This window comes from Chroococcidiopsis cubana SAG 39.79 (genome assembly GCF_003991895.1).
In the GTDB taxonomy this organism is placed as follows: domain Bacteria; phylum Cyanobacteriota; class Cyanobacteriia; order Cyanobacteriales; family Chroococcidiopsidaceae; genus Chroococcidiopsis; species Chroococcidiopsis thermalis.
Genome location: NZ_RSCK01000023.1, coordinates 1 through 55,659, shown reverse-complemented (window position 1 = coordinate 55,659; position 55,659 = coordinate 1). Strand labels below are relative to the sequence as shown.

Below are 55,659 nucleotides of genomic sequence, written 5' to 3'. Positions count from 1 at the left end.
GGACGCTAACGCGGCTCAAAGATGTCGGTCGCGCTGAAGTTGGAGCGCAAGACTATAGCGCCACGACTCTATTTGATGGCGCTCCTTCAGTGATTTTGTTAGCTTATCAATTGCCTGGAAGTAATGCTTGGAATACAGCCAACTTAATTAAGGCAAGGATGGCGGAGTTAGAGCAAAGTTTTCCGCCCGGATTGAAAGCAACGGTTGGTTTAGACAATACGTTGTTCGTCTCAGCTTCCCTAGATGAAGCCTTTAAAACTCTGATGGAAGCGATCGCCTTAGTCTTTTTGGTAATCTTTATTTTCCTCCAAGACTGGCGCACCACAATTATTCCCGCCCTGGTAATTCCCGTGTCCTTAATTGGGGCGATGGCATTTGCTTTCATGTTTGGGTTTAGCCTGAATCAGTTAACGCTATTCGGGGTAATTTTAGCCACAGGTCTAGTTGTAGACGATGGGATTGTGGTTGTAGAAGCGATCGCCGCTAAATTATCTCAGGGAATGCGACCAGTACAAGCGGCGATTGATGCGATGGGAGAACTGACTGGAGCTATTATCGCTACATCTGTGGTGCTGATGGCAGTATTTATTCCCGTGACCTTCTTTCCAGGCACGACGGGAATTGTCTACAGACAGTTTGCCTTAATTATTGCCTTTGCGATCGCTATTTCTACCTTCAACGCTCTTACCTTTTCCCCTAGCATGTCAGCCATCATCATGCGGCGACAGCAGGAGGTACACGGACCCTTGGGCTGGTTTTTTGGCTGGTTTAATCGCGGGTTTGACTGGTTTAAAGAACAGTATGGCAAGTCAGTAGAATTTCTAATCCGCCTGCGGATGATAGTCATCCCAATTTTTCTAGCAGGCTTAATTGCTACGGGTTGGCTTTATCAGACTACACCCCAAGGATTTATTCCCGAAGAAGATCAAGGCTATTTCTTTGCGATCGCCGAAGCTCCTTCGGGTGTCTCCTTAAATTACACCACTAATCTCGTCCAAAAAGTTACTCAGATTATCAAACCCCTACCAGAAGTCGAACACGTAGTTGGGAATGCGGGCTTTGGTTTTCAAGGTAATGCTAGCAACAAAGCGCTGTTTTTCGTCAAGCTCAAAGATTGGGAAGAACGCCCCGGTGCAGACAAGTCAATTTTCGGACTACTGCAACAAATTAACCAAAAATTGCAAGCAAACGTTCCCGAAGCCAGACTAATCGCTGTCAATGCACCACCAGTGGATGGTTTAGGGAGTACGGGTGGTTTCGAGATGTACATCCAAAACCGCCAAGCCTTACCAATGGAAGCTTTGATTGACAACACGCAAAAAGTGGTCGAAGCAGCAAGAAAGCGTCCAGAGTTAGCGGGTGTATTCACTCAATTTACCTTTGGCGCGCCGATGATGGAAATTTCTATCGATCGCGAACAAGCTAAAGCCTTGAACGTCCAATTAAGCGATATTTTCAATACGATGCAGACATATTTGGGGGCGAGATATGTCAACCAATATGTCCTCGGCGGACGACTGTATCGCGTGCAAGTGCAAGCTGAAGAGACATCGCGCTCTAATCCCGACGATATCGGTCGTTTGTACGTCCGTTCTGTAGATGGGAATTCCGTACCACTGAGTAATGTGGTGAAAGTCGAGCAAATGACCTATCCACCAATTATTACTCACTACAACGTCTATCCATCGATTAACATTCAAGGCGCACCCGCTCCTGGTTACAGTACCGGACAAGCGATGACAGCGATGGAAGAGGTAGCAGAGCAAGTGTTGCAACCAGGATTCGGTTACGCCTGGACGGGAACTGCTTTTCAAGAAAAAGCTTCTGGTGGTGCTGCCCCAATTATTTTTGGTTTAGCCTTTGTGATGGTGTTCTTGGTGTTAGCGGCGCAGTACGAAAGCTACGTCGATCCCATCATCATCATGATTACCGTACCTTTAGCAATTTTAGGCGCGATCGGGGCGTTGCTACTCCGTGCCAATTTGCTCCAAGCAGGTTCGGTTTGGCCTGTTGTCAACAATAACATTTACGCTCAAGTTGCTCTCGTGATGCTGATCGGCTTAGCCAGTAAAAACGCAATTCTGATCGTAGAATTTGCCAACCAGTCAGCAGAACTAGGTATGAGCTACACCAAAGCAGCAATTCGAGCCGCAGAGGAGCGCTTGCGACCGATTCTGATGACAGCAATTTCTGGTTTAGTTGGTTTTTGGCCTTTGGTCATAGCGGCGGGTGCAGGAGCCATGAGTCGCTGGTCTTTAGGAACGGCACTATTCGGCGGCTACCTATTTTCGACGCTATTGAGTCTGTTCTTAGTCCCGGTGCTGTACGTTGTCATTAAGAATATGGAAGAAAATTTCTTGAAACCAAGTAAACCAAAACAGATTCAGCCTAAAGAAGACAGACAGCCGCAACCATTGGCTAGATGATTTGTCATTTGTCATTCGTCATTGTTGGTTAATTAATTGTGATTTCTGACTCCTGTACGGGCGGGTTTTGGACGAAGCGTTCTTGCCACAAGCCATGAATCTGTTGCTAAACCCGCCCCTACAACTACTGACTTACCCATTACCAATTACCCATTACCAAACCATGTTTCGCAACTGGACTCTTGACGACTGGATCAACCACGTTTTGTTTATAGCTACAATTCTGTATCTGTTTTACTCCTTCTTTTTGCACCACTGAGCAGTTATCAGGGAGCAGGGAGCGCACGAGTAGGGAGCAGCGACAAATGACAAATGACGAATGACAAATGACGAATGACAAAAAAACAGCAAAATAGTAATTGAGGATACATCTGTAGGAGCGATTCATGCATTCAAGCACCCAGCCGCAGGATTTGGCGTGGCAGTTCTGGCTGGCTTTACCACTCTATCCATTTGGCAAGCGGCGGACGCTTTGCACGGAAGTTGTGCGGGATACGATCTGGACGTTCGACCAGCTTCAGGGCTTTTTCTATGCGGTTGTCACGATTCGGATGACTGTTGTTAAGCTTAATGCTGGTGGTTTGTTGATCTATGCACCCGTTGCCCCAACAAAAGAGTGCATTCGCATGGTGAATGAGTTGGTGGCAAAGTATGGTGATGTGAAGTATATTATTTTGCCTACCAGTTCGGGATTGGAACACAAGATTTTTGTTGGTCCTTTCGCTCGATGTTTTCCTCAATCCCAGGTTTTCGTGGCTCCGAATCAGTGGAGTTTTCCGCTCAATTTACCGCTGTCGTGGTTGGGATTTCCCCGAAAACGCACTCAAGTACTACCGGAAAACTCTAAACAGGCTCCCTTTGGGGCAGAATTCGACTATGCCGTGTTGGATCTGGACTTAGGCAAGGGGTCTTTTGCAGAAGTCGCACTTCTCCACAAGCGATCGCGCACTCTGCTATTAACTGATTCCATCATCTCCATCCCAGAAGAACCACCCGCGCTTTTGCAGTTAGATCCGTATCCTTTGCTGTTTCATGCGAGAGATAGTGGGGACGAGGCAATGGAAGACACTCCCGCCAATCGCCGTAAGGGATGGCAGCGGATTTGCTTGTTTGCAACTTACTTCCGTCCTGGGACGGTGGAAACAGCAGGACTGGTGCAGATGTTAAGCGATGCTGCCAAAGCCAAAGAGCGATCGCGACAAGCTTACTTTGGCTTATACCCGTTCCGTTGGCAAGCAGGATGGCAGCGATCGTTCGATATGCTCCGTAGCAACGGTCGTCCGTTTGTCGCTCCAATCTTGCAAACTCTAATTTTTCCCCAAGCACCAAAACAAGTCTTAGACTGGGCAGATAAGGTAGCAACTTGGGATTTCGGGCGGATTATTAGCTGTCACCTTGACGCACCGATCGCTACAACTCCTTATGAATTCCGACAGGCTTTTGCTTGCCTAGAACAAAATCCCCGCACGAGCCAAAATGCGCCTCTACCAGAAGCAGATTTTGGATTCTTGCGGCAACTGGAAACATTTTTAGTCAGATATGGCGTTGCCACACCAGCTAAAGAGAAAGTTTAACAAACAGTTATCAGTCAGCGTACAGACGTTACATGTAACGTCTGTACAAAGTTGTCAGTTGACTTGTTCTTACACCCCACACCCCATTCTTTTCACTAGTTACTGGTTCAATGCGGCAGTATATACTTATGTCAGGAAGCGTCGCCAGACTGTGATTCATGAACTCAGAATTGTTGACAAGATTGCGCGCTTGCTGTAAGGATGAAGCGGCATTCGAGCAGATGCAACAACTTCTGATTGACAAAATTCAACCTTTAAAGCAAGAAATAGAGCGCGCGAATTTACAGGTAGAAAGGCAGAAAGCCCTGTTTAACGCGATCGCCCGACTCCGAGAACCCCTCGATCTTGAAGCGATTTTTCAAGCCACGGCTACCGAGGTGCGTCAACTTTTGGTAGCAGACCGAGTGGGAATGTTTCGCTTCTATGCTGATTCTGGTTGGAATGACGGAGAATTTGTGTCTGAGGATGTTGCCGCTGATTTTGGCTCAGCCATAGCGCAGAAAGTCCACGATCGTTGCTTTGGCGATCGATATGCCATCCATTACCAACAGGGACGGGTGCAGGCAGTTGCCGACATCTACGACGCTGGGCTGAGTGACTGCCACATTGAGATCCTCGCCCGATTTCAAGTTCGGGCTAACTTGGTCGTGCCACTCCTACAGGGACAAAATCTCTGGGGATTGCTCTGCATTCATCAATGTCGCGCCCCGCGTCAGTGGCAGGAAACCGAGATCGAATTTGTCCATCAGATTGCCAATCATCTAGGGGTGGCTCTCCAGCACGCCGAACTACTTGCAGAATTACGGGCAGAGATTGTCGAACGACAGCAAGCCGAACAACGCGCTCAAGAGTTGAATCAGGAATTGCAGCAAGCGATCGTCGAACTGAAGGCGGTGAATAAGGAATTGGAAGCCTTTAGCTATTCAGTCTCCCACGATTTGCGCGCGCCCTTACGCAGTATTGATGGCTTTAGCCAGGCATTGTTGGAAGACTGCCTTGACCAATTAGATAGCACCGGACAAGACTATCTGCACCGCATCCGCTCCGCTACCCAGCGGATGGGGCAGTTGATTGACGATCTCCTCACCCTATCGCGAGTTACTCGCAGCGAGATGAGCAGGGAATCAGTCGCTCTGAGCCGATTAGCCAGTCGTATCTGCACGGATTTACAGATGGCTCATCCAGATCGGCAGGTGGAGTTTGCAGTTCAACCTGGTTTAGTTGTCCAAGGAGATCCCCGTCTGCTGGAAGTTTTATTAGATAATTTATTGAATAATGCTTGGAAATTTACCTCTAGGCAGTTGCAGGCAAAAATTGAATTTGGGGCGATCGCACAGGAAAATGGGATTCCCGCTTTCTTTGTGCGGGATGATGGCGTAGGCTTTGACATGGTTTATGCTGACAAGTTATTTAGACCGTTCCAGCGATTGCATGGTATGAACGAATTTTTCGGTAATGGAATTGGACTTGCTACAGTGCAGCGAATCGTGCATCGGCATGGGGGACGGGTGTGGGCAGAAGGGGCATTGACACGGGGAGCAACGTTTTATTTCACGCTCTTCGCAGAGGAGGTCGAGGCATGAATGGGAATGGCGATCGCAAAGTCATTCTTCTCGTAGAAGATAATCCTGACGACGAAGCATTGGCAATCCGCGCCCTTAAACGCCATCACATCGGGAATGATATTGTCGTCGCCCATGATGGAGTCGAAGCCCTGGACTACCTGTTTGGCACGGGCATATATGCACAACGAGATGTCAGCAGTAAACCGACCGTAGTTTTGTTGGATCTAAAGCTACCTCGCGTCGATGGGCTTGAAGTTTTACGCCGTTTACGGGAAGATGAACGCACTAAACTATTGCCCGTGGTCGTCTTGACGACTTCTAGCGAAGAGCGAGATTTGCTCAATAGTTACAGCTTGGGGTGCAACAGTTATATTCGCAAACCCGTGGATTTTCTTCAGTTTTCCGAGGCAATTCGGCAATTAGGGATGTATTGGCTATTGATGAACGAACCACCACCGCTTTAGGAAAGCGCGATGAACCTTCACCTACGCATTCTAGTTGTCGAGGATTCGGAAGACGATATGCTGCTAATGCTGCGGGAACTGCGGCGGAGCGGCCATAGCGTGGATTACGAGCGGGTAGAGACTGCTGCCCAGATGCAGGCGGCGCTCGATCGCCAGTCGTGGGATATTGTCATTGCCGATTACACTCTACCTGCGTTTAGCGCTCCAGATGCCCTAAAACTATTGCAAAGCCAGCAGCGTAATTTACCGTTTATCATTGTCTCCGGTACGATTGGCGAAGAAACTGCTGTTGCTGCGATGAAAGCGGGAGCGCACGACTACATCACCAAGGGTAATTTAGCTCGGTTAATGCCTGCGGTGGAGCGAGAACTGCGCGAGGCGAAGGAACGACAAAAACGACATAACGCAGAACAGGCATTAAGAGAAAGCGAAGAACGGTTTCGTCAATTGGCAGAAAACATTGCCGAGAGCGTGTTTTGGATGTCAGACCCCAAAGCGCGTCAGCAACTCTACGTCAGCCCTGCCTACGAACGTATCTGGGGGCGATCCTGCGAGAGTTTGTATGCCAACTTTATGGAATGGTTAGAGGCAATTCATCCTGAAGATCGGCAACGCATTCAAACGAAATTCTTCGAGCAGGCTTTAGCAGGTCATTACGATGAAGAGTATCGAATTATCCGTCCCGATGGCTCGATCCGATGGATTCGCGATCGCGGTTTTCCGATCCAAAATGACTCTGGTGCATCTTACCGCGTGGTAGGCATTGCGGAAGATATTACTACTCGCAAGCTGACAGAAGCAGCCCTGCGCCACGCCCAACGTTTGGAAAGTCTGGGGACTCTAGCCAGTGGCATTGCCCACGACTTCAACAATATTCTCACTCCGATTCTGGCAACCGCTCAACTGCTATCTCTAAAACTCCCCCTAGACGAGCAGGATCGACACCTACTCCAGCTGATCGAAGACAGTGCCAAACGCGGGGCAGATTTGGTTAAGCAAATTTTAGTCTTTGCTCGTGGGGTGGAAGGCAAGCGAGTGCCATTGCAACTCAGACATATATTGTCAGAAGTCATGCACGTTGCCCGCCAAACCTTCCCCAAAACCATTGAAATTTATACAGACTTTCCCACTGCTAATCTTTGGACGGTTGCTGCCGATGCTACCCAACTGCATCAGGTATTCATGAATCTCTGCGTTAATGCCCGCGATGCCATGCCCAATGGTGGAACTCTCGGGCTTGCAGCTGAAAATAAACTCGTTGATGAAGCCTGTACTCGGATGAATCCAGAAGCTAGCCCGGGTTCTTACGTGGCGATCGCGATTTCGGATACAGGAACGGGAATTCCATCTGAACTGTTAGAGCGAATTTTTGACCCCTTTTTCACGACTAAAGAAGTAGGCAAAGGGACAGGACTGGGTTTATCCACTGCGTTAGGCATTGTGAAAAACCACGGTGGTTTTGTCAAGGTGTACAGCGAGGTGGGAAGAGGGTCGCAATTTAAAGTCTACTTACCTGCGATCGAAGATGCAGAAACTCAGCCAGCAGCAGAACTCGCGCTTTTGACTGGTAACAACGAGTTAATTCTGATTGTGGAAGACGAACTATCGATCCAACAGGTGACTCAAACCTCCTTGGAAGAGTACAATTACAGGACTCTGATTGCCAAAGATGGGATTGAGGCGATCGCTCTCTATGCCGCTCGTAAGTATGAGATCGATCTCGTGCTGATGGATGTGATGATGCCGTTGATGGATGGGTTAACTGCAACTCGCACCCTACAAAAACTCAATCCTAAAATCAAGGCGATTGTTACGAGTGGTTTAGCATCGAATAGCCTGATGGCTGAAATAACCGAAATCGGTGTCAAAGCATTTTTACCCAAGCCCTATACGACGAAAGAATTATTGGACGCAATACATAAAGTTTTGCAGCTTGATAGGTAATTGGTAATTGGTTGTTGGTAATTGGTAATTGGTAATTGGTAGTTGAGTGGTGCGTGGTGCGTGACAAGAATTTCATTTAATTCTTCTGACTCCTGTACGGGCGGGTTCACCCGAAATCTTCGTCGGAGTCAGAGAGCTTTGGTCAACCCGCCCCTACGACTCCTTCTGATAACTGATTTACAGCTCAAATTCCACTTTGACGACATCCGCAGCCCGATGCAGGTGGAAACCGAGTTTTTCGCAGACTTTTTGCATGGCTCGATTTTCGGCGAGAATTTCGCCAGTAATGCGAGCGAGTTTTTCGTCACGTCCGACCTGTAATAGACGACTCAATAATTCCGTGCCTAACCCTTGTCGCTGATGGCGATCGCCTACCAAAATAGCAAATTCTGCTTCGTTGAAGCCGTGTAATTTACTCAGACGACCAACTGCTAATATTTCTCTTGTTGAGGTTTGTGGATGATGGTACTCTGTGACTAATGCCATTTCGCGATCGTAATCGATAAAGCATATCCGCGTTAGTCTCTCGTGTGCGATTCGCTGACTTAACTTAATCAAATGAAAATAACGAAAATAGACACTTTCTTCCGATAGAGTTTGATGAAACTGCACCATTAAAGGTTCGTCTTCGGGACGAATCGGACGAATAGTAACGATCGTGCCATCTCTCATCGTCCATTGACTCACGTACTGCTGGGGATAGGGACGAATCGCCAGTTTCGGCAACCGATCTTCTGGTGTTTCCGGTGAGTGCAAAACGATCCGCGCATCCAGTGCAAGGAGGGAATCAGGACGAGCTAGCAACGGATTGATATCAATCTCCTTAATCCACCGCTGTTCGACTACGAGTTGACTGAATAATACTAAAAGTTGTTCTAGTGCTTCTAGATCGATGCTTTTTCTACCTCTGACTCCTTGCAATGCTTTGTAAATTTGGGTTTGTTCCATCATTCGGCGTGCCAGAGTGGTATTTAAGGGAGGTAGGGCGATCGCTCGATCTTTAAATACCTCCACTAACTGTCCCCCTAAGCCAAATAGCAGCGTAGAACCGAATTGTGGATCGAGACTGCTGCCAATAATCAATTCGTAACCATCCAATTTCAGCATCGGTTGAACGGTAACGCCTAAGAATAGTGGTGCGTGGTGTGTCGTGCGTGGTGCGTGGGGTTTTATAGGGGCGCACGGCTGTGCGCCCATACCGGAGTGAGGAGGATTATTTTGGACGTATTGGTTGACAGAATTTTCAATTTTGTGGTAGGCAGAACGCACGGCATCGGCATCGGGTAAATTTAACTGCACGCCGCCGACATCGGTTTTGTGGGTAATGGTTTCGCAAAAGAGTTTCAGGACGACGGGATATCCAATGCGATCGCTATATTCAACTGCTTCTGCTTCACTTCTGGCAATGTAAGTCGGAACGACGGGAATACCGTAAGCAGCTAGCACTTGCTTAGATTCAACCTCCGTCAAAATCGTGCGTCCCTGCTGTCGTGCTGTATCAATAATTTGTGTCACCAGAGAACAGCTGTTGCTATCTGCTAAATTTACTGGTAGAGCAGGAGTTTCATATATTCCCCGCAAATTGTAGCTATATCGCCACATCAGGCTGAATACGCGAGCGGCTGTATCTGGATATTGATAAGTAGGAATGCCAGCATCGTTAAGAATCTTTTCCCCGTCGATGACATCTGCACCGCCCATCCAACTCGCCAGAATCGGTTTATCTTGTAGAGACGTTACCTGTAACGTCTCTACATAAGATTTCAATGCTTCTGCCGTCTTGGTAGGGTCAGTCATGGCTTGCGGGGTTAAGATTACTAACAAACCATCACTATTTGGGTCTTTTGCTGCGACCTCTAAGGCTTGAGTGTAACGCTGGGGTTCGGCATCTCCTAAAATGTCAATTGGGTTGCTGCGGCTCCAGTGGGTAGGCAGGAATCGATTCAATTCAGTGCGAGTCTCCTCGCTTAATTCTGACAGTTCTCCCCCCATAGCAATCAAGGCATCGGTAGTTAGTACCCCAGGTCCACCAGCATTGGTCAGAATTGTCAAGCGCCGACCTTTGGGACGGGGTTGTTTTGCTAAAACCTCCGCCATATCAAATAAGTCAGAGATCCGGTTGACTTGCAACACGCCGGAACGCCGGAAAGCTGCATCTAATACCACATCGCTACCAGCTAGCGCTCCTGTATGGGAAGCCGCTGCTTTTGCTGCTGCCTCCGTCCGACCTGCTTTGAGGACGATAATTGGTTTGGTCAGTGCAACTTCCCTAGCTGCCGAAAGGAACGATCGCGCATTACCAATAGACTCCATGTAAATGACGATGCTTTTGGTATGAGGATCGTCACCGAGATAGTAAATTAAATCGCCCCAATTAACATCGAGCATGGAACCGATGGAGACAAAGGCGCTAAAACCAACATTTTCTTGCTTGCTCCAGTCGAGGATCGCCGTGCAGAGCGCTCCACTTTGGCTGATGAAACCCACATTACCAGGTCGGGCGATCGCGCTAGCAAACGTAGCATTTAAGCCTGTACGCGGACTCATCACCCCCAAGCAGTTAGGACCGACAATTCGCAGATTGCCTCGGCGTGCTTGTTCCAGCACTTGCCGTTCTAACTCGATCCCAGCTACTCCAGCTTCTTTAAATCCAGCAGAAATAATAATCGCACCTTTAACTCCTGCGGCGACACATTCTGCGATCGCCCCTGGTACGGCGGGTGCAGGAATTGCTATGACTGCGAGATCGACTGGCGCGGGAACATCTTGAATGGTGGGATAAGCTTTAATTCCCAATACGCTAGGACGTTTGGGATTGACGGGAAATACAGTCCCCCCAAAGGGATTGCTGATGAGATTCCATAGCAGGGTACGTCCGACGCTACCTTGTTTTTCGCTAGCTCCAATTACAGCAACGTTCTGGGGAGCAAAAATTGAGTTGAGGGGGTTGCTCGACTGCTCGGAGCGGAGAATGTCATGAGCGCGTTCGGCGATCGTTTGTTGTCTCACTGCGGCTCACCTTTGCTAAGTCAAAAGTTCTCTGTAGAGACGTTACATGTAACGTCTCTACACATGTAACGTCTCTACACATGTAACATCTCTACAGAAAAATGTTCGTATATAGAGTCAATAAAGTGCTGCAAAATAGGCGATCGCTCTCCCTTTCGCCATGCTACAGCAATTTCAATTTCAGGGGTTGGTTCTATAAGCGATCGATATATCACCCCGGCTCGCTGTAAATTTTGTAGAGAAGACGGTACTAGCGCCACTCCTACACCACCTGCTACTAAACTAATGCTAGTTTGTAGTTGTATTGCTTCTTGCACTGCTATTGGACTAAACTCCGTCTGTTGAAAAAATTGCCTAATTTGATTGTAAAGTCCACTACCTAAACGGGCAGGTGGCAAAACGAATAATTCTTGACTCAAGGCTCGAATTGATATTTGAGTGGATGTAGCGAGAGGATGAGTTTCTGGGATTGCGATCGCCATGCCTTCTTTTAACACGGAAACTATTTCTAACTCTATTTCTTCTAAATCGATTGGTAAGTAAAGAATACCCGCATCAATTTGCTGTTGTTGTAACTGCAAGATTTGTTGCGGCGTTGTCAATTCATGTAAATCCAATACTACCTCTGGACATCGTTCTCGAAAGGCTTTTAATAAGGTGGGTAAAACGCTATATGTCGCCGAACTATTAAACCCCAAGCTCAAAGGTCCAATTTCGCCGCGACTCGCTCGTTGTGCTGCTTCTACAGCTTGCTCGATTTGCCTAAGTAACTGTCGTACTTTTTCTAAAAATACTCGACCCGCAACAGTCAATTCTACACGTCGTTTAGTGCGATCGAATAACCTGACTTCAATTTCAGCTTCTAAATCGCGAATTTGCTGACTTAGTGGCGGTTGAGCCATATGCAGGCGTTCGGCGGCGCGACTGAAATTTAATTCCTCCGCGACAGCGATGAAATAGCGCAGGTGGCGAAGTTCCATGATGGTAATTGGTAATTGGTAATTGGTAGTTGGTGGTTGGTGGTTGTAGTTATCCTCCGTGTCTTCCTTGTCCCGACTCCCGACTCCGTATAGGCGCACAGATGTGTGCCCCTACCAACTCCCATATTTATATATTTAAAATATAAATATTTTACTAAATATATATTGGACATATGAAAAAAGCTTTTTTACAGTACAGATAAGTACGCAATGGATACATCAGATGAGTAATATCAATATTCAAATTCGATTGGCAACGGTTGAGGATTTAGAGCAAGTATTTTCGTTTATCCGTCAAAAAGCAGCATTTGATGGATATCTAGACGAACTGCAAGCAACTCCCCAGCAGTTAGAGACAACATTATTTGGGCGATCGCCCCTAGCGAGAGTATTATTGGCAGAAGTCGATAACTGCGCGATCGCATTTGCCTTATTTTTCTACACCTACTCCAGTTTTCTCGGTAAACCGAGTATCTGGCTGGACGACTTATTCGTACAGCCACATATGCGCGGACAAAGAGTCGGAACCGCATTACTCAACTACTTATCAACCCTCGCCAGCGAGAACGATTGCGGACGCATAGAATGGACAGTGAACGTCAACAACGATCGCGGCATCGAATTTTACCAAAAACAAGGCGCGCAAATTCTCAACAACCTGCGCTTGTGTCGTCTCAGTTATTAGTGACTGGGGAACAGGAGACAGGCAACGGGGAACAGTTATTTTGACTTTTGACTTTTAACTTTTGACTTTTGACTTTTCACCAGCCCTTAAAATTATTTACGGCACACATGGAGATCGATCGTGGCAAAGATTAACGATAACTACCTGAAACTCAAAGCAGGCTACCTGTTTCCTGAAATTGCGCGGCGGGTGAATGCATTTGCTGAGGCGAATCCCGAGGCAAAAATTATCCGGTTGGGAATTGGCGATGTCACCGAACCATTACCAGAAGCTTGTCGCGCGGCGATGATTCAAGCTGTCGAAGAAATGGGCGATCGCGCTACTTTTAAAGGCTACGGTCCCGAACAAGGTTATGCTTGGTTGCGGGAGAAGATTGCTAGCCACGATTTTCAAGCGCGAGGATGCGATATTGACGCTTCAGAAATTTTTATTTCTGATGGTTCCAAGTGCGATACGGGCAATATTCTCGATATTTTTGGCAAAGATAACAGAATTGCCGTTACCGATCCTGTATATCCCGTGTATGTCGATACGAATGTCATGGCTGGACATACGGGAGAGGCAAATGAGAAAGGCGAGTATGGGGGGTTAGTCTATCTTCCCGTGACGGCAGAAAACAACTTTACTGCCGAAATTCCGACTCAAAAAGTCGATTTGATTTATCTGTGTTTCCCCAACAACCCTACAGGTGCGACAGCAACGCGGGAACATCTCCAAGCGTGGGTAAACTACGCCAAAGCTAACAATTCCATAATTTTCTTCGATGCTGCCTACGAAGCATACATCACAGATCCCGATCTACCCCATTCTATTTATGAAATTGAGGGAGCTAGAGATTGCGCGATCGAATTTCGTTCTTTTTCTAAAAATGCTGGCTTTACAGGTACGCGCTGCGCTTTAACTGTCGTACCCAAAACTCTCAAGGCAAAAGCTGCTGATGGTGCGGATGTAGAATTGTGGAAATTGTGGAATCGCCGTCAGTCCACTAAATTTAATGGTGTATCTTACATCGTGCAGCGTGGTGCTGAGGCAGTTTATTCGGAAGCAGGGAAGTCACAAATTAACGCTCTTGTCAATTTTTATCTAGAAAACGCCAAAATCATCCGTACTCAACTGATGGCTGCGGGTTTAGAAGTGTATGGCGGCGTGAATGCACCTTATGTCTGGGTAAAAACCCCGCACGGTTTATCCAGTTGGGATTTCTTTGATAAGCTACTGCAAGTTTACAATGTGGTGGGAACGCCTGGTTCGGGATTTGGTGCGGCTGGTGAAGGCTACTTCCGTATCTCTGCATTCAACAGTCGCGAGAACGTGGAAGAAGCGATGAAACGGATTGTCGAGAAGTTTAAAGTGTAGAGCGAAAATACAGTGTAGGGGCGAGTTCACCAAAAATCTCTATACTTAGGTGAAGATCTATCTAAACTCGCCCCGATCGATCTGCTGTCAATTTTCCTATGACGACCACGATTCCTGTTGTCAAACCTGTTAGCCAAATGCAGCTGGCTCCTGGTAGTGTAGTGACTATTCCCAACGTCAGTTGGCAAGAATTTGAGTTAATCTTGCACGAATTAACAGTTTGCAATCGCCATAAACTCACTTATTTATCCTGACTAGATTCTGATTCTTGTGGACGCTGATATGCAGGAGGATAATCAACAAATTCATCGGTTCTAGTTGTATTAGTTGTAGCTCCTTCTGGTAAGACATCTTCGGCGGCATCGATTGATTTATCGGCAGCAATATCCATTTGACCCGCTGCATTTGTATTAGGTTTATCGCTTGTGCCTTTATGATTTGCATGACCGCTAGGCATGATCTTTTCCTCGCATTTTCTATATACTTTTAGATTAAACAGAGCGATCGCAGATCGACCCTATCAAAAGGCTAAGATTTCTATGCAAGATTCGACTATTTTAAGCAAGATTCTCTCCGAACATCGTCCGCCAGAAGCAATTTTTTCAACTCTACTACCAGTATTAGGAGATCTATTACAATGCGATCGCTGTTTTCTCTATTTACGCCATCCTCAAACTAATATTGGTAAAGTTGTCAGTTGTTGGTGTCGCAGTCCTGAATATCCTGATGTAACTGATTCAGACTGGAAAGCAGAACCCACCGATTTAATAAACAACGAAGACCCTTTATTTGCAGCCGCTTTGCGTGCCGAACCATCAATTTTTGTGGAAGATGTAGAGACAGCAGATCCAAAAGTGGTCAATAAAGATTTTGAGCGTAAAAATTTCGGACACCGAGCTTTAATTCACGCTCATTTATGCGACAAAAATCAATTATGGGGTATTTTACAACCCTGTGTATTCGATCAACCGAGAGTTTGGACTGAAACAGATCGTGAAATAATTTCAGATGTAATAGACAAGCTTACGCCTATAGTCGTTAATTATGTTACATCTACCCAGAATTAAATAGTAGAGTGGGCAATGCCCACCTATCTATATATAAAATAATTTAATTGTGAATCCCTCGCGATCGCAATTTTTTCTGATAATTGTCCCGTGCCGTAACCGAGATCTAAAATTCTTTCTCCTGGCAGCGGTGACAGCAACTCTAGCAGTGATTCGCCGTACTGCCACACAAACGCATGTTTACTCTCGTAGAGGGATGTATTCCAAGCATTTTCTGGCATATTTTTATCTTCGTCTGCTAGTTTCCCGGGCTTCAGGATAAATTGTAGTATCCACATGTACATGTAGTAGTATAGCAACGCGAGCGAAAGAGTTGACAAGTGAACTCATAACGAGTACGCTCTATCTGTATGTAGATTTGTGAAGTGAAGGAGATACCGTGCTGTCTAACCGCGAAGGACAAAAAGTACCCAGTGTTAAATTTCGGACTCGCCAGAATAACGGATGGTTGGATGTGTCTAGCGACGAGATATTTAACGGCAAGACAGTTGTAGTTTTCTCTTTGCCGGGGGCATATACACCAACTTGCTCGTCAACTCACGTTCCAGGTTACAACGATTTAGCACCAGCCTTTAAAGAGAATGGTGTTGACGATATTGTTTGTATTTCTGTCAATGATGCCTTTGTCATGAGCGAATGGGCAAAGGATCAAGGTGCAGATAAGGTAACTTTTCTTCCCGATGGCAACGGCGAGTTTACTGACGGGATGGGAATGTTGGTAGACAAATCGGAGTTAGGATTTGGCAAGCGTTCTTGGCGCTATTCCATGCTGGTGAAAGATGGTGTAGTAGAAAAGATGTTTATCGAGCCAGAGGAACCAGGCGATCCCTTTAAAGTATCCGATGCCGAAACCATGCTCAATTACATTAACCCAGAAGCGGCGAAACCGAAGTGCGTCTCTTTATTCGCCAAAGTTGGTTGTCCGTTCTGCACCCGTGCGAAAGAAATGCTGCAAGGACGCGGAATTGAATACGAAGAAATCGTTTTAGGGCAAGATGCGACAACCCGTTCTCTACGGGCAATGACGGGAGCAATGACAGTACCGCAAGTCTTTATCGATGGAAGGCTTATCGGTGGTTCGGAAGCATTAGAAGCCTATTTGAGTACAAACTAGGTGGTTCTTGATTGAATGAGATATTAGGGTCTGTAGGGGCACACAGCTGTGCGCCCCTACAAGATGTATACTGCGATCGACTGAGAACTGCTAATAACTCCTAGTTCCTGAATTTCTACTTCTCTCCAATGACTGAGTACTCACACTGCCCTAAACTGTCACAATCGCGATAGAAGACTGAGGAAAGGATAAACAAGAATGATTCCGTCTTGGTTAGCGATTGGAGGAATAACGTTTCTTGTCGCCTTCGGTGGCTTTTTCTTTAAGCCTCGCGATTTGAAATGGGCAGTTCAACTGGAACGCCCACATTGGTTAACTTTTGAGCCATTAATTCCAGTAATATGGATGGTGATTTTTACGTGTGGGGCAATTTCAGCTTATATTGTTTGGGAAGCAGAACCAGGTAGCCTCAAAACCTGGTTATTAATGAGCTTATACCTAGTTTTAGAATTAATTACCGTTGCTTATTTACCAGTGACGCTACAACTACGTAGTTTGGCGATCGGTACGTTTGTTGGTTTCTCAGGCGTACTCTTGAGCGTATTGTTGTTACTAGCTGTCTTGCAAATCTCTGGATGGGCAGCAGCTTTGCTCATACCTTATACCATTTGGAGCCCCATCGGCACGTTTACAACTTGGGAAATGATTCGCCTCAATCCTACAGAGCAGTGAATAGTTGTCAATTATCACTGACTAGTGACTAGTGGCTAGACCAATAAAGAATCTAGCCACTAGCCACTCAGTACTTACTACTCACTTAATCATGATTAAATCTTGGATGGTAATCGGGGCTGTAACGCTGTTGGTAGCGTTAGGGGCAAATTTTATTACACCAAGCGATCGCAAATGGTTTAAGCGCTTGCGCCGCCCTAACTGGTTGACGTTTGAAGCGTTAATTCCCGTCATTTGGACGGTCGTATTTATTTGCGGTGCTTGGTCGGCTTATATCGTGTGGGAAAATACGGGTAGCTGGTTGCTGATGGGGTTTTACCTGTTGGTAGAAATTCTAATCGTTTCCTACACGCTGGTGATGTTTAGGACTCGCAGCCTCAAAATTGGGACGATTATTGGTGGTACGGGTGCGATCGCTGGTCTATTATTAGCCTTAACTGTCCTCAGCGTTTCCCCTTGGGCGGCGGCTTTACTCCTACCATATCTAATTTGGAGTCCGATTGGCACTTACACGACTTGGGAAATGGCAAAATTGAATCCCCAGGATGTCTAACGATAAGTTATAGCTTGCTTCTACCCCTGTTTGCATGTAAGTTGATACACTAAAAGCTCAACCATTACTTCGATCGCGGGTAAATCAGCACATAATGTTACCTGAGGCAACCCCTTTCGGGAGTCGTTTATGCCGCAGGATAATCCAATTGCAATCGAATTTCGCGATGTCACGTTCATTCAGAACGGACGGGCGCTGGTATCAAATCTCAATTTCACCATCGGGCGAGGTGAAGTTTTAGTCTTATTGGGACGCAGTGGTAGTGGCAAAACTACGACCATGAAGTTGATCAATCGTCTGTTCGTCCCTTCTCACGGTGAGATTCTGTTTGAAGGCATTCCTACAACCAAGTGGGATGAAATCAAATTACGCCGTCAGATGGGATACGTGATTCAGGAGACAGGTTTGTTTCCGCATTTCACGATCGAACGAAATGTGGGCTTAGTGCCAGCTTTAGAAAGTTGGAAACCCAAACAAATTAAGGCACGAGTTTACGAACTGTTAAACTTAGTTGGTTTGGAACCGGAGCAATTCGCTCATCGTTACCCCCGCGAACTTTCTGGAGGACAACGACAGCGTGTAGGAGTCGCTAGGGCGCTAGCTGCCGATCCGCCCGTGTTATTGATGGACGAACCTTTTGGCGCGCTCGATCCAGTCACTCGTCTAGAAATTCAACAGCAGTTTCGCCGCTTGCAACAGCAGTTAGGCAAAACCGTAATTTTCGTAACGCATGATATTCAGGAAGCTTTTATTTTGGCTTCTCGAATTGGTCTCATGCAAGCAGGACGGATGCTGGTGTTAAGTACGCCAGAAGAGTTTTTAAAATCTTCTAAGCCAGAGGCGCGTGCTTTTATCAAAGGGTTACCACCGTTTGCTCAGATTTATAATTCTGGTGAGAAGAACGGAAAATGAACTTGAGTGAATTTTTTCTGGTGAAGTACGCGCCGGAGATTTTACAGGAAACTGCTACCCATATCCTCTTGGTAGGAATTTCAATTGGTGTTGCGACTTTGGTAGGTATTCCGCTAGGGATCTGCATCACCCGTAAACCCAGCCTGCGTCAGCCAATCTTGGGAATTGCTAACGTGTTGCAAACAGTTCCTAGTTTGGCACTATTTGGATTTTTGATTTCCGTGCCGCTAATTGGTGGAATTGGGGCGCGGACGGCGATTATTGCTCTAACCCTCTATTCTCTCCTACCAATTATTCGCAATACCTATACAGGAATTATTAACGTCGATCCGGCAATTCGTGAGGCAGGAAAGGGGATGGGCATGACCGATCGCCAGTTACTCTTGCAAGTCGAGGTTCCGTTGGCGCTAGGGGTGATTTTAGCAGGGGTAAGGGTAGCTACGGTGATTGCGATCGGGGTTGCCACGATCGCAGCAGCAATTGGCGCTGGCGGCTTGGGCGTGTTCGTATTTCGGGGAATTGCAATGGTCAACAATCAGTTGATTCTGGCAGGGGCAGTTCCGGCGGCGGTGTTAGCAATTTTAGCAGATTGGGCGATCGCTACTTTGGAACGCCGTTTAACGCGCCGAGGTACTTGGGAGCGGGGGAGCAGGGGAGCAGAGGAGCAGGGGAGATTGGTGCAGTCTTAGCAGAGAGCGCACGAGCGATCGAGCAGGGAACCTATGCTTGAAAGCATAGGATTGAAATGTAGATTTTACTCAACTAAACAGGTGACATAATTGCCGTGCGAATTTGTTCGATATACTGATAAAAATTCCCGCTGTTAAGCCGATAGCTTAAGGGATGAGCGATCAGTCTTGCCGTACTTTCAAACAATGTTTCAATCTCGATTAATCCATTTTCTTGTAGCGTTCTACCAGTAGAAACTAAGTCAACAATTGCCTCAGACATACCCGTAATTGGTCCCAATTCTACAGAACCGTATAAAGTAATAATTTCTACTGGTAAATCTAAATTTTCAAAATACTCGCGGGCGCAATTAACAAACTTAGAAGCAACTCTTCCGTGAGCTGGTAATTCTAAAGCCGAACGATAAGGACTAGAAGCTTTGACAGCCACAGAGAGCCGACAAGAACCGAATTTTAAATCGGCTAGATTGGCAACTTTCGGTTTTTTCTCGCGCAATACATCATAGCCAACAATTCCTAATTGTGCCTGTCCGTATTCTACGTAAACGGGTACATCTTGCGCCCGTACTAATAAAGCTTTGGCAATATTATTCGAGTCTTGAATCTGTAATTGACGATTGCTGGAATCGAGAAATGCACTAAAATCTAAACCGACAGATTGCAACAAACGGATACTATCTTTTAAAAGTGCGCCTTTGGGTAGTGCTACGGTAATCATGGCTAGGGAGTAGGGAGTAGGGAATAGGGGAAGAAACAGAAGACAAGTCCTGATTCTCACAAAAAACTATTATGCCCTGAAACTAGAACGATCGCGATTGTATAATTCTGATTTTCTATATTAGTGAGACACTGCCAGATTGCAGCCAGTGTAAGAATAGAAATATCGCGTAATCTATCCGTGCAGCCAAGATTGATATGAAAATCTTGTTAGTTGACGATGAAGTTGAACTAACCGATCCTCTTAGTCGCCTCCTCAGCCGTGAAGGATACGAGGTTGATGTGGCATATGATGGGAACAAAGGTAGCAATTTGGCTACTCAGAAGACTTATGACTTACTGATCCTCGATTGGATGCTCCCCCACCAATCGGGGTTAGATATTTGTCAGCAATTACGCCGCAGTGGTAAAAATACACCTGTCCTCTTCCTGACTGCTAAAGATACGATAGACGATCGCGTGCAAGGTTTAGATGCGGGTGCAGATGATTATATTGTTAAGCCTTTTGAATTACGCGAATTACTTGCAAGAGTCCGCGCTTTGTTACGGCGAGGCGCTGTAGATTTAAATCTAGCTGCAACTCAACGTTTACAAGTTGCAGATTTAGAATTAGATGTGGAAAATCGCTTAGCTTATCGTCAAGGACGCACGATTGAGTTGTCAGAGAAAGAGACTAAGCTTTTAGAATTTTTTATGCGTCATGTCGGACAAGTTTTAACTCACGACCAAATTCATCAATATTTATGGACTGAAGAGGAACAACCGAGCAGTAATGTTTTAGCTGCTTTAGTTCGGTTATTAAGACGCAAAATTGAAGCGAAGGGAGAAATAGTGTTAGTTCATACTGTTTATGGGAAAGGTTATCGGTTTGGGGATGGTAATGGGTAATTGATAATAGGTAAATGATAATAGTAAAGCATTAAATGTTGAGTGAACTTGCTCCTACAGATGCTACGCTCTCTCAATGCGATATTCTAATAAATATAAAATATTTCCATTTGTCTTTTTGTGTTCGTATTCTCTCACAACTTTTCCGCCCAATGTTTCTGGAATTTTACGACTGGCAATGTTGGCGCGATCTACAGGATAAAGAAAATATTCATAATCTAGATTTTGCTCAGCCCAATTTTTGATACCTCTAATTGCTTCTAGCCCATACTTACGACCGTGGGCTGTTTTTTTTAACCAAATGCCAAATTCTGGAGTTTTGCCAAGCATACCATGAAGACCTGCACAGCCTAAGAATTCTTGCGAATCCTTTTTTAAGATAACCAGCCTGAGATCGCTACCCTTTTTTAAATCTAGAATTGCATTCTCAATAAATGCTTCTATTTCAGCAATATGTTGGGGCGATCGCGGACACATATATTTAGTAATATCTTCAGTAAATTCTGAAAAGATTTCTTCTTTATACGCCATCGATACAGGTTTTAATCTGAGGCGATTTGTTAATATCTCCGTGCTAAGTAAATCCATTTTTATGTCACGCATCAGTCGTAGGCGAAGCGTAGCGTTAGACGCTAAGACGCTAAGAAGAACACAAAGAATAGTCGCTCCTTGCTCCTCACTCCTCCAAAACAAAGCCAGCGTCGCGAATCATGTCTAAGTCCATTTGTGTTGCTTGTCCTGGGGTGGTGAGATAGTCGCCAATGAAGATGGAGTTGGCGGGATATAATCCTAACGGTTGGAGCGATCGCAAATGGACTTCTCTACCTCCGGCAATCCGAATTTCTTGTGATGGTAGCAAGAATCTAAATAGACATAATATTCGCAGGCAGCGTTGCGGATTGAGTTGTTGCAACCCTGCTAGTGGTGTACCTGGTATTGGGATCAAAAAGTTAATTGGTACGCTTGTTACTTCTAATTGTCGCAGTGACAGAGCTAAATCGATAATATCGTCATCTGACTCACCCATCCCGATTATTCCGCCCGAACAAGTCGTAATTCCAGCAGCTTTAACATTCTCCACCGTCGCCACGCGATCGCTAAAAGTATGAGTCGTACAAATTTGTTCGTGGTGCGACTCTGCTGTATTGAGATTGTGGTTGACTCTATCGACTCCGGCTGCTGCTAAACGCTGCGTTTGTGACTCACTCAATAACCCCAAACAAGCACAAATTTTCAAATCGTAATTTGCCTTGACTTCTCGCACGGCTGCTAAAAATTTGGCAAAAGTTGTTTCGTTAGGCGATCGCCCAGACAGTACCATGCAGAATGTACCTGCTTTTAAACTAGCCGCCCGTGCTGCGGCAGCTAAAATTTTTTCTTGTGCCATCAACGGATATTTCTCAATTTCTGCTGTCGAGATTTTCGACTGAGAACAATAATGGCAATCTTCAGGGCAAAGTCCACTTTGGGCATTGAGCAAAAAGTGCAGTCGAACGCGATTACCCCAATAATGTTTGCGAACTTTATAAGCTGCTGCTAGCTGTTCGAGTAACACTTCATTAGGGGCGCTGAGTACGGCTAAAGCTGCTTCACGGCTGATAAGATCTCCTGCTAAGGAGCGATCGGCAAGTTGATTCCAATTTGGTAAGGTGATGGTTTGGGGCATTGGTAGTTGGTAGTTGGTAGTTGGCGATCGGCAGTTGTTGGTTGTTGCTAATTTTTTGACTTTTGACTTTTGACTTTTGACTTTTGACTTTTGACTTTTGACTTTTGACTTTTGACTTTTGACTTTTGACTTTTGACTCACTCATCCACAACCCGACGAATCACTTCGTAAATCGATTCGAGTTGAGTCGGGGTGATGCAGTAGGGTGGCATGAGGTAAATGGTATTACCGAGAGGACGTAAGAGGAAGCCTAATTCGAGAAAGCGCGATCGCAGTTTTGAACCTGTGGCGTTTAAGTAGCTTTCGCTTTCAGCTTTCAGATCCAGGGCTGCTATTGTACCGCAGATGCGGGTACGTTCGATTTTTGGATGCCCGCTCAACCATGTTTCCATATAGCGACGGTGTAAGGCTTCCATTCCCCTAAATACATCTGGATTTTGAGTTAATAATTCCAGCGAGGCGTTGCCTGTGGCGCAAGCTAAGGGATTTCCCGTGTAAGAATGACTGTGGAAGAAGGCGCGATCGATGTCATCGCTGTAAAAGGCTTGGTAAATTTCCTCTGTTGCTACAGTCACAGATAGAGGTAAACAGCCACCTGATAAACCTTTAGATAAGCAAAGTATATCGGGACAAGTACTTGACTTTAAACAAGCAAATAATTCTCCTGTTCTACCAAAGCCCGTCATAACCTCGTCATAGATTAGCAGCACCCCGTATGTGCGAGCGAGTTTGGCAAGTTCCTGCAAAAATTGGGGACGACACAGGCGCATCCCTGCGGCTCCCTGTACTAATGGCTCGATAAATATGCCTGCGTAACTGTGTGAATTTTTTTGCAATAATTCTGCCAGACAATCCAAAGCCTGTGCTTCGTGGGTAGCGACGTTGGAATCTTCGTCAAAAGTTGCGGGAAAAGGCACGATATCCGTTGCAAACATCAAAGTTTTGAAAGTTTGCCACCAAGGAGAACTACTACCAACTGACATTGCTCCTACAGTGTCGCCGTGATAGCCGCCTTCAAAGCTAATGAATCGAGTTCGTTGTTTTTCCCCTTGGTTAAACCAATACTGGTATGCCATTTTCAGCGCAACTTCGATCGCTGTAGAGCCGTTATCGGAGAAAAATACCCGTGTCAGAGATTTAGGTAGATGTTTCAATAGCCCAGTGGCTAATTTTTCTGCTGGCTCGTGGGTAAACCCAGCAAAAATCACTTGTTCTAGTTGTTTTGCTTGTTGGTAAAGAGCCTCAGCTAGTACGGGGTGGCTGTGTCCGTGGATCGTCACCCACCAACTCGAAATACAATCAAGAATCTGCCTTCCATCCTCCAATTCCAACATCACCCCCTCTCCCCTTTTGACTTTCAAAGGAGGAGGAGCCGTTTTCATCTGCGTAAAAGGATGCCAAATTGCACTGTTACTCATAAGTAGGAGATGGGTGTAGGGTGTGGGGTGTAGGGTGTGTGGGAGGTGTAGGGTGTGGGGTGACAGTGACTCCTGACCAGTGACCAGTTAGTTATTTTATCTCCTCAGCCCCCGATCGCTCCCTCAGCTCCCTCAGCTTCCTTGTCCCCCTTGTCTCCCTGCTCCCTGCTCCCTGCTCCCTACTCCCTACTCTCTAATTTTCTGCTTGACTGCTGTTGAAAGTTAAGCGAAACTGACAAATAATTACTGTGCGAGTTCACTCTATTGCTAAATTTTGTTAACTTTTTCATCTATATAATTCGATGGATGAAACATTATGTAGCAGTAGGGATATTAAGATAGGGGATCGCGTCGCTCAAAGCAAGCTATCCTGCCCAAATGCTGGATATAAGTGTCAGATAACCTTAAAACCTGTTGTGTTGGCTAGAAGCATGGAAACCTTAGAATTTGTCATCTATCCCGATGGTCGCGTACAGGAAAAAGTTACGGGGATCGTCGGTTCCTCCTGTACGGAAGTTACGGCAGCGCTGGAAGCAGAACTAGGGCAAACCATTAGCCAGCAGCCAACATCAGAATATTTTAATCAAGTTAATACACAAGCTGATGTCTCAATCGCTCAAGCATCGTTTAGCGAATGGTAGCTTTTTTATTTAGTTATTGACCTTAGTTAATTTACGACGATCTAGAAACACTATGTCACACTTTAGCCAAATCAAAACTCAAATCCGCAATTTAACATCCTTGCAAGCAGCTCTCACCGATATGGGAGTTGATTGGAAATCTGGATCTCGGCAAGTCCGAGGCTATCAGGGACAAACGCGGAATGCCGAAGTGACAATCGAGCAAGATAACGGTTACGATGTAGGGTTTAGTTGGAATGGCAAAGAGTACGAACTCGTCGCCGATATGCAATATTGGCAGCAACCTTTATCCGTAGAAGGTTTCTTGCGCCAGGTGACGCAGCGTTATGCGTACCACACCGTAGTTAACGAAACAGCAAGACAAGGCTTTCAAGTCACCGAACAACAGAAAAACTCAGATGGCTCGATCAGACTGTTAGTACAGCGCTGGAGTGGCTGATGGACGATCTTGGCACATCGAATCATTCCGACACGGGGCGATCGCACCTAGAACCCGAGTTGGGAGGGAATCTGCGTGATACTGCCAATCGTTCTGGACTAGAGCCAGAATTGGGCGGTGTTACCCGGCAAAAGGGTGTATACGTTGATGAAATCACTTGTATTGGGTGCAAGCACTGCGCTCACGTCGCTCGCAACACCTTTTACATCGAACCAGATTACGGTCGCTCTCGCGTCGTCCGTCAAGATGGTGACGTGGAGGAACTGATCCAAGAGGCGATCGATACTTGTCCGGTAGATTGCATCCACTGGGTCGATTACACTGAGTTAAAGCGGCTAGAACAAGACAGACAATATCAAGTCATTCCCCCAGTTGTAGGATATCCCGTCGAGGGGGCTGTGGCTGCTGCCCAAAAGCGCCGTCGCAAGCAACAGTTAACCCGCAAAAAAGCCAAGTATTAATATATCCAAACAGGCGATCGCTAACTGAGGAGATTGGATTGCACAGTCTCCTTATTTTTATCTCAGTAGAGACGTTATATGTTCTGTAGAGGCGTTACATGTAACGTCCCTACACTAAATAACTGATAACTAACTACTGATTTAGTTTTGCTCCAGAAAAGACTGAACTTTCCCGTCAGCGCCGAGTATGACTCTAACTCTAGGTGTTTCGCCTTGGGGGTTAGCGGAGACAAAGGGTTCGCCGATTAAAGGTAAACCAGAACTCTCGATGTAGTTTCTAGCTGCTTTGCCTAAAGGTTCGATCCGCTGCACCGAGCCGTCTACATCTAGGACAATACTGTATTCTAACGGTTCGCTGAGTCCAGAGGGGGGCTGCCAACGCTGTTGGAAGTATTCTCTGACTTCATTAACTTGCGGCGTAGGGGCAAAAGCTGCCGCTTGGGGTGCTTGTCGTGACGGTTTAGCTGGCGGCTCCTCAACTGGCTTACCTTCTAAAGCTGCTCTGATCCTTTCTCTGGGTGTCAAGCCTTCCACTGATGGCGGCGGAGCTGGATTGCTGGGTGGTGCGGCAGGAACATCGATTGTTGGTGGAGTCTGAGCCGAGCGATCGGGGCTGGGAGGACTGGGAAGGTTATTGTTGGTAGTAATTCCTGGTAAGGTAGCAATGCTACCTGGTTGCACGGCAGGCTGATTAGCTGGTTGATTAGCCGATGACTTGGGTGTTTGAGTAGAACCAGATGGTGCTTGAGCAATGCCAGGTAGGGGGCTAACTCCAGCGTTAGGCGGTGCAGGTGGGGCAGTGGTTGTAAAGGGTGGCGTGGTTGGCGCGGTAGGCAGGGGAGTGTCTGACAGAGGTGAGGGAATTGGCGAACTCCCCACAGTTGGCGTATTTGGTAAATTTCCTAAAGTTGGGCTTGTCGTCGGCGATGGGAGATCGCTTGTGGGTGGCACAGACGGTACAGCCTCTGGAGATAGGGTGGGCGAGGGAGAAGGCTGTTGTGGCGGACGACTGGCTGTTTGTGGCTCGTCAGAACGGTTGAGCAGATGTACGAGTCCTGCGGTTAAACCTACTCCTACCAGCAGTACGGCTGCTATCCCCGCCCAAGCTGTAGAAGGAGTAGTAGCAAAACGAGTCGGGCTATTAAAGTTGGCTGGGACAGCTAAAACGTCAGCAGCATATTCATCTAAAGCGTTTGCTAGATCGAATAGTTGCGTCATGCTCAAAGGAATGAATTGCCCCGTACTAGGAGTTGCTAAAGCTCCTAAAAACAAATTATGGGATAATCCTTCACCAGGTTGAATGTATATTCCTCCTGCTGAAGCTGGTGCAGGCGTGCTAGAGGAATCTAATTCTGCCGGTAGGGTGGGCGTATTGGCTGCATCTTCTACCAACAAAGCATTGAATCGGTCTGGCGATGAAGCGAGAACTCTCTGCACGTAGTTTTTGACAACTTCATGCAATTCTACTAAAGAGTGGCGATCGCCCTGAATGCGAATTTGCTCTGCTTCTGGTAGTTGGGAGTCATGAAAGCGCACCTCGAACTGAATTGGTGCATTCATTGATTTAGCACCCCGATCCGATCCTGGCGTGCGCTCGGTAACCTGTAACGTACAAGAAGCTTGCGTATACTTTTTGATAATCGGTTCTGACAGAGACATAAGCGAAAATGAGGGAGTAGGGAGCAGGGAGTGAGGGGACAAGGGGGACAAGGGGGACAAGGGGGACAAGGGGGACAAGGGGGACAAGGGGGATCCCACGACCGAAGGGAGTGGGGATTAGGGGGCAAAGGGGGACAAGGGAGAAATTAGTCACACACCACACCCTATCAACACGCACCACTCTTCTCCCCGACTCCCTAGTTACAATTGCGAACGATCGAGCAAGGTAAGCCATAAGTGCCGATGACCGACAGCACCGCTATAAAATAACAGATCGACTAAGAGCTTGAAGCCTAATTGACTTAGCCAATTGGTTGATAAATGTTCGGCATCTTCCATGCGCTCCTGATAGAGATTGCTAAAACTATCGATGTAGTCGCCCAACACGCCGATTTTATGAGGAACTTCTCGATTGGCGATCGCCTGCTCTAATAACATGACGGCGCGGCGAATTTGAGTCTGATATTGTTTGGCTAGGTGACAAATAATTAAAACTAGCGATCGCGCTTCTTCTATATCTAATTTTTTCCTACCCCCATCACCTTTACGTAAAGGATTTGATTGCCTCAAGCGCCATAACGCCACCCGATCGGGGATTTTTGTTGCCAAATTTAATTCTTCTGCTGCCGATAACATTGCCTCAGAACCAATGCCTACTAAAGCTTCTAGCGCCAACAATATCAGATCGAGTTGAGCTTTAATATTGTTGAGCTGCACGGGTGCAGGCTCGGCGCGAGTGAGATCGTTCCACTTAGTACTTTGATTGGGAGATTGGGCGCTAGAGTGCATAGTCTTCAGCATAGGTGGTACGACTAAGATACACTGAGCTGTTACCCAATTTGAAACCGTGTTTCTTTGGTTTTGGCTTGTTTTCTCCAGCTAGCAACAAATTTGCCGCTCAAGCAGCTCAGGTTATGAAATTTTGCTCAGTCAATTTTTACCACATCCTACACGTTGACGCTACCGCAAAAAAGCTACTGTCACCCCAGAGCCACCATCTTCAGGAGCCGCAGCCTCGAAGCGACTTACCATAGGATGCTGTTGCAAAAAATTGTGAACTCCTTGTCTCAGTTTCCCCGTACCGTGACCGTGGATAATCCATATTGTTCCAGACGCTTCGGAGATCGCCTTATCTAGCACGATCTCTGCATCAGCCACCCGACTACCTCGAATATCGAAGGTATTTTGAGAAGTCCTGATTGTGGGGGAGTCGGGTGAGTGGCTAGTGGCTGGTGGCTGGTGGCTAGAATGGCTTCCTTGTCCCCCTTGTCTTCCTTGTCCCCCTTGTTTCCTCTCTTGGAAATTGGCTTTTTTCCCATCCAGCGATTCAATGTCTTCTAACTTGACGGTCATTTTCATCAGTCCGAAGCGGACGATTAATTCGCCGTCATCGTTAGGTTCGTTCAAAACTTCTGCGGTTTGCCCTAAACGGGGAATGCGAATGCGATCGCCTGCTTGGGGGCGAAATTCGGCTTTGGGCTTGGATGCAGGAGGAGTATGCTGTTGGACAAACCGATCGATCGCCACTGTTGCTTGCTGTGCGGCTTGAGCTGTAGGAGTTCCTTGCTGCAACTTGCGAATCACCTGTGCAATTTCCGCTTTAGCTTGGGCGATCGCCTGTTGAATTGCTTGTTCTTGAGAGGCACGTAATTCTCGTTCTCGCGCGTCTAGCTGAGCAGTCCGTTCCGAGAGTTGACGATACAATCGCTCTGTTTGTTGTAATAACTGTTGGGCTTGGGCGGCTTTCGTTTCTTGTTGTCGCCGTTGGGCTTCAAGTCCGGCAATGACCTGGTTCACATCTTCCGTTGCTTCTCCTACCTGATGTTTTGCTTGCTCGATCACCTCTGGTTTTAATCCCAAACGAGCAGCGATCGCTAAAGCATTAGAGCGACCTGGAATCCCCCACAACAAGCGATAAGTAGGCGATAAAGTTTCCTCATTAAATTCCACCGAGGCATTTTCAAACCGCTCGTCTTGATATTTCAACGCTTTCAATTCGCCAAAGTGAGTTGTCGCCATACTCAGCTCGGCATTATCGGCAAGGTGACGCAAAAGGGCGATCGCCAAAGCACTGCCCTCGACTGGATCGGTTCCCGCGCCGACTTCGTCGAGTAGAACAAGTGAGTAGCTAGTGGCTGGTGGCTGGTGACTAGTGGCTAGAATTTCTCCCTTGTCTCCCTTGTCTCCCTTGTCTCCCTTGTCTCCCTTGTCTTCCTTGTCTCCCTTGTCTTCCTTGTCTTCCTTGTCTTCCTTGTCTCCCTTGTCTCCCTTGTCTCCCTTGTCTTCCTTGTCTCCCTTGTCTTCCTTGTCCCCTTCTCCCCTACTCCCTGCTCCCAGCTCGTCCCTGCTCCCTACTTCACCAATCGCCTCTAATATCCGGCTAATTCGCCGAATATGACCGGAAAAAGTAGACAAACTCTGCTGTAATGACTGTTCGTCGCCGATATCTGCCAATACCATGTCAAACCAAGGAATTTCTACAGGTTCTTTGGCAGGAATAAATAACCCGACTTTTGCCATCAAAGCTGCTAAACCAAGAGTTTTCAGCGTTACCGTTTTCCCTCCAGTGTTGGGTCCGGTGATCGTAATGACGCGAATGTGGGGCTGAACGATAATATCTACAGGAATGACTGGCTGCCCTTGTTCGTGCTGGTTTTGCCATACGAGCAGGGGATGGCGCAATTGACGTAATGTTGTATTTTCCCCTTGGGAGCGATCGCAAAAGCGGGGTGGATTGGCTTGCAACCAGTAGCTATAACGAGCGCGGGCGCTGGCAAGGTCTATTATCGTTACAACCGCTAGCAAATTTTCTAAATCTGGCTTGACGGCTGCGACTTGCTCAGTCAGCCGTCTGCGAATCGCCTCTTCTTCTGCTTGCTCTCTGGCAATGTATTGTCGCAGTTGATTGCCTAAAGCCACGATCGCGTTTGGCTCTACATACAAAGTTGCTCCGCTCATGGATGCATCGTGGACGATACCGGGAATTGCGTCTTTTTGCGGTGCTTTGACGGGAATAACGAAGCGATCGCCTCTTTGGGTGATAAGTTGTTCCTGTACGGCGTTGGCTTGGCGCTGCAAGATTCCTTGTAGGGTTTGGGTAATTCGTTGGCGCAATTGCCGCACGCGATCGCGAATCTCTGCTAATTTAGGGCTAGCGCGGTCTGCTACCTTACCCTGTTCGTCAATACAGTATAAAATATCCTGTTCTAATTCAGGATCGGTTTTGACAGTAGAGACTAATTCCTGTAAAACTGGCAAATCTTGCTGTTGGTCGATGCTGCGTCGTAACTGTCTCGTTCCGGTGAGAGTTGTGGCGATCGCGAGTAACTGCTCTGCGGTTAATATACCTTGTAATTCTGCTCGTTCTAAAGATTCGCCAATATCTTGAATTCCGGCAAACGACAACCCAGCACTCAGACGACTATCTAACTCGTAGACTTCTTTGGTTTGGTTTAACAATTCCTGACTTTTTGCCTGCGTGTCGGGAACGACCAAATTCCGAGCGGCGATCGCTCCTAGTTTAGTCGCCGTAAAAGTTGCCAAGTGCTGACACAAGCGCGACCATTCTAATAGTTCTAACGTTTCTGATTGAATCAAAGCTTGGTGTTTCAATTTTATTAAAAGGGAGCAGGGAGCAGGGATTAGAGGACAGAATTTATCTCAAGTAATTATTCTGTCTTTGATTTAAAACTTTTAGAGCGCAGAAATTAAAATAAAAGGCTTTTAGATATCAAATCTACGTTAAATTCAAGCAAAAGCTGAAAGCTATAGCTTTTTTGACCGGGTTCTGTGCGTGCGATCGCGAATTTTTTCGCTTTAGCTTAGTGTTGAATACATTTGAGCGAACAATACATTTTGACTTTAATTCCATTGTAGTACGCTCTCAGTCAGTCTCAATCGTACTAAAGCCTGAATTTCCCTACCTATTTGTAGTACTATCCCTCTTTTACTGAGCAGGGAGAGAGTACCTGGTTGCTGAGGGAGCATTCATCAAGTCGCAAGTCGCAATTACTAGCCACTGGTTCCACTATCCACTAGTCACTAGCCACGCACTCCTCACTAACAAAATTCCCCAACCTCTAACCAAACTCCTCGCGAATTTGGTACTCTAGCGAAATAGTTTGGGAACGGGTAAAGAAACGTGAATATTCAAATTGGACGTGGCAAAACCGCACGCCGCGCCTACGGCATTGATGAAATTGCACTGGCTCCGGGGCAACGCACTATAGACCCCAGTTTAGCGGATACCAGCTGGCAGATTGGCGCGATCGAGCGAGAAATTCCCATTATTGCCAGTGCGATGGATGGAGTTGTCGATGTGCAGATGGCTGTACTGCTTTCCCAGTTAGGAGCTTTGGGCGTACTCAACTTAGAAGGTATTCAAACTCGCTACGCCGACCCAGAGCCAATTTTACAACGGATTGCCTCAGTAGGAACACATGAATTCGTGCCGCTGATGCAAGAATTGTATGCCGAACCAGTCAAACCAGAATTAATCGAGCAACGAATTAGGGAAATTAAACAGCAAGGTGGTATTGCTGCTGTTAGCGCGACTCCTGCTGGAGCGAGTAAATACGGTAGCGTTGTGGCAAAAGCTGGCGCAGATTTATTTTTTATTCAAGCTACTGTTGTTTCCACAGCTCACATAGCCCCATCTGAGTTTACCAGCCTTGACTTGGCGAAATTTTGTCAAGAAATGCCCATGCCCGTCGTGTTGGGCAACTGCGTCACTTACGAAGTGACTTTAAGTTTAATGAAGGCAGGAGCAGCAGCAGTTTTAGTTGGGATTGGTCCTGGGGCGGCTTGTACTTCTCGCGGTGTTTTAGGTGTGGGTGTACCTCAAGCCACGGCGATCGCAGATTGTGCTGCAGCAAGAGAAGATTATTATCAGGAAACCGGAAATTACGTACCAGTAATTGCCGATGGTGGCTTGATTACAGGTGGAGATATCTGTAAGTGTATCGCCTGCGGTGCAGATGGCGTGATGATCGGTTCTCCCTTTGCTAGAGCCGCTGAAGCACCAGGTAAAGGCTTTCACTGGGGCATGGCAACCCCTAGCCCCGTGCTACCCCGTGGAACTCGAATTCGTGTCGGGACAACTGGCACTTGCGAACAAATTTTACGCGGACCCGCTCAACTCGATGACGGGACGCACAATTTCTTGGGCGCTTTAAAAACGAGCATGGGAACTTTGGGGGCAAAAGACATTCGCGAGATGCAACAAGTCGAAGTCGTAATAGCTCCTTCATTGCTCACAGAAGGCAAAGTCTATCAGAAGGCTCAGCAACTCGGTATGGGTAAGTAGGTGACAATCGTTTTGAGTATTGACTTGGAGACTTCTGACTTCACGCATAAGTAACTTTACTCAAACAAAAACAGTCGACTTAAAAATTTCCATAATCTTGCAAAGAGTACTGGAAAAAATAAAACAGTCGCCTACAATAGAGGAAGCGGAGACGCATGTTTCCGTTCACTCCTCACACCACACTCCGCCCGGACTACTGTTCGGGCGGTTCCTTATGTCTGGGAATTCACGTAGAGTAATCCTTACTTTTCACATCAACTACAATCGCACAGCGATCGCCACAGAGGATCTATCTAATTACAGATACTCAGGAGGTAAAAATGCTTGGTTTTACTGTGATAAAATTTTCAGCAAAGTAAGCAACAATATAGCCAAGGATTTTCAGGCATGTCAGCAGCCGCGCAAGTTACAGATTCTTCTTTTAAGCAAGAAGTACTAGATAGTGAAATCCCAGTGTTAGTGGATTTTTGGGCTCCTTGGTGCGGTCCTTGCCGCATGGTCGCCCCTGTTGTCGATGAAATTGCACAGCAGTACGACGGGCAAGTCAAGGTAGTGAAGCTCAACACCGACGAAAACCCCAATATTGCCAGTCAGTACGGTATCCGCAGTATCCCCACTCTGATGATTTTCAAAGGGGGTCAAAAAGTTGACATGGTAGTAGGTGCAGTACCAAAAACAACACTGTCGAATACTTTAGAAAAGTATTTGTAGAGCTGGGTTAGCACGAAAAAGACTTGCAAGCGCCTGAGGTTTTGGCTATATGGCGCTTTTTGGTCTGTACATTCATCAGGGGAGCAATTCTGCTGATTGTAAGACGTGAAATTTTGCGTCTCTGTAATTTCCTCTCAACAGATGTCCCAAATCTCGCTAAAATAGAGTGCCGACCCGTGCAGCAGCACTCATGACTTCATCCCGTTCATTAGACACCATAGACACGCTTAAATCGGACTTAGCTACCCTGTTAGAGCATTTGCCAGATTTGCAACATCGGCAATTGATCCAGCAGGCGATCGCCACTATTATTCGGTTAGCACACAGCGAGATCGACCGTCTCGACTGGAAAATCTTAGCGGCTTCTCTGGCTGATATGGAGCGAGGGTTAGAATTATTTCATACCTATCGTCACGTTCGGAAGGTAACAATTTTTGGTTCGGCACGTACTCCAGTAGATAGCCCGGCGTATAAAATGGCAGTAGACTTCGCCCGTTGTGTCACTCAGTTAGGGTTTATGGTAATGACTGGTGGTGGTGGCGGAATCATGCAGGCGGGAAATGAGGGTGCGGGAAGGGAAAATTCTTTTGGGTTGAATATTCAACTACCATTCGAGCAAGAAGCAAATCCTTACATTGTTGGTGACGCGAAATTAATCCACTTCAAATATTTCTTTACCCGCAAGCTGTTTTTACTCAGGGAAAGCGATGCAGTGGCGCTATTTCCTGGCGGGTTTGGCACGCAGGACGAAGCATTTGAATGCATGACTTTGAGCCAAACTGGAAAGTTCGGTCCCGTGCCGATGGTACTCATCGACCACCCAGGGGGAGACTATTGGGAAGCTTGGAGCGAATATATTCAAGAGCATTTGATTCAAAAAGGTTTGGTTAGTCCTGAAGATCCCAGTCTTTATACGATTACAGATAACTTAGATGTTGCTTGTAACGCGATCACGCAATTTTATCGGGTTTATCACTCTAGCCGCTACGTGCGCGATTTATTGGTAATTCGCCTTGATGCAGAATTATCTGATGCTGAAGTTGAAGAATTGAATCACAATTTCAGCGATATTTTGGTGAAAGGCAAGATTGAAAAAAGCGCGGCTTTACCTCAAGAAACTCAGGATGAAACTATAGACTTGCCCCGGATCGTGCTTTATTTTAATCAAAGAGACTTGGGGCGTTTGTATCAGATGATTGCTAGGATCAATCAGATGGGACAACCTTCAGAAGAAACTGCTTCTCATCCAGAAAGGAAGTAAGGCAAGCAAGGCAACTATTCAGAAGTGCGATCGCCCCTTGCCCATTTTTGCCCCGATCGACATACACTGGTATACGAACTGTCGGCACGGCTGTTATGAGGCGATCGCGGCATGGTGTTGCAAAAAGAATTCCAGCAATCGGAACAAGAATTCTGGCGTGACGGTAGAAGGAGAAGCAATACTGATGCTCTTTGGTTCGGTATCGTTATCTCACTTCTCGTACACGTTATTTTTTTCCTCAGCTACGATTATTGGATTCGCATCCTACCAAAACCAAAACAGCAATCTCGCGCCGAACCAATTCCACTTGAGTTTGTTGAAGTTCCTCCCCAACCAAAAAAACCGCCCCCAGAAACCAAACGTCGGGCAGCAAACGATTCCGTTGCCGGTGGTAAAGCCAATCGCAGACGACCTCTAGCAACTCGACCGAATAACCCAACTACGCCTAGAACTAGTTCCCGTACTACTCCGTCACCCGCTCAACCCCGCCGCCAGCAGCCATCTAGCAACCGCAGGGAGAGTCCAGAGCCACCAAAACCCCAAATCCAGCCTCCTCAAGCCCAACCTCCGATTGCCACTGCTCCCAATCGCTCCAAACCAGTTCCGAAGACTCCTAACCCAGAGCAAAAACCAGCAAATCGTCCTAGTCCCGCAACCGAGCGATCGCCTGCTAGAACTACAGCCAGAACTCAGCCGCGATCTTCAGCAGCGAGCAAGTTAGGTGGTCCGCTGACGCTTTCCAGCCGCGACCTAGCCGCTAATCCCAACCGTTCTAATCGTGCTGCGCCAGGCATTGATGCTCGTCAGGATGTCGATATGGGTTCTTACTTGCAGCAACTTCAGCGACAAGTCAGGCAGCAGTGGATACCAGGGATGACGCAGAATTCTCGTTCAACTGTCGTGTTTTTCACAGTCACGCGATCGGGTCAAGTCACCAACCTACGGATCGTTCGACCTTCTGGCTCCAACACTACCGACACCGCCGCTCTTAGTGCCATTAGACGCGCCGCACCCTTCGCACCTTTACCTTCTGGATTTGCTTACAATTCCCTCAAAATTAGTTTTACATTTAATATCAACGTCTCTGGTGGTTTAGATCTATGGGTAAGATGACGTAAAAAGTTATCAGTTATTAGTGACTAGCGACTCGTGGCTGGTGAATAGAAAGGAGTCAAGCCACTAGCTGCCACCATGAATGACAAATGACGAATGACCAATGACCAATTCAGGAGGAGTGATGCTCGATTTAACAAAGCTAGCAGTTGGAGGAGTTTGCTTTGTCTTGGCATTTATCCTAGCGAGTCTAGTCGAATACTGGTTGCATCGTTTGATGCACGTTTCGCCTCGCATTGGTGAAAGACATCGCGATCACCACCGCCGGAATGAAGGACAAGGTGTAGTATGGGAATTTCGGGATTACGTTCAGGGTAGCTGCATTGCCATGTTTGCAATGTTCTTTGTCTCCCTCGAAGCTGGGATAGGTTGGTTTCTGGGCAGTTTAGCTTATGCTGCTTTTTCTGCTTATGCCCACCAATTACAGCACGAAAATCCAACCAAGTGCTTTTGGATGAAAATGCCCGTGCATTACGTCCATCACAAATACGGGATGTGGCATCACAATTTTGGTTTAGCTGTAGATTGGTGGGATCGGGTGTTTGGCACTTACAAACCCGTAGAATGGCTCACGGAAGAAGAAACTAGTCAACCAGAACGCGGCTATTTACAACTACGCTGGTGGTGATATGACGATGTAAAACTTTATGCGCATAGTTAAGAGTGGCGCAGGTTGGCGGATTGGATTCGATCCAGAGGCAAAGGAATTTAAAGGTTTAGTAGGTGCTGAGGACTGGGCGATCGAACTGACGCAGGCAGAATTAGAAGATTTTTGCCGATTGTCTATGCAACTATCAAATACTATGAGCCAGATGGAGCGCGAATTGATGGATGAGGAAGCGATCGCCTGTGAAGCCGAAAGTAATTTTATCTGGATGGAAGTAGAAGGCTATCCCCACGCTTATAGCTTGCGACTGATTCTAAATACAGGTAGGCGAGTTGAGGTGAGTTGGGCGGCGGATGCAGTTCCCGATCTCATCCGAGCGGCTCAAATGCTGTTTGTTTTCTAAATAGCGCGATCGCAATTTCTTATGCTATGATATCTAAGCTGTGAAACGGGGCGTAGCGCAGCTTGGTAGCGCGCCACTTTGGGGTTTCAACTGTCACAAGCAACACAAGGCTTTCAAGAGTTAATTGCCAATACCTGCTGAGCTTTGAGTATGCGTTTTAAGTACGCTCCTACTCAAGAATTTGTCATTAAACTTCATTCAACCTGGCGTATTCGCCGTGATACTTCAAAGCTGCTTGATTGTATGCTAAGGCTACTTCTTCGACAAAACAGTAGTAACCTAAAAAGTGCTTTCTGCCGTCGTGCTTAATCCAAGCTCCGTACTTCCCCACAGCCTTATCGAAACTTACTCCTTTAAATCCGCTGGTATTATTCCTTGGCTGATTCGTGTTGAAGCGGTTTTGCTGACTGGTAACAACTCTAAGATTGACTAATCGGTTGTCAGTTTTAACGCCGTTGATGTGGTCTACTTGTAAGCCTCCAATGCGAATATTGTAGAAACTGTCTAATACCCAGCGGTGCATATAGATTTTGTGAATCCCTCTTCTACCATCGCAGCCTACGTAGCTGATGTCGCTCACGGCATAGCCTTTGTTATAGTGCCACTTCCAACGATTAACTGCTTCAAAAACCTCGTTGTCAACAATAGCCGTCTGCCCCTGCGTCAAATCAACAGTTTTCATTCTTTTGCTAGTTTGTTGAGTTCGGTGGCTACATCCATAACAGCAGTACCCCAAGCAAGGTCTTCTTGATTTAGTAGGTATGCGGCAGCGTTATCTAACTTGATGCCTCTCGACATTCCCCACCGATGTATTGACTCATCTCCCAGGCGCATAAAGAGTTTTGCATCACGGGCTATTACTGCATCGGTGTAATGCTTAAGCCAGATTTTTTGTTCTCGGCTGAATCCGTAGCCTCTGATAATTGCAGCTTGGATTTTCGGACTGAGCTTGAATTTACTGCTCATATGCTTGCCTCCTATTGAAGTCTCAATTGTCCTAGTCTTCGGCTTCTTCTTCCGAAATTTCTAAATTTTTATCCACCATGCTCGATAAATCTTTTTCAACCTTTGCCCTGACTGGTAGGGTGTTTATCTCTTTATCGTCTTCTTTAGAGGGTATATCCACATACCATGATGCGTAGATAACTGCGACATTTCTCATGGCATCTATTTATAATGATATCATGATACTATGGAATGTAGTAGTGTTACGGGAGAAATAGAGATGTGATTAATTCAATGCCTAGACCCAAGAAGTCAGAACCGCTAGAGTACGGCGAACTCAAAAAACCATATCAATTCACTATTACGGATACTGTGTCCAAAATGATTGACGATGTGGCGGATGAATTAGGTGTTACACGTTCTGATGCACTAGAGAGGGCGATTAGAGCTGGCGGGATGAAGTTGGCGCTTGACTATCAGAAAGAACAGGAAAGTGAGCAGAAATGATTATTGTGGATGCAGTTACGGGCAAGGTTAAGAAGACAGATGTGGACGACGAAGAAGAAGCAGTACCTATCGTTTGTGACGCAAACTGGTTTAATGACGAACATAAAGCTATTAACGAAAGCTACTACAACACAGTCCTTAGAGCTAAAGCTTTGGGAGAAGCACTAATAGCTAAGAAAGCCGAACTGGGTCATGGTAACTGGCTACCGTGGGTCAAGGAAAATCTAAGCTTCTCTCCAGATACGGCAGGTAATTACATGACACTTGCCGGGGGATGGAACAGATTATCAAATTCCGAACGCGCTCGGAATTTATCATTGCGTCAGGTGCTTAAAGAACTTAAAGAAGGAAAGCCTAAAGCCAGAGAGGAAAAGTGTTTAGACCAGAAGCTCGTTGCCGATAGCAGTGCAGAGAATAAGGCTAACCCTAGCCCAGATGCTTTGAGAATGAGAGAGAAGTACGAACCGAAGAATTCTCAAAGTGAGAAACCTTCACCTGTAAACAATACTGTAACTGCGGCGAATACAACAAAGGATGAGTCAGAAGAGGATGACTCAAACTATGTTAAATATGAATTGGATGAGTCCGATTGTCAAACTAAGACGATTGATACTAAGTCTACTGATTTAGAATTAATAGACCTTCATATTCGTAATCCGAATTGGAGCGATGAAGAACGCAATCTTTATAGATATCGTTACTCTAGACCTATTGTTATTAATGTAATGAAGCATCCAAATCTCCGTAAGTGGGCGGAGAAGGAAGGGATATTTTTATATACTGGTTATGGCGATAGCAAAAAACATGGGCTAGTAGGTAATAAGAAATGGGGAAATCCTTTCTACAAGTTCGACCATAAGGATGACAAAGCAAGAGCCGAGGCTATCGAATCCTACAAGAAACACTTCCATTCTCACCCAGAGTTGTTTGACTCTATTGAAGAATTGAAAGACAAAGTATTAGGGTGTTGGTGTCATCCTAAGCCCTGCCACTGTGATTTTTTGGTAGAGCAGTTTATCGCCAAGCAGGATGAAGAGGAAGAAAAGGAGTATCAACAAGCTCTATCTTCCAAAGAGTTAAACAACTACAATTCATACAAGCTCTATCTATATACACCTAGCAACGCTGGTGGTGACGATGAAGAAATAGATTCTATATATGTGTCTCCTAGACTCCTAGAATACTTCAAAAAATTATCTGTCAAATACAATGACGACAGAGAAGGATTGTTATATAGCATCCTAGAGTTTGCAGAAAATTTTGAGCGACTCAATAAACAACCAGATTCTTATCTTGAAAAGCTAGCTCAAGAAGCAGCAGAAAGAGAGCGGCAAAACATAAGGAAGTTAGCAGAGAATCTTAAAGAAAGCCCAGAATACTGTGCTGAACGCCTCTATAGAGCTAGATTTGTCATGGGAACAGATGAGACAAATACAGTAGATTGTTCCAAGAAATCACAACCTATCGTCCCAATTGAAAAGCCCCAGGCTATCGTCCCGAAGGAGGTCTATGACGATACCACAGGCTATCCAATAGAAGCTTTTGTGACTGTGTACAATGTCCCTGGCATGACGGTAGGATTTCTGACAGAAGCTATTAACAATAAAGCTATCAAAAATTTCCTTTCTGGTAAGTGGACTTACGACAAGAAGAAAAAGCGTTTCTTTCCTATTACCGATGCTAGTTAACACACCAGCCCTAGTGAAAGACCTGCTGGCGCTGCTCCCTGATGTCTTGCCCAGCGTATCTATCTTCGAGTTGAAGGAGTTGCCGCGCTCCTCTGCCTGCTACCTGTGGACTAAAGAGGATGAGGTTTTATACGTCGGCTTGACCGGAAATATGCACTTTCGTTGGAACAATCCCAGACCAATGAAGCTGGAACAATTGCGTAAAAGAGGAGCCACTAGGGTTAGCTGGATAAGCCTGAAGCAGGGCAGGCGTTTTGATGAAATGGACGACGAGAAAATCCTAGAAGCAGTTTTGATACAGTTGTATCAGCCACCGCTAAATATCGAATGGCATCCTGGTAAGAAATTCCTATGGGCAGACCAAAAAAGACCGAGCCGGAAGTTGTGCTAGATGCTACTAAAATCAAAGCACAAATAATTTTGGAGGGAATATGATTTCTGTTAAGATTTTGCCGTAGTCTTATCTATAATTGTTATTTCCGATACATAATCAGAGGTGTAGATAAATCTTTACACCTAGCCTCTTGGCACTAACACAGGAGGCTTTACTTTGATAGTTCTTCAAACTCAATCAAGACAAGGATTCTAGCTCTAATGACTTTTTGGTCAAATCAAAAGCCGAAAAAATTATTCACAAATTTAGCTTGAGAGCCAACGTACAACACTATTTAATAGTAAGAAAAAACCTCTTGTATGCAATCAAGAGGCGTTAGGAGATTATGCACTTATTGAGGACGACGACGAGAAGAAATAGTAGCTAAATATAAAAGATAAAATATAGGTGGAAGTTACACACATTCTAACAAATTACCATGTCAGAAATAACGCTAACTGCTCACCAAATGCAGCGTCTGGACTATCAGCCTACGATTGTAGACCCCACTACCCCGTCTACCGTTCCAGTCAAAAGATACAGAATTAAGGGAACTGGATTTGTTGTGAATCAAATTCCCCCTGACGCAAATCTGGACGACTTAGAAGAATTCTAAAAGTCTATCTTCGGCTTACCTTCCTGTGGTTTAGTGTTGCCAGTATCGCTCTCAAACTTGAGGTTAAGGTTAGAAGTACCGTTACTATTAGCCCAACTCCAATTTGTCTTTGAGTCGCGTTTGAAATCTGGGATTTGTAGTTCAAATCTTTTGGGCGTATCGCCATTGTTGGAAGTTCTAGACATTGTTTTTACTCCTATCTTTACTATCTCTATTTTCTCTTATCAACCCAACGTTACGATAAATTGATAATTGGCGAAGGCTGATGCAGCGCTCTCTAAGACTCTCACCACACCACCTTGGTGCATGTCAAAACGGTACAAAGTGTTAACTGGCAACAGAAATCCGTTAGTGCCTGATGGGGTGGAAGAATCTAGCGTGACACGGCATGGTTGTCCCTCAAAACTTATCAATACACCAGTGGCAGTAGACGGCAGTGTAGAAGCGGGTGCCGAAGTTGGGTGAGAATTACCTGCCGAAGTTAGCTGAGAATCACCTGCCGAACTTGGTGGGAATAGGGTGCCGAAGTTGGGTGAGAATTACCTGCCGAAGTTTGTGAAATTTTGCAATCGGCATCGGTAAGGCTGGTAATGACGCTGATGGGTACGAACTTATTGTGTTTAAGCGCGTCCTTCAAGCGCATGACCAGGATTGCTTTATCAGCAGCAGCCAACGTCTCTTTAGATACCTGGTTATAGCTCTGGCTCCTGATAGCGCGATGCTGGTGCGGTAGATGTCGGCTGTTGATTCCCTGTTTCATTTCATCTCCAAAATAAGTGCAAGTCCTAATCCCAAGACCACATGACTAAGCATTCCGGTCTACCTTCTTGGCGGTGTACCAAGCAGTTATACGGTCAGCATTCTTGGCATAGTCGTCAGGTGACAGCTTATCAATCCAGCTCTGGCGCAGGAATCCTCTAGGAGTCAGAGCGGAATTGCTAAAGCCTTGAGTATTGCGCTTCGACGAACCTCTAGGATTATCGTTAGTGAGTCGGCTCGGCTGCTGTCGTTGCTGAGCCTGTTTCCGAGCCTGGGCTTGCTGTTGCTGTCGCCGATAGGAGACACGCTGATACAGCGCCCACAATCCAGCAGGATTATCGTACGGCTCCCGCTCCAGTGGAGATAGTGACTCGAATTCGTCGATGACATCGTTCAGGATGGACGACCACTCAGTATCGCTGGCTTGCGAGAAGTAAGTGCGCCGCATATGGTTCACATCCCCCAAAGCTGCAACATAATCGTAATCACCAGCAGAATCATCACTGCTATCAGCATTTGGATTAGGAGCGAGGCTAAGACTGTCAGCATCTACATCGTCATCATCGGTATTCGGTATTTGTTTTTGGGATGGTGCGCTCGGCATTGCTGCGGGTGTAGATGCTTGCCCAGTGAAGCTCATCTCAATCAGGCGCAGGTCATCAGGCGTTAGTTTGTGGTGGTAGACGTAAGCCTTAGCCGTGTCTTCATCTAGTCCCCACACCTCATTAGCTAGCTGTAATTGCTGGGGAGATAATCGCATACTCATATATGCATCGTCATCGCTATCAAGATACGCTTGAAATGATGGTGTCTCCCAGCCATATTCGAGACTAGTAGCGACTAACCTGGCGTTCGCTCCCTGGACTTGCTCGGCTTGCTCCTGTGGTTGCTCGGCTTTTTGTTTCTGGATTAGATATTGCTCGTAAGCAATTTCTTCTTGCGCGCGCGTGTCTACTGGCTTGGCTTGTTCTCGCGGTTGGATGCTTGCCCAGGTGTCGTTTTCATAGAAGTTGGGAATGTAGCCAGGGTCATCCTGCGGCTGGTCGTATTGTGTTGGAGATTGTAGCTCGGCGCTCAACTCCGCTCCCAACTCAACGCCGTATTTTTGTGCCATTGCCGCAGCCGTCTGCATTGACTGCGCTACTGCTTGCTGTTCGTTCATGCTGGCTCCTGCGGCAAATTCTTGGCTATGCGCTTAGTGATAGACTTGACCATTTGCTCCTGCTGCCGTTCCTCGCGCTCGGTGAATCGCTTGAACTTTTCCGTATTGGGATTGGGAGGAGCGACATAAATCTTGTCGAATGCCCTATCCACAGCTTGATGAATGCCATCGTCGAGCGATAGTTGGAAGTATTCGCACAGACGGAAAAACTCATTGTAAAGCCGAGTAGGAATCATGAAGGTGCTGCAATGCTTGGTCATAGTACTCGACTTACCTTCAACCATATTCAGTATTGACTTGACTGGAATGTACTTGCGGAAGATGGTAGATTCCACGGTGACATAATGCTCAACGCTACCACCTACCTGCTTGAAATTCTGGGTCAAGCACTTCTGAAGCGGAACCTTTCTGGTTGTCTTGTACCAAGATTCTTTCGACTTCGGCTCTTCCGTGCGCACCACTCCACGACTGTCATTAATTAAATCTAAGATTGCCTGCGATAAGAATGCGTCAATATCTTGTTGCTTCTTGACCTCTTTGAATGTAGTTTCGGGCAAGCAATATCGCTGACTGATAACCTTGCTATCTTTGAAATCCTCCATCTGGCTGAATGGTGGTGGTGGCTCCGGCTTCGGTTGCATCATGGCTCTGTCTGCTAGGCGTTTTACGGGTGGCATTGTTTGCTGTTTCCTCCAAAAAATTTGTACTAGGTATCTGAGCTGGGGACATTATCACTAATTACTCGAACATTTCCACCAAAGGTTTGACGTTTAATCTCACAAGCCTGGTAGCCTTCAGCAGTAACGTATTGAGTGTCGAATTTACGCAACTGTTCGGGGCTGAGTCCGGCTTTGTTATAAAGACGTTTACCAATCTGGATGTATAAATGCTGTTGCTCTGGTGGAATGTCCTCCATCTGGATAGTCCCAACCCTGCCCATCGGCTTGACGCGGGTACGACTCATGCTGACATTGGCTTCATCTCCACCACTCGTTTCTTTCTTAGACTTGGACATCGCTCGACGAACCTCCTAGCTGTTGAACCATCCCAGCCTCACGCATGACCTGCATTAACACCTCCCTGGGTACGGCTGTGAGCATCTTGGTAAACTCTGCCATCCGAGCCGACTCGCCAAACTCCCTAGTCTGCTGCTCTTGTGCGCGCTGCTGACGTGCTGCCACTCTTACAGCCTGTTGCCGTTTGTGGTTACGCATCTGCAAGACCTCATCAGGCGACCACACCTCATAGTCATCGATAGAGTTGCCACCGCCAGCCTTGCGCCGCACTACCCATCCTTCCAAGCTCTCGCCCATGTTGTAGCGCCGAATCATCTCCAGCTTTTGGGCAAGCCTATCCCATTCATTTGCATAGCGACTGCTGAATTTCTTCTGAAGCTCGGCGCTGCGAGATACAAGTGGCTCATCTGAGCGAGGATGCTCCCGAATTGATGCATTGTCGTGAAAGGCTGGCTGATATCGCTCCCTGTCTAGCACCACAGCATTCATGCTGCCTACAATCGTTGGAGGTGGCAGCGTTCTATTAACTATAATCTCTGCTTCTATTTGCTCCGTACTCTTGTGAGCATCATCGGCATAGAACTTGTCAGGGTGAAACCACTTTCGTTTCTCAAAATCATAGTGATAGCCAGACCTGACGAGATGCTGCACCCGCTCGTTATCAACACTTATACCCAACTCTTGAAGTTGCACTAAATCTGCCGCTGAAATCATGATTTCCTAAACCCTGCGTTAATTAATTCCTCGTTAGTCTTTTGTAGCTGCTTAATCTGGTAACGCAACTCTTGCACATCCTGCACTAGCGACCGTCTCCGAGCATCAGCCAGCGTGAGCTGCAACCGCAATTCGTCAGGAGTCTCCAGCTTCAAATCTTTAGCATATTCGTGATAGCTAATCTTGTGTTCTCGCTGGGCGTATTGCGTGACAGCCTTATATAAAACCGAGGACACCGAGCAATGCTCGATATCTGTAGCCAGGTGAAACACGAATGCCCTCATGATTGGGTCAACATGCCATGTATACACATATCTTGATTCTTTCTTGAATGGTCTGGTCACATCTAACCCAATATCCAATCAGTGGTATATCTGTATTGTATAACAAGTATAACGCTTTATCTGCCGGACATCTAGCAGAGTAGCAATCTATGGATTATCTGCTACGATACACGAAACACTCAATGATTAGGCAGCTAACTATCTAGCGCGATGATGGTGAATGGATTATTGGAATTCTTGAGTATTTGACTAGTAGCGAGAGATTATCGCCATGCTCTACAAGTGCAAACCACAATCTCACTGTAAACGTTGCCAGTGATAACCAGCTTTGACCCTGCGAGTACGCATTGAGTACGCCTGTCAGCAATACCCAAGCACAGCAATGGTGAGTGTCACTTATTGGAAGTAGCACTCACGCAATCATCGGTATTTCAGGAGTTGCGTATCAAGAGATACAGTATGGCTATTGCTAGCGATTGTTATGCCTTGCTTCCCCTTCACAATATTCAGGCTGGCTATGGGGGGATGGAATATCTGGGACTCCTGTATTGCATTGCAACTACAATATTTGTGCTACGGAGAGAATATCTGTGACTCCGCGCTTCACTTCGTTTCGCTTGGTACGGAATGTCTTGTCCGCGCCATTCTTTTTTAATATTCTCAGTAGATAATCAGCATCAACTTTAGTGTGTCAAGAGATATTGTGACAGTTATTAAAGTGTCACAAAGTAAGTATGCCTTTCTAAGTATTCTTTAAGACAGATGTGGTTAGGTACGATTAGCAACTATGGGTATTAGGAGGGAGTAGTTGAGGAGTTAGTTTGTCGTGGAGAGTGACCTTGACAATTCCAAACGAGGTTTAATTCTGATAGTTGAAGATGGTGCGGATAATTTAGCACTGATTATCGAGATACTTGAGATAATGGGCTTTCCACTCATCACTGCTGAGGATGGTAAGACTGCAATAGCTATGGCACGACAACACCAACCAGACTTGATTCTACTAGACCTGATGTTGCCTGATATGGATGGTGTAGAAGTTTCTTGTCATCTCAAAGAAGATGAGCGGACAATGGAAATTCCAATTGTCGCTGTAACCGCTTTAGATGACGAAGAAAATAGGCAACGTTGTATAGCAGCAGGATGTGCTGACTTTGTTGCAAAACCTATCGACATTCAACTTCTAGAAACGGCTATTAAACGCTGTCTTTCTTAAGCACCACAATTAAGAAATTCATATTATACAACCCCTTCATTTTGATGGGCAAGAGGTATGTTAGTAGTATTTTTGAAGACAGATTTCAAAGTGTTACACAACTAGGCTTAGAGATAAGACTAGGGGTTTATAACAGTTTTAGCAGCCAAATTGTAAAGAAGTAATTGTACTAATCGTACTTCGTAGCCGACTGCTTCTCATGCTCAACCAATACAAAATCAAACTTTTAATAATCAATGCACAAAGAAACTTTAGTCTTGGAGCTAGAACCTGAAGACCTAGAGTTGTTAGCTAATGCTGCAAGAGAAACCGGAAAATCTAACGAGCAGCTTATTGCAGCGGCTATAAGGGCTATGTATGGTAGCGTCAACGATGAAGCCATCATAGCCTTCTTTTACACTATAAAAGCTATCATCAGAAGCTCTTGTGAGATGTCTGAGGCGGTTCAACAACAAAAGGAAGTGATACATCAAATTTCAAAGACACCATGAGTCGCTAATTGACTTTTCAGCCCTTGGGTAGTTGAATCACTCGTAGTCTTGAGAAATGAATGGGAGTAGAACCAACGAGGTGCATCTCATGTGGGTGAGGAATCACGCTGGCAAGTGCCGCTTTTAAATGAAAACACGAAGAAATTTCCGGTTGATGTCTACTTGTACTGCGGCAGCTTGTACGATAGATGGCTGCTGATTACTCACTACTACTTAGGAAATGCTATTCTTCTTGCCCGTAGAGCTGGGTCATTGAATTTGTTTGTGTTCCCGCAAGATGTTGACCCTAGAACAGAAAAACTGGAGTAACTAGCGGGATTAGCCTTACATCTGGTTCAGCTAGGGCTACACCATATACTATCATGATGAAAAATTGGCTGTGAAACCTTCGATAGAAGTTAGTCGTAGCAGGATTAGATATTCTTCTACTAGGAAATCATTCTCCCAATTGTCATGTATGAAGCTGCGACATCTACCCACGCACTAGAGCAACATTCCCTGAAGTTGCAAGAACATGGACGCAAAGTAAAGCAATGGGGCAGGACATTGCAAGAACGTAGCGACAAATTGGCATTGTCACACGGTCTACTTATCGAGGAATGCGGTAAGGTGATTCAGCGCAAAGCAGAAGAAGCGCTTGTCTACACCCAAGTAGCGATAGAACAGGAGGATTATTCTCCGGCTTTGATAATGCTGATTACACATACGCAATCGGAAGCAAGAGCTGCATTTATTCAAGCGATTACCATTTTCGCCCAGATGATGCAAAAAAGAACCAAGTTAGTCGGGAAGCATCTCTAGTTATGCATTCTAATCAACAAATGCTTGTGACAAACAACTCCACCTACTGGTTGAAGCAAAATACGTTTCCGTATAGAAATATTAAATTTAGACAACATCGGTCTTCCATGTTGTTCCTATCAGCTTTTCCTACCACCCGTTCCCACTGCGGCGCTAGTTGGTAGGAATTTTTTTTTTGGTGCTTATTGATTGAATGCGAATGTCCTTGTCCGGCATCGCCTATATTTCCATTATCCACATAATAGTAATCGCACTAAGGTGTTCCCGCTGCAAAACTTCCCAGGCACTAGATATTGATTTGTAACGGTAGGCATCAGCATAGCTCCTAGTCCAGTAACCGTTACGTCCGCCAGTCCAAAAGAGTTCGATACCGTCAGCTTCAGCGCAGACAATGTAAGACTTCATAAGGTGATGCCGAAGTAAGCACCTGGATAATTTATGACTGCGTTTAAGTGCGTCAGGTGTCGTACTACCTACTGTACTATTTTTGGCTTCGCACCATGTATCAGCATTTCTCACCACATATATAAATAAATCTTCAAGAGGAATCTACAGACCTCTCTATTTTTTTCTAACCAGCCTGCCACCTCGCCCAGCCTGACTACTGGTAAGCAGTTAGTTTTACCTGTGACCTGAAACTAGACCGCTAATTTCACGGCTGAATCAAATGCTCTGGGGGGCTGTTGATATTCGACTCTTAAGTGAGTCTGTGCTTGGTCTTACGCTCGCTTGTGGTAAAGACAGGTGTAATGGTCTTAAGACCGCTTAGAGGCACGTCTATAGTGCGGTAATTGACTAAACTCGTGACTGTCACAATCTGAGATTTCCTATCCAAGGTATCAGCTTGTGGAATCACCGTATGGTTGACGAAGCTCTTGTTCGCGCATTGTACGATACGCATCTTTTTGCCTGCCAAGACATCTTCCTCTATTTGGGTGTGTGACGATTGCTGCTCCTGAACTGTAGCTTCCTCCTCCTGCGTTATACACGCTTGCCTGAGCGGGAAGTTGGAGTAAAGGTCTACCCTTGCATTTTCTCGCAATAGTCGCGCTCGTCCTACTGCCTGCGTTAGCCCCTCCTGTATGAAGAAGAATTGCAAGATGCGGATGTCCTCGCTTGCGTAAGTAAGGAAAGTGAATCTAAAGCCCCCATACTCTACAACACGATTCTGCATGGCAAAGTCTGACGGTTGCGTGTGTATACCGAGAACTTGAGCGTAAAGGATGTAAGTTATGGGGTGGATGTGTGGTGTCCCTACCACGATTAGGTCTTGCCCCTTGTAAGAGTCGTAGCCCATGACGTTTCCGAAATGCATTTCTTCGAGTGCCTGTTTGAACAAATGCTTGTGTTCGGCAAAAGTAATCACGTTCTTACCTGACTCGTTTATGTCGTCGAGAACCTGTTTCTTGCGGTCGGAGTCCGTAGCAAGCGAATAGCGGCTGAAGGAAAACTCGGTGTGTTGCCGCAGCAATCCTTTAAGCTGCACGTCAGATAAATCGTGAAATACTAGAGTATCACCGAATAGCTTGCGGTAAATAAATTCGTTGGCAGTGGCGCTCATGACAATAAAACGCTTCTTCTTGCGCTCCAAGCCCTGTAGAGTGCCAATTCGATTAGATAAGTAGTGAATCTGTAAATCCTTGGCTTTTCCGTTAAGGTACTGCTCTTTATCATGCTCGGTCACGGCATAACAGTCAGCACCAAGAAGCCCCAGAATACAGGAATCGAAAATAGAATTATTCGATACTTCTCGCTCGATAGCCGTGTAGTCAAAGAAGGTAAACTGCGGACGTAGGATTGCAGAGTTACACATTCCACTCAACACCATCTGAATGAAGTCTTTTAAAACTTGTGCATCCTTGGGATGAATGCCGTCTTGCACGTCTGAATGAGAGCGCACTCGCCGAGACAACGTTTCTAGGTCGGACAATTTAACCGACTTGATTTCTAGCATCGAACGCAGCGGGTCTTCATCAAAGATGACAGTATTAAGATGCTTGAACTCATGCCAGAAGCACATCTGATGCGTGGTAAGCGTAGTTATGCTGCTTGAATGAAGGCTGTGAAAACTCTTTAGGTAAGCCTTAACAGAAGGATACTCTTGTTCCAATGTCTTCAGGAAAGAATGAGCGCGTCCGTAAGCCCCTATTTTGTAAAGGTAATTTAAGTGTTTCAACGCGCCACTAGCCAGGTCGTGAGGTAGTTCGAGAGACTTGGTGTGTCGCACCATCATGCGCTTGGATACCTCGTCTTTGAGGTCGTGCGTAGGGAACGCTAGAACTACGTTGTTGAGGTGTAAAAGTGCTTCGGTCTTACCAAACCCTGTGGGCAGTAGGAAGACGTGATTTTTGTTGTCATGTAGAGCTGCTTGAAACTCTTTGTTAAATCTTTCTTCTGTTTGCTGTAGTGTCATAGTGGCTCTGGGTTCCTGTAGTCTTATGGGGGTGGTAGGGCGTTTTCTAACCTGCAATAAGTTTAGAAATCTGCGGTCTTCTGGGTAAGAGCTGAAATTCTCCAAACGCATCGGATAGTAACGGCGTTCTCGCAATGACTTCATCAAAGCAGTTGATGTAGGTCTGTCATTGTAGGTGTTGGCAGCGCATCGTTGAAACCAAAGCAGTCCCCCTTCGATATACATGAGATTCGATATCAGTCCCATCCTTTCGTGATAACTAAGCTGCCTGCCTTCCTTCAAATCGCGTAAAATCTTCACGTCAGCACAAGCCGCATCAAAGTCATAGTTCTTCACGCTCTCCAGATTGTGAGCAAACACGGGTTGCTCGTTCGCGCAAAAGGAGGGGTGTACATCGTCCGAAAGATAGTCATAAAAAGACTTTCGAGGATTTTTGCCAATGGAATTTTCAAAATCTATGGGAGAACCTTGAGGGCTATATATATTGTTATAGGGTTCGAGGTTCTTCCGAAGACTTGCCAAAAACTGTCTTTCATTTCCGCTCGAATGGCTTATCCCATAAGCGATGCAGCCATTTATCACCTCGTATAGTTTAGCTTCTGTTAGCACCTCATTTGGTTGGTATTCTATCAAAGATTGAGTACCACCATAGAATAAACGGGCGATATCACGAGCAGCAGGGTCACTTTCTGGAAATAAATACGGTAAGAGACGTTTTAAGAGGAATTCTGCGAATTTCTTGTCTGTAATAGGTTTGTCCAGAATCCACCCTCCCCGCCATTTCGGACAGAGTAGGGTATCGCTGAAGGTAGAGTAAGCAAAAGTGAAATCTAAGCCAAACTCAGCTAATCTGCTCCTTGCTTCTTCTAAATAGAATCCATTATCAAAGTCTTGACCTATCACCCACATCCCCTCCCAACTACCTACCGTCCTTCTGTTCCTGAAGAAGTAACTAGGTGTCCAAGAATGCCCGTTGGATATTTTCTCTACAAAAGTCTTGGGGTTAATCTTTCTGCGACTACGGGCAACTCTATTGTTGATTTCTGCCGCTGCCTTCTCGCTTGGCTTCTTCTCGTAACGAATTCTATCCAAGTGGATTTCTATTAAGATTTCATCATAGTTTTGATTGCAGCCGTTATTTTTGTGCATAATAATTTGTAGGTAAGCTTGAAAAAATCTTTACTTCTAACCTCTTGTGGCGCAAGAGGTTTATTGCTTTTCCGAGGTCAATACGGGTTAGCTAGATAATCCGGCAGTGCGTAAGGGTCGTGATGGATTAACCATATTGTTTTTCGCAACACCCTCCTCTCGAAATCAGCTTCCTTCTCCTCTTGTGATTTTCGGATTGATGCCATTGTCATTTGGAATAAACGCTCTCCTGTGACTAACTCGTTGCTGCGTATTTTTGCCGATGGTTGATTTTCGTTCGTCATGTTAGGCTAAAGCTTCAAGGTGGTTTTAGAGATTTTGCAAGGAAATTAGGGGGTAGGAGAGTTGGTGTTCTCCCACCTCTTTTTGCTATGCTGCTGTTTTTGATTTAGCTAGTTGATGCTTGAATTGTCGTTGCAATGCTTCAACTACTACGGAAGAGAAAGAGCGTTTTTGTTTGATGGCTTTTTGATTGACGAGTGCAATGAGTTCATCGGGCAAGCTAACATTTCGAGCTGACATCTTTATCACCATTGCTAACAGCTTGAACCGATACATTATGCCATATACAAAACACGTTTTATGGGTAAACAAATGACAGCTATTGTTCGATTGCTACCACGAGAGAATAATTTCGTCAGAACAAATCTGGTAATTTCGGCTTTTCGATTACTCCGGCATAGTGAGTAAAGAGAATCTCTACCGAATGTCCAGTTAAGCTAGCAACCTGGACAGGACTCAACCCAGATTGGAGCGCGTGACTAACAAAAGTGTGACGAGTATTGTAGGGGCGACGATATTCGACTCCAGCTCTCTTGAGAGCGGAATGCCAATACCTACGAGCAAAATTATCATCGTCAATTGGATAACCAGCAGGCGTAGTAAATACCAAATCCTCAGCATCTCCCCTTCCCAGCTCTACCAACATCTGCTTGACTTTGGGGTTGAGCGGAATGGTTCTAGCCTTATTAGTTTTGGTCGCTTTCCTGACTCCCTTACTCAGCGATTCGCCAATCCAAATCGTCGAGCAGTCATCAGCAACGTGCTTCCACTGCAATCCAATCGCTTCCGATGTCCGCACCCCAGTGCTGAAGAGGAATTGCACGTAGGGTAGATAGCCAGGAAACAGCTCGGAAAATGCCCTTAGAATCGCTTGAATTTCTTGTTTAGTAAATGGTCGAGGCGGTTGCTTGGGTGGCACTTTAATTGCTTTTACAGCCGTCTTCCAGTGGTTATTCTCCAACTTTGCCCAATCCCAACATGCACTCAAAAGCTGTAATCTTTCTTTGAGGGTTACAGGCTCGACTACTTGCTTAGAATACGAGCAGAAGCAGCTAACGTCATCAACAGCCAAACTCTTAGCTATCTTGGCGCTAATACCGCTCAACTCCAAATGGTTCAGCAGAGTTTTGTATTTTTGGACTGTCCGCCAGTAAACAAACTCTGACTTCCAAGCGATAAAGTCAGCAAACAACTCCGATATTGTTTTGGGTGTTTCCTGCTTGAGTTTGCCTGTAGCTGGATTGATTCGATATTTCTCAAATGTTGCGTCAAAGTTGCCAGCTAGCAAATCCATCTCGATTTGCTTGCCTATTAACCTTGCTTTCTTTCTGCCTTCATCGTTGTCATGCAAACCAAGGTGGTATGCTTTCTGTTTTCCATCGACTCTAAACCTGAGCCTGATACTATTACGAATAATTTCCATTGATACTGTTCCTTTCTTTGCTCTTGCCATTTGAGTATGTTTTTGAGTACGGCAGAGCAGATATTGGCAGTATCTTTCGGTCGAGTGATTGCTTCTCCACCCTATACGGTGCTATGATATCTAAGCTGTGAAACGGGGCGTAGCGCAGCTTGGTAGCGCGCCACTTTGGGGTAGTGGAGGTCGTGGGTTCGAATCCCGCCGCTCCGATTTAATCAAATCCTTTATACAGAAAGAGTTCTGGCGTTTTAAAAGCTGGAACTCTTTCTCTATCTATTCTCAATAAAGGGTGCAGTTTGGGTATGTTTGGGGCAGTTTTCACCAAAAATTGAGATAGGTTTGAGATATGGTTTTTCAGCATAAGTCGCTTATAGCACGCAATAGAGTCGCTACAGCTCAAGTGAATGAGCTTAACCGATCGTCTCAATCTATATCTCAATCTCGAAAAAAAGCTCTTAAAGGGACAGTTGTAGTCCAAGTGTTTAAGGACAGACTGCGGTTGTGTTGGAGTTATGGGAGTAAGCGATACTTTCTCTACATTGGGTTGCCCGATAGCAAAGTTAACAGAGGGGTTGCTGAACGAAAAGCCAGGCAAATCGAGGGTGACATAGCCACGGAAAACTTTGACTCCACGCTAAAAAAGTACAAATTTGACAGTCAGCTAGAGCGCGAGCGTAAATCTGTAGTATGTATATTCCAACAATTTACACAGGAGAGAGCCAAAGGCTTGTACGCTAGAAGCTTGGAAAAGTATGAAACTACACTAAATTACCTAACTCAATATTTTAAGGACAAACTAGCAGATACTATTAGTGCAAGCTGTGCCGAGCAGTTTGCGAAATAGTTAAGTACAAAAACATCTAAGTGATAATTGCGCTACAGTCTGGATTGGCGAAACTCTATCGCGTGGTGTGAGAAAATCAACTAAAACCAACCGCGCCAGAAGTCTTTCGCTCACAGCGAGGTTGCAAGCAATGTTATTGGCTAGACGACCTCAGAACCCAAACCCTGACGAGTTAGTGTTTCCATCTCCCAAGGGAGAAGCAATGGTTGACAATATTCGGTACAAGCTGAATAGAATTTTCCCTGAATTGTAATTCCATTTTAGGAGCTGAATAACGATGGCAGAAGACAGAATTAAGGTGATACGAGGATTTTCAGTCCGATAAGCAAAATTCGGTAATTCCTTTAAGGCAAAGATTTTGCAATCAAGTGGTTTTATCGACACCGAAATTCACACCGAATCGATCGGGTTATTATGAGGATAAAAGCAGCGCACAGCAATAACCGTAGGTAACGAGCAACGAGCGCGATCGCACTCTAGAATTAGATCTAGAAATAGACAAATTACCTCTATTGCTCTAACGGTTGACGATCTATCCTGAAAGCAGAATGAGCAGAAGCCACAGATGAGTCACTTTGTAGATTCAATTGGAATAGAAATCTCTCCAGATACACGAATAGCAAGGCGAATGCCATAGAACGGCGTTTCTAGGTACTGTTGGTCAATCAATCGCAGTAAGTTAACTCCTGCTCTGACGGTGTCTGCGGCTGATAGTAGAAGCTCGAACGTGCAATTCCTAGTAATTGACATTGTCTTACGATACTCAATTGAGGATGGTCAGTCACTACCAGGGTTTTTCGCTCTTCAATCCTAACTGTGCTGAAGAGTTGGCTAAAAAATCCCTCTCCACCTTCAACTGTCCAATCTGACGATACAACTCATCGATCTGGGCTTGTTGGCTCTCGTTGGCTTTACTCGTCTCACTCCCCTTTTCAAAAAGGCTACTGGCTTCATCCAACAACTGCCGTTTCCAGTTGTTAATCATAGTGGGATGCACTTCGTACTGGCTTGCTAATTCCGAGACAGTCTTCTCGCCTCGAACGGCATAAGAGCGCGGCTTTTGCTTTGAATTGCGGACTATACTGAAGAGCGTTTATTACTCATGAACTACTCTTAGCATGTTTTGAGTGGTTCAGAGCTTAACCCCCTGTCCAGTTTTTCGGTTCCACTTCAAGCTCAAGATGCACGGATTTTGCTGCTAGACGAACCGACAACCTATCTAGATATCCGCTATCAACTGGAGTTACTCGAACTACTCAAGCAGTTGAACTAGCAGCACGGATTAACTCTCATCGTCGTTTTGCACGATATCAACTTAGCCGCTCGTTACAGCTCGCGATTGCTTTACTCAAACAAGGCAAGCTTCAGTCCATTGGTACTCCCATTCGAGTGTTGACTTCAGCAAATCTTAAGGAAGTTTTTGGAGTACACGTAGCAATTATTGAAACTCCTGTTGGTCTGCAAATCTGCCCGCTAGCCCCGAATGTATAATTTCAGCTAGTTGATATTGATTAGCAATTACTGTATTGTTCTTAATGACACAGCAAAATGCCCAAAGATAAGGACACCAAAGCAGCGTGTCACCTTTGTCTGCAAGGCTTTTTCCTTCTGCCTTCTGCCATAGATCGAAAATTCTATGACCATGACTCTCAGCCAAGCGGATATCTGGGAACTGTACGAAACCACTGATTTTATTGAGACAGAACTTGCTGCCGATTTTTACGAAGTGAAGGGCAAAGCTCCCCAATTGTTGGGCGACGGACACTTCTGGGAGATCGATTTGTGTGAGGGGATCTGGCTGGGAATCAGTACTTGGACAAACCCCAACGTCTGTACTATTGCCTGTGAAGAACGGCAGCATGAAGTAGAAATTACTCTGTGGATTCCCACCCGTCGTCAGAATAGCCATTACACCTTCTTCGGCAGTGGCATTGCACCCAAGGAAGTCTGGAAATCTCCTGCCGATCGGGAAGGAATATTTCTCTCTATTGGCTTTGAGCCAGATTTGCTCAAGCGAATGTACAGCAATAGTTCCGGCGAGCTACCACCAGAACTACAAATGCTAATAACATCGAACGATTGGCAACAGTGTTGGCGCGATCGCCCGCTCGCTCCTGTCATGCACGCCATTGTGCGGCAGATCCAAGCTTGCCCTTATCAAGGACTGACAAAGCAGATATATCTGCAAGGGAAAGTGCTGGAGCTATTGGCACTTGGGATCGAACCGCTACGACTCGAACGAGCAGTAGTTCGAGATCGTCCGCTCAACCGCAACACTGTAGAGCGAGTTTATCAAGCTAGAGATATCTTACAGCAAAACTGTGCTAACCCTCCATCTGTAGTAGATTTAGCCCAGCAGGTGGGACTAGAGCATATGAAGTTGAAGCGAGGTTTTCGCGCCTGTTTCGGCACAACTCCCTTTGCTTACTTGCGTATGTATCGCTTAGAACAAGCACGATTGTTGTTGCAAGAAGGCAAATTAAGCATAGCAGCGATCGCCAACGAAGTCGGTTACTCTCATCTGGGGCATTTTGCCAGAGCCTTTCAAGACAAGTTTGGGATTACGCCTACAGAGTGCCGTCTGGGAAAGCAGATTATTTCCACCTGTAAATTATCCGTTGATGCCACTAGACTAGGAGAACGACCAGAGATGGGTGGGAACGAGCGTCAAAAGGAGCAA

59 protein-coding genes, 1 tRNA gene and 3 pseudogenes (1 of these 63 only partly in view) are annotated in these 55,659 nt (G+C 45.9%); 36 read left to right on the top strand and 27 right to left on the bottom strand.

Going from position 1 to position 55,659, the window contains the following annotated elements:
* From DSM107010_RS15980 to DSM107010_RS15960, 5 genes are all read left to right on the top strand, one after another.
* Positions 1-2,426, top strand: the 3' portion of a protein-coding gene (locus DSM107010_RS15980; protein WP_106169113.1) for an efflux RND transporter permease subunit. Its footprint begins 799 nt before the window's first position; only the last 2,426 of its 3,225 coding nucleotides appear in the window; its start codon lies off the left edge, out of view; its stop codon occupies positions 2,424-2,426.
* 386 nt (positions 2,427-2,812) lie between these two features.
* Complete coding sequence (locus DSM107010_RS15975; RefSeq protein WP_106166392.1) at positions 2,813-4,000, top strand: DUF4336 domain-containing protein; 1,188 nt, start codon at positions 2,813-2,815, stop codon at positions 3,998-4,000.
* Positions 4,001-4,158: 158 nt separating this feature from the next.
* The gene (locus DSM107010_RS15970) at positions 4,159-5,583 is read left to right on the top strand and encodes a GAF domain-containing protein (protein ID WP_015154448.1); all 1,425 of its coding nucleotides are present in this window, start codon (positions 4,159-4,161) and stop codon (positions 5,581-5,583) included.
* Positions 5,580-6,029 carry a response regulator gene (locus DSM107010_RS15965; protein WP_015154449.1) on the top strand — a complete coding sequence of 150 codons (450 nt, stop codon included), beginning with the start codon at positions 5,580-5,582 and terminating at the stop codon, positions 6,027-6,029. Before DSM107010_RS15970 ends, DSM107010_RS15965 begins: the two co-directional genes overlap by 4 nt.
* Positions 6,030-6,038: 9 nt before the next feature.
* Complete coding sequence (locus tag DSM107010_RS15960; protein WP_106166391.1) at positions 6,039-7,973, top strand: hybrid sensor histidine kinase/response regulator; 1,935 nt, start codon at positions 6,039-6,041, stop codon at positions 7,971-7,973.
* A 177-nt stretch (positions 7,974-8,150) separates the two neighbouring features.
* Here DSM107010_RS15960 and DSM107010_RS15955 read toward each other — a convergent pair whose 3' ends face one another.
* The gene (locus DSM107010_RS15955; RefSeq protein WP_106166390.1) at positions 8,151-10,982 is read right to left on the bottom strand and encodes a bifunctional acetate--CoA ligase family protein/GNAT family N-acetyltransferase; all 2,832 of its coding nucleotides are present in this window, start codon (positions 10,980-10,982) and stop codon (positions 8,151-8,153) included.
* Between the two features lie 74 nt (positions 10,983-11,056).
* Positions 11,057-12,061 (bottom strand): LysR substrate-binding domain-containing protein, encoded by a 1,005-nt coding sequence (locus tag DSM107010_RS15950; RefSeq protein WP_106166389.1) that lies wholly within the window; start codon positions 12,059-12,061, stop codon positions 11,057-11,059.
* Positions 12,062-12,185: 124 nt separating this feature from the next.
* On the opposite strand from DSM107010_RS15950, the gene DSM107010_RS15945 reads away from it, so the two are divergent.
* From DSM107010_RS15945 to DSM107010_RS15935, 3 genes are all read left to right on the top strand, one after another.
* Entirely contained in the window at positions 12,186-12,647 is a 462-nt protein-coding gene (locus DSM107010_RS15945) for a GNAT family N-acetyltransferase (RefSeq protein ID WP_106166388.1), read from the top strand.
* A 120-nt stretch (positions 12,648-12,767) separates the two neighbouring features.
* Positions 12,768-14,003 carry an LL-diaminopimelate aminotransferase gene (locus tag DSM107010_RS15940; RefSeq protein WP_106166387.1) on the top strand — a complete coding sequence of 412 codons (1,236 nt, stop codon included), beginning with the start codon at positions 12,768-12,770 and terminating at the stop codon, positions 14,001-14,003.
* Positions 14,004-14,101: 98 nt separating this feature from the next.
* Positions 14,102-14,257: a hypothetical protein gene (locus DSM107010_RS15935; protein ID WP_199755570.1), complete on the top strand. Its 156-nt coding sequence runs from the start codon at positions 14,102-14,104 to the stop codon at positions 14,255-14,257.
* On the opposite strand, the gene DSM107010_RS15930 is transcribed toward DSM107010_RS15935, so the two are convergent.
* Positions 14,245-14,460, bottom strand: coding sequence for a hypothetical protein (locus DSM107010_RS15930; protein ID WP_106166386.1), 216 nt, complete (start codon positions 14,458-14,460; stop codon positions 14,245-14,247). The two genes, DSM107010_RS15935 and DSM107010_RS15930, sit on opposite strands and share 13 nt — an antisense overlap.
* 82 nt (positions 14,461-14,542) lie before the next feature.
* Here DSM107010_RS15930 and DSM107010_RS15925 point away from each other — a divergent pair, with 82 nt between their 5' ends.
* Positions 14,543-15,070, top strand: coding sequence for a GAF domain-containing protein (locus DSM107010_RS15925; RefSeq protein ID WP_106166397.1), 528 nt, complete (start codon positions 14,543-14,545; stop codon positions 15,068-15,070).
* A 65-nt stretch (positions 15,071-15,135) separates the two neighbouring features.
* Here the strand turns inward: DSM107010_RS15925 and DSM107010_RS42965 are convergent.
* A pseudogene (locus DSM107010_RS42965) lies at positions 15,136-15,291 on the bottom strand (SAM-dependent methyltransferase); the annotation flags it as partial.
* A gap of 158 nt (positions 15,292-15,449) precedes the next feature.
* On the opposite strand from DSM107010_RS42965, the gene DSM107010_RS15915 reads away from it, so the two are divergent.
* The 5 genes from DSM107010_RS15915 to DSM107010_RS15895 all read left to right on the top strand — a co-directional run bounded on the left by DSM107010_RS15915 (position 15,450) and on the right by DSM107010_RS15895 (position 19,010).
* The gene (locus tag DSM107010_RS15915) at positions 15,450-16,184 is read left to right on the top strand and encodes a glutathione peroxidase (protein WP_106166385.1); all 735 of its coding nucleotides are present in this window, start codon (positions 15,450-15,452) and stop codon (positions 16,182-16,184) included.
* A 198-nt stretch (positions 16,185-16,382) separates the two neighbouring features.
* Positions 16,383-16,856: a TspO/MBR family protein gene (locus tag DSM107010_RS15910; protein WP_015154460.1), complete on the top strand. Its 474-nt coding sequence runs from the start codon at positions 16,383-16,385 to the stop codon at positions 16,854-16,856.
* Between the two features lie 91 nt (positions 16,857-16,947).
* Entirely contained in the window at positions 16,948-17,409 is a 462-nt protein-coding gene (locus DSM107010_RS15905) for a TspO/MBR family protein (RefSeq protein WP_106166384.1), read from the top strand.
* Positions 17,410-17,538: 129 nt separating this feature from the next.
* Positions 17,539-18,321: an ATP-binding cassette domain-containing protein gene (locus tag DSM107010_RS15900; RefSeq protein WP_106166383.1), complete on the top strand. Its 783-nt coding sequence runs from the start codon at positions 17,539-17,541 to the stop codon at positions 18,319-18,321.
* Positions 18,318-19,010, top strand: a complete 693-nt coding sequence (locus DSM107010_RS15895; RefSeq protein ID WP_127023352.1) for an ABC transporter permease — start codon at positions 18,318-18,320, stop codon at positions 19,008-19,010. Before DSM107010_RS15900 ends, DSM107010_RS15895 begins: the two co-directional genes overlap by 4 nt.
* Before the next feature lie 73 nt (positions 19,011-19,083).
* Here the strand turns inward: DSM107010_RS15895 and hisG are convergent, their stop codons facing one another.
* Positions 19,084-19,728, bottom strand: coding sequence for an ATP phosphoribosyltransferase (hisG, locus tag DSM107010_RS15890; protein ID WP_106170681.1), 645 nt, complete (start codon positions 19,726-19,728; stop codon positions 19,084-19,086).
* Positions 19,729-19,925: 197 nt separating this feature from the next.
* Here hisG and rppA point away from each other — a divergent pair, with 197 nt between their 5' ends.
* A complete protein-coding gene (rppA, locus tag DSM107010_RS15885) occupies positions 19,926-20,615 on the top strand; it encodes a two-component system response regulator RppA (protein WP_106170678.1) in 690 nt (229 codons plus the stop codon).
* 63 nt (positions 20,616-20,678) lie between these two features.
* Here rppA and DSM107010_RS15880 read toward each other — a convergent pair whose 3' ends face one another.
* From DSM107010_RS15880 to bioA, 3 genes are all read right to left on the bottom strand, one after another.
* Positions 20,679-21,218 (bottom strand): GNAT family N-acetyltransferase, encoded by a 540-nt coding sequence (locus DSM107010_RS15880; RefSeq protein WP_106170676.1) that lies wholly within the window; start codon positions 21,216-21,218, stop codon positions 20,679-20,681.
* 73 nt (positions 21,219-21,291) lie between these two features.
* Entirely contained in the window at positions 21,292-22,281 is a 990-nt protein-coding gene (bioB, locus tag DSM107010_RS15875; protein WP_181246539.1) for a biotin synthase BioB, read from the bottom strand.
* A gap of 137 nt (positions 22,282-22,418) precedes the next feature.
* Positions 22,419-23,699: an adenosylmethionine--8-amino-7-oxononanoate transaminase gene (gene bioA / locus DSM107010_RS15870; protein WP_127023349.1), complete on the bottom strand. Its 1,281-nt coding sequence runs from the start codon at positions 23,697-23,699 to the stop codon at positions 22,419-22,421.
* Between the two features lie 431 nt (positions 23,700-24,130).
* Between bioA and DSM107010_RS42960 the strand changes: the two genes are divergently transcribed.
* From DSM107010_RS42960 to DSM107010_RS15855, 3 genes are read left to right on the top strand one after another with little or no spacing between them, the layout of a single operon-like run.
* Positions 24,131-24,340, top strand: coding sequence for a DUF2997 domain-containing protein (locus DSM107010_RS42960; protein ID WP_039716585.1), 210 nt, complete (start codon positions 24,131-24,133; stop codon positions 24,338-24,340).
* Positions 24,341-24,392: 52 nt separating this feature from the next.
* Positions 24,393-24,779 carry a DUF1257 domain-containing protein gene (locus tag DSM107010_RS15860; RefSeq protein ID WP_015154470.1) on the top strand — a complete coding sequence of 129 codons (387 nt, stop codon included), beginning with the start codon at positions 24,393-24,395 and terminating at the stop codon, positions 24,777-24,779.
* A complete protein-coding gene (locus tag DSM107010_RS15855; RefSeq protein WP_106170474.1) occupies positions 24,779-25,240 on the top strand; it encodes a ferredoxin in 462 nt (153 codons plus the stop codon). The genes DSM107010_RS15860 and DSM107010_RS15855 overlap by 1 nt, the downstream gene beginning before the upstream one ends.
* A 141-nt stretch (positions 25,241-25,381) precedes the next feature.
* Here DSM107010_RS15855 and DSM107010_RS15850 read toward each other — a convergent pair whose 3' ends face one another.
* The 3 genes from DSM107010_RS15850 to DSM107010_RS15840 all read right to left on the bottom strand — a co-directional run bounded on the left by DSM107010_RS15850 (position 25,382) and on the right by DSM107010_RS15840 (position 30,442).
* The gene (locus DSM107010_RS15850; RefSeq protein WP_106170472.1) at positions 25,382-26,899 is read right to left on the bottom strand and encodes a DUF4335 domain-containing protein; all 1,518 of its coding nucleotides are present in this window, start codon (positions 26,897-26,899) and stop codon (positions 25,382-25,384) included.
* A gap of 201 nt (positions 26,900-27,100) precedes the next feature.
* Positions 27,101-27,700 carry a DUF3038 domain-containing protein gene (locus DSM107010_RS15845; protein WP_015154474.1) on the bottom strand — a complete coding sequence of 200 codons (600 nt, stop codon included), beginning with the start codon at positions 27,698-27,700 and terminating at the stop codon, positions 27,101-27,103.
* A 159-nt stretch (positions 27,701-27,859) separates the two neighbouring features.
* On the bottom strand, positions 27,860-30,442 hold the full coding sequence (locus DSM107010_RS15840) for an endonuclease MutS2 (protein WP_479684198.1): 2,583 nt from the start codon (positions 30,440-30,442) through the stop codon (positions 27,860-27,862).
* A gap of 598 nt (positions 30,443-31,040) precedes the next feature.
* On the opposite strand from DSM107010_RS15840, the gene DSM107010_RS15835 reads away from it, so the two are divergent.
* From DSM107010_RS15835 to DSM107010_RS15810, 6 genes and pseudogenes are all read left to right on the top strand, one after another.
* Positions 31,041-32,204: a GuaB3 family IMP dehydrogenase-related protein gene (locus DSM107010_RS15835; RefSeq protein ID WP_106169956.1), complete on the top strand. Its 1,164-nt coding sequence runs from the start codon at positions 31,041-31,043 to the stop codon at positions 32,202-32,204.
* Positions 32,205-32,582: 378 nt separating this feature from the next.
* Positions 32,583-32,915 (top strand): annotated as a pseudogene (gene trxA, locus DSM107010_RS15830) (thioredoxin); the annotation flags it as partial.
* Positions 32,916-33,105: 190 nt separating this feature from the next.
* The gene (locus DSM107010_RS15825; protein WP_015154478.1) at positions 33,106-34,176 is read left to right on the top strand and encodes an LOG family protein; all 1,071 of its coding nucleotides are present in this window, start codon (positions 33,106-33,108) and stop codon (positions 34,174-34,176) included.
* 111 nt (positions 34,177-34,287) lie between these two features.
* A complete protein-coding gene (locus DSM107010_RS15820; protein WP_015154479.1) occupies positions 34,288-35,289 on the top strand; it encodes an energy transducer TonB family protein in 1,002 nt (333 codons plus the stop codon).
* A gap of 103 nt (positions 35,290-35,392) precedes the next feature.
* A complete protein-coding gene (locus DSM107010_RS15815) occupies positions 35,393-35,917 on the top strand; it encodes a sterol desaturase family protein (protein WP_199755567.1) in 525 nt (174 codons plus the stop codon).
* A gap of 19 nt (positions 35,918-35,936) precedes the next feature.
* The gene (locus DSM107010_RS15810; RefSeq protein ID WP_015154480.1) at positions 35,937-36,299 is read left to right on the top strand and encodes a DUF1818 family protein; all 363 of its coding nucleotides are present in this window, start codon (positions 35,937-35,939) and stop codon (positions 36,297-36,299) included.
* Between the two features lie 187 nt (positions 36,300-36,486).
* Here the strand turns inward: DSM107010_RS15810 and DSM107010_RS15805 are convergent, their stop codons facing one another.
* The 3 genes from DSM107010_RS15805 to DSM107010_RS42270 are packed head-to-tail and all read right to left on the bottom strand — an operon-like array spanning position 36,487 to position 37,425.
* Complete coding sequence (locus tag DSM107010_RS15805) at positions 36,487-36,981, bottom strand: HNH endonuclease (protein ID WP_106167309.1); 495 nt, start codon at positions 36,979-36,981, stop codon at positions 36,487-36,489.
* Positions 36,978-37,265 (bottom strand): hypothetical protein, encoded by a 288-nt coding sequence (locus tag DSM107010_RS15800; protein ID WP_106167308.1) that lies wholly within the window; start codon positions 37,263-37,265, stop codon positions 36,978-36,980. Before DSM107010_RS15800 ends, DSM107010_RS15805 begins: the two co-directional genes overlap by 4 nt.
* 31 nt (positions 37,266-37,296) lie before the next feature.
* On the bottom strand, positions 37,297-37,425 hold the full coding sequence (locus tag DSM107010_RS42270; protein ID WP_258183869.1) for a hypothetical protein: 129 nt from the start codon (positions 37,423-37,425) through the stop codon (positions 37,297-37,299).
* A 113-nt stretch (positions 37,426-37,538) separates the two neighbouring features.
* Here DSM107010_RS42270 and DSM107010_RS15795 point away from each other — a divergent pair, with 113 nt between their 5' ends.
* The 4 genes from DSM107010_RS15795 to DSM107010_RS38475 all read left to right on the top strand — a co-directional run bounded on the left by DSM107010_RS15795 (position 37,539) and on the right by DSM107010_RS38475 (position 40,428).
* On the top strand, positions 37,539-37,751 hold the full coding sequence (locus tag DSM107010_RS15795; protein WP_106167307.1) for a hypothetical protein: 213 nt from the start codon (positions 37,539-37,541) through the stop codon (positions 37,749-37,751).
* Positions 37,748-39,439, top strand: a complete 1,692-nt coding sequence (locus DSM107010_RS15790) for a DUF4326 domain-containing protein (protein ID WP_106167306.1) — start codon at positions 37,748-37,750, stop codon at positions 39,437-39,439. The genes DSM107010_RS15795 and DSM107010_RS15790 overlap by 4 nt, the downstream gene beginning before the upstream one ends.
* Positions 39,429-39,830, top strand: coding sequence for a GIY-YIG nuclease family protein (locus tag DSM107010_RS15785; protein WP_106167305.1), 402 nt, complete (start codon positions 39,429-39,431; stop codon positions 39,828-39,830). The genes DSM107010_RS15790 and DSM107010_RS15785 overlap by 11 nt, the downstream gene beginning before the upstream one ends.
* Before the next feature lie 421 nt (positions 39,831-40,251).
* The gene (locus DSM107010_RS38475) at positions 40,252-40,428 is read left to right on the top strand and encodes a hypothetical protein (RefSeq protein ID WP_158631797.1); all 177 of its coding nucleotides are present in this window, start codon (positions 40,252-40,254) and stop codon (positions 40,426-40,428) included.
* Here DSM107010_RS38475 and DSM107010_RS15780 read toward each other — a convergent pair.
* Positions 40,425-40,613, bottom strand: a complete 189-nt coding sequence (locus DSM107010_RS15780) for a hypothetical protein (RefSeq protein WP_106167304.1) — start codon at positions 40,611-40,613, stop codon at positions 40,425-40,427. The genes DSM107010_RS38475 and DSM107010_RS15780 overlap by 4 nt on opposite strands.
* A 121-nt stretch (positions 40,614-40,734) precedes the next feature.
* Between DSM107010_RS15780 and DSM107010_RS38470 the strand changes: the two genes are divergently transcribed.
* On the top strand, positions 40,735-40,893 hold the full coding sequence (locus DSM107010_RS38470) for a hypothetical protein (RefSeq protein ID WP_181246340.1): 159 nt from the start codon (positions 40,735-40,737) through the stop codon (positions 40,891-40,893).
* Between the two features lie 16 nt (positions 40,894-40,909).
* Here the strand turns inward: DSM107010_RS38470 and DSM107010_RS15775 are convergent, their stop codons facing one another.
* The 6 genes from DSM107010_RS15775 to DSM107010_RS15750 are packed head-to-tail and all read right to left on the bottom strand — an operon-like array spanning position 40,910 to position 44,363.
* Entirely contained in the window at positions 40,910-41,188 is a 279-nt protein-coding gene (locus DSM107010_RS15775; protein ID WP_106167303.1) for a hypothetical protein, read from the bottom strand.
* Positions 41,189-41,233: 45 nt separating this feature from the next.
* Positions 41,234-42,349 (bottom strand): hypothetical protein, encoded by a 1,116-nt coding sequence (locus DSM107010_RS15770; RefSeq protein WP_106167302.1) that lies wholly within the window; start codon positions 42,347-42,349, stop codon positions 41,234-41,236.
* Entirely contained in the window at positions 42,346-43,026 is a 681-nt protein-coding gene (locus DSM107010_RS15765) for a hypothetical protein (protein ID WP_106167301.1), read from the bottom strand. The genes DSM107010_RS15770 and DSM107010_RS15765 overlap by 4 nt, the downstream gene beginning before the upstream one ends.
* A 29-nt stretch (positions 43,027-43,055) precedes the next feature.
* Positions 43,056-43,364, bottom strand: a complete 309-nt coding sequence (locus DSM107010_RS15760) for a hypothetical protein (RefSeq protein WP_106167300.1) — start codon at positions 43,362-43,364, stop codon at positions 43,056-43,058.
* Positions 43,351-44,079 carry a hypothetical protein gene (locus tag DSM107010_RS15755; protein WP_106167299.1) on the bottom strand — a complete coding sequence of 243 codons (729 nt, stop codon included), beginning with the start codon at positions 44,077-44,079 and terminating at the stop codon, positions 43,351-43,353. Before DSM107010_RS15755 ends, DSM107010_RS15760 begins: the two co-directional genes overlap by 14 nt.
* Positions 44,076-44,363 carry a hypothetical protein gene (locus DSM107010_RS15750; protein WP_127023343.1) on the bottom strand — a complete coding sequence of 96 codons (288 nt, stop codon included), beginning with the start codon at positions 44,361-44,363 and terminating at the stop codon, positions 44,076-44,078. The genes DSM107010_RS15755 and DSM107010_RS15750 overlap by 4 nt, the downstream gene beginning before the upstream one ends.
* An 826-nt stretch (positions 44,364-45,189) precedes the next feature.
* Between DSM107010_RS15750 and DSM107010_RS15745 the strand changes: the two genes are divergently transcribed.
* From DSM107010_RS15745 to DSM107010_RS15730, 3 genes are all read left to right on the top strand, one after another.
* Entirely contained in the window at positions 45,190-45,579 is a 390-nt protein-coding gene (locus DSM107010_RS15745) for a response regulator (protein WP_106167297.1), read from the top strand.
* Positions 45,580-45,815: 236 nt separating this feature from the next.
* Complete coding sequence (locus DSM107010_RS15740; protein ID WP_106167296.1) at positions 45,816-46,070, top strand: hypothetical protein; 255 nt, start codon at positions 45,816-45,818, stop codon at positions 46,068-46,070.
* Between the two features lie 453 nt (positions 46,071-46,523).
* Positions 46,524-46,871, top strand: coding sequence for a hypothetical protein (locus DSM107010_RS15730; protein ID WP_106167295.1), 348 nt, complete (start codon positions 46,524-46,526; stop codon positions 46,869-46,871).
* 219 nt (positions 46,872-47,090) lie between these two features.
* Here DSM107010_RS15730 and DSM107010_RS15725 read toward each other — a convergent pair whose 3' ends face one another.
* The 4 genes from DSM107010_RS15725 to DSM107010_RS15715 all read right to left on the bottom strand — a co-directional run bounded on the left by DSM107010_RS15725 (position 47,091) and on the right by DSM107010_RS15715 (position 52,138).
* Positions 47,091-47,276, bottom strand: a complete 186-nt coding sequence (locus DSM107010_RS15725) for a hypothetical protein (protein ID WP_106167294.1) — start codon at positions 47,274-47,276, stop codon at positions 47,091-47,093.
* 292 nt (positions 47,277-47,568) lie between these two features.
* Positions 47,569-50,433: a hypothetical protein gene (locus DSM107010_RS15720; protein ID WP_127023338.1), complete on the bottom strand. Its 2,865-nt coding sequence runs from the start codon at positions 50,431-50,433 to the stop codon at positions 47,569-47,571.
* Positions 50,434-50,802: 369 nt separating this feature from the next.
* Positions 50,803-50,955 carry a hypothetical protein gene (locus DSM107010_RS38465; protein WP_158631795.1) on the bottom strand — a complete coding sequence of 51 codons (153 nt, stop codon included), beginning with the start codon at positions 50,953-50,955 and terminating at the stop codon, positions 50,803-50,805.
* A gap of 115 nt (positions 50,956-51,070) precedes the next feature.
* On the bottom strand, positions 51,071-52,138 hold the full coding sequence (locus tag DSM107010_RS15715) for a tyrosine-type recombinase/integrase (RefSeq protein ID WP_158631794.1): 1,068 nt from the start codon (positions 52,136-52,138) through the stop codon (positions 51,071-51,073).
* Positions 52,139-52,271: 133 nt separating this feature from the next.
* Here DSM107010_RS15715 and DSM107010_RS15710 point away from each other — a divergent pair.
* Positions 52,272-52,345, top strand: a tRNA-Pro gene (locus DSM107010_RS15710).
* Positions 52,346-52,481: 136 nt separating this feature from the next.
* Entirely contained in the window at positions 52,482-52,979 is a 498-nt protein-coding gene (locus tag DSM107010_RS42955; RefSeq protein WP_106168929.1) for an Arm DNA-binding domain-containing protein, read from the top strand.
* 570 nt (positions 52,980-53,549) lie between these two features.
* On the opposite strand, the gene DSM107010_RS15700 is transcribed toward DSM107010_RS42955, so the two are convergent.
* A complete protein-coding gene (locus tag DSM107010_RS15700; RefSeq protein WP_127023335.1) occupies positions 53,550-53,729 on the bottom strand; it encodes a hypothetical protein in 180 nt (59 codons plus the stop codon).
* 34 nt (positions 53,730-53,763) lie between these two features.
* Complete coding sequence (locus tag DSM107010_RS15695) at positions 53,764-53,964, bottom strand: hypothetical protein (RefSeq protein ID WP_051033224.1); 201 nt, start codon at positions 53,962-53,964, stop codon at positions 53,764-53,766.
* A gap of 138 nt (positions 53,965-54,102) precedes the next feature.
* Between DSM107010_RS15695 and DSM107010_RS42950 the strand changes: the two are divergent.
* Positions 54,103-54,470, top strand: a pseudogene (locus DSM107010_RS42950) (ATP-binding cassette domain-containing protein); the annotation flags it as partial.
* Positions 54,471-54,615: 145 nt separating this feature from the next.
* On the top strand, positions 54,616-55,659 hold a 1,044-nt coding region (locus DSM107010_RS15685), incomplete at its 3' end, for a helix-turn-helix transcriptional regulator (RefSeq protein ID WP_148125931.1).

Excerpts from the sequence above, each read along its gene's own strand:
- DSM107010_RS15975 (WP_106166392.1), top strand. The coding sequence starts at position 2,813 with ATGCATTCAAGCACCCAGCCGCAGGATTTGGCGTGGCAGTTCTGGCTG.
- DSM107010_RS15970 (WP_015154448.1), top strand. The coding sequence starts at position 4,159 with ATGAACTCAGAATTGTTGACAAGATTGCGCGCTTGCTGTAAGGATGAA.
- DSM107010_RS15965 (WP_015154449.1), top strand. The coding sequence starts at position 5,580 with ATGAATGGGAATGGCGATCGCAAAGTCATTCTTCTCGTAGAAGATAAT.
- DSM107010_RS15960 (WP_106166391.1), top strand. The coding sequence starts at position 6,039 with ATGAACCTTCACCTACGCATTCTAGTTGTCGAGGATTCGGAAGACGAT.
- DSM107010_RS15945 (WP_106166388.1), top strand. The coding sequence starts at position 12,186 with ATGAGTAATATCAATATTCAAATTCGATTGGCAACGGTTGAGGATTTA.
- DSM107010_RS15935 (WP_199755570.1), top strand. The coding sequence starts at position 14,102 with ATGACGACCACGATTCCTGTTGTCAAACCTGTTAGCCAAATGCAGCTG.
- DSM107010_RS15930 (WP_106166386.1), bottom strand. The coding sequence starts at position 14,460 with ATGCCTAGCGGTCATGCAAATCATAAAGGCACAAGCGATAAACCTAAT.
- DSM107010_RS15925 (WP_106166397.1), top strand. The coding sequence starts at position 14,543 with ATGCAAGATTCGACTATTTTAAGCAAGATTCTCTCCGAACATCGTCCG.
- DSM107010_RS15910 (WP_015154460.1), top strand. The coding sequence starts at position 16,383 with ATGATTCCGTCTTGGTTAGCGATTGGAGGAATAACGTTTCTTGTCGCC.
- DSM107010_RS15905 (WP_106166384.1), top strand. The coding sequence starts at position 16,948 with ATGATTAAATCTTGGATGGTAATCGGGGCTGTAACGCTGTTGGTAGCG.
- DSM107010_RS15900 (WP_106166383.1), top strand. The coding sequence starts at position 17,539 with ATGCCGCAGGATAATCCAATTGCAATCGAATTTCGCGATGTCACGTTC.
- DSM107010_RS15895 (WP_127023352.1), top strand. The coding sequence starts at position 18,318 with ATGAACTTGAGTGAATTTTTTCTGGTGAAGTACGCGCCGGAGATTTTA.
- hisG (WP_106170681.1), bottom strand. The coding sequence starts at position 19,728 with ATGATTACCGTAGCACTACCCAAAGGCGCACTTTTAAAAGATAGTATC.
- rppA (WP_106170678.1), top strand. The coding sequence starts at position 19,926 with ATGAAAATCTTGTTAGTTGACGATGAAGTTGAACTAACCGATCCTCTT.
- DSM107010_RS15880 (WP_106170676.1), bottom strand. The coding sequence starts at position 21,218 with ATGCGTGACATAAAAATGGATTTACTTAGCACGGAGATATTAACAAAT.
- bioB (WP_181246539.1), bottom strand. The coding sequence starts at position 22,281 with ATGCCCCAAACCATCACCTTACCAAATTGGAATCAACTTGCCGATCGC.
- bioA (WP_127023349.1), bottom strand. The coding sequence starts at position 23,699 with ATGAGTAACAGTGCAATTTGGCATCCTTTTACGCAGATGAAAACGGCT.
- DSM107010_RS42960 (WP_039716585.1), top strand. The coding sequence starts at position 24,131 with ATGGAAACCTTAGAATTTGTCATCTATCCCGATGGTCGCGTACAGGAA.
- DSM107010_RS15860 (WP_015154470.1), top strand. The coding sequence starts at position 24,393 with ATGTCACACTTTAGCCAAATCAAAACTCAAATCCGCAATTTAACATCC.
- DSM107010_RS15855 (WP_106170474.1), top strand. The coding sequence starts at position 24,779 with ATGGACGATCTTGGCACATCGAATCATTCCGACACGGGGCGATCGCAC.
- DSM107010_RS15850 (WP_106170472.1), bottom strand. The coding sequence starts at position 26,899 with ATGTCTCTGTCAGAACCGATTATCAAAAAGTATACGCAAGCTTCTTGT.
- DSM107010_RS15845 (WP_015154474.1), bottom strand. The coding sequence starts at position 27,700 with ATGCTGAAGACTATGCACTCTAGCGCCCAATCTCCCAATCAAAGTACT.
- DSM107010_RS15825 (WP_015154478.1), top strand. The coding sequence starts at position 33,106 with ATGACTTCATCCCGTTCATTAGACACCATAGACACGCTTAAATCGGAC.
- DSM107010_RS15820 (WP_015154479.1), top strand. The coding sequence starts at position 34,288 with ATGGTGTTGCAAAAAGAATTCCAGCAATCGGAACAAGAATTCTGGCGT.
- DSM107010_RS15815 (WP_199755567.1), top strand. The coding sequence starts at position 35,393 with ATGACCAATTCAGGAGGAGTGATGCTCGATTTAACAAAGCTAGCAGTT.
- DSM107010_RS15810 (WP_015154480.1), top strand. The coding sequence starts at position 35,937 with ATGCGCATAGTTAAGAGTGGCGCAGGTTGGCGGATTGGATTCGATCCA.
- DSM107010_RS15805 (WP_106167309.1), bottom strand. The coding sequence starts at position 36,981 with ATGAAAACTGTTGATTTGACGCAGGGGCAGACGGCTATTGTTGACAAC.
- DSM107010_RS15800 (WP_106167308.1), bottom strand. The coding sequence starts at position 37,265 with ATGAGCAGTAAATTCAAGCTCAGTCCGAAAATCCAAGCTGCAATTATC.
- DSM107010_RS15795 (WP_106167307.1), top strand. The coding sequence starts at position 37,539 with ATGCCTAGACCCAAGAAGTCAGAACCGCTAGAGTACGGCGAACTCAAA.
- DSM107010_RS15790 (WP_106167306.1), top strand. The coding sequence starts at position 37,748 with ATGATTATTGTGGATGCAGTTACGGGCAAGGTTAAGAAGACAGATGTG.
- DSM107010_RS15785 (WP_106167305.1), top strand. The coding sequence starts at position 39,429 with ATGCTAGTTAACACACCAGCCCTAGTGAAAGACCTGCTGGCGCTGCTC.
- DSM107010_RS38475 (WP_158631797.1), top strand. The coding sequence starts at position 40,252 with ATGTCAGAAATAACGCTAACTGCTCACCAAATGCAGCGTCTGGACTAT.
- DSM107010_RS15780 (WP_106167304.1), bottom strand. The coding sequence starts at position 40,613 with ATGTCTAGAACTTCCAACAATGGCGATACGCCCAAAAGATTTGAACTA.
- DSM107010_RS38470 (WP_181246340.1), top strand. The coding sequence starts at position 40,735 with ATGTCAAAACGGTACAAAGTGTTAACTGGCAACAGAAATCCGTTAGTG.
- DSM107010_RS15775 (WP_106167303.1), bottom strand. The coding sequence starts at position 41,188 with ATGAAACAGGGAATCAACAGCCGACATCTACCGCACCAGCATCGCGCT.
- DSM107010_RS15770 (WP_106167302.1), bottom strand. The coding sequence starts at position 42,349 with ATGAACGAACAGCAAGCAGTAGCGCAGTCAATGCAGACGGCTGCGGCA.
- DSM107010_RS15765 (WP_106167301.1), bottom strand. The coding sequence starts at position 43,026 with ATGCCACCCGTAAAACGCCTAGCAGACAGAGCCATGATGCAACCGAAG.
- DSM107010_RS15760 (WP_106167300.1), bottom strand. The coding sequence starts at position 43,364 with ATGTCCAAGTCTAAGAAAGAAACGAGTGGTGGAGATGAAGCCAATGTC.
- DSM107010_RS15755 (WP_106167299.1), bottom strand. The coding sequence starts at position 44,079 with ATGATTTCAGCGGCAGATTTAGTGCAACTTCAAGAGTTGGGTATAAGT.
- DSM107010_RS15750 (WP_127023343.1), bottom strand. The coding sequence starts at position 44,363 with ATGAGGGCATTCGTGTTTCACCTGGCTACAGATATCGAGCATTGCTCG.
- DSM107010_RS15740 (WP_106167296.1), top strand. The coding sequence starts at position 45,816 with ATGCACAAAGAAACTTTAGTCTTGGAGCTAGAACCTGAAGACCTAGAG.
- DSM107010_RS15730 (WP_106167295.1), top strand. The coding sequence starts at position 46,524 with ATGTATGAAGCTGCGACATCTACCCACGCACTAGAGCAACATTCCCTG.
- DSM107010_RS15725 (WP_106167294.1), bottom strand. The coding sequence starts at position 47,276 with ATGAAGTCTTACATTGTCTGCGCTGAAGCTGACGGTATCGAACTCTTT.
- DSM107010_RS15720 (WP_127023338.1), bottom strand. The coding sequence starts at position 50,433 with ATGCACAAAAATAACGGCTGCAATCAAAACTATGATGAAATCTTAATA.
- DSM107010_RS38465 (WP_158631795.1), bottom strand. The coding sequence starts at position 50,955 with ATGTCAGCTCGAAATGTTAGCTTGCCCGATGAACTCATTGCACTCGTC.
- DSM107010_RS15715 (WP_158631794.1), bottom strand. The coding sequence starts at position 52,138 with ATGGAAATTATTCGTAATAGTATCAGGCTCAGGTTTAGAGTCGATGGA.
- DSM107010_RS42955 (WP_106168929.1), top strand. The coding sequence starts at position 52,482 with ATGGTTTTTCAGCATAAGTCGCTTATAGCACGCAATAGAGTCGCTACA.
- DSM107010_RS15700 (WP_127023335.1), bottom strand. The coding sequence starts at position 53,729 with ATGTCAATTACTAGGAATTGCACGTTCGAGCTTCTACTATCAGCCGCA.
- DSM107010_RS15695 (WP_051033224.1), bottom strand. The coding sequence starts at position 53,964 with ATGATTAACAACTGGAAACGGCAGTTGTTGGATGAAGCCAGTAGCCTT.